The 56,823-nt window shown below is 72.0% G+C and carries 55 protein-coding genes (2 of these 55 running past the window's edge); 30 read left to right on the forward strand and 25 right to left on the reverse strand.

Translation table 11 applies throughout. The features are described 5' to 3' along the window. A protein-coding gene (locus HQM25_RS13490; RefSeq protein WP_172990706.1) for a glycosyltransferase crosses the window boundary here: on the reverse strand, positions 1 to 534 show its start. It extends 1,881 nt beyond the left edge of the window; only the first 534 of its 2,415 coding nucleotides appear in the window; the start codon lies at positions 532 to 534; its stop codon lies off the left edge, out of view. Between the two features lie 32 nt (positions 535 to 566). Between HQM25_RS13490 and HQM25_RS13495 the strand changes: the two genes are divergently transcribed. The 8 genes from HQM25_RS13495 to HQM25_RS13530 all read left to right on the forward strand — a co-directional run bounded on the left by HQM25_RS13495 (position 567) and on the right by HQM25_RS13530 (position 7,657). Then, a complete protein-coding gene (locus HQM25_RS13495; RefSeq protein WP_367948273.1) occupies positions 567 to 917 on the forward strand; it encodes a winged helix-turn-helix transcriptional regulator in 351 nt (116 codons plus the stop codon). 118 nt (positions 918 to 1,035) lie between these two features. Next, positions 1,036 to 1,392, forward strand: coding sequence for a hypothetical protein (locus HQM25_RS13500; protein ID WP_172990707.1), 357 nt, complete (start codon positions 1,036 to 1,038; stop codon positions 1,390 to 1,392). Then, positions 1,385 to 2,236, forward strand: coding sequence for a hypothetical protein (locus tag HQM25_RS13505; RefSeq protein WP_172990708.1), 852 nt, complete (start codon positions 1,385 to 1,387; stop codon positions 2,234 to 2,236). Before HQM25_RS13500 ends, HQM25_RS13505 begins: the two co-directional genes overlap by 8 nt. 59 nt (positions 2,237 to 2,295) lie before the next feature. Further along, positions 2,296 to 2,433 (forward strand): hypothetical protein, encoded by a 138-nt coding sequence (locus tag HQM25_RS13510; protein WP_172990709.1) that lies wholly within the window; start codon positions 2,296 to 2,298, stop codon positions 2,431 to 2,433. Positions 2,434 to 2,650: 217 nt separating this feature from the next. After that, on the forward strand, positions 2,651 to 3,526 hold the full coding sequence (locus tag HQM25_RS17630; RefSeq protein ID WP_217275148.1) for a hypothetical protein: 876 nt from the start codon (positions 2,651 to 2,653) through the stop codon (positions 3,524 to 3,526). Positions 3,527 to 3,558: 32 nt separating this feature from the next. Further along, positions 3,559 to 4,737 carry an acyltransferase family protein gene (locus HQM25_RS13520; RefSeq protein ID WP_172990710.1) on the forward strand — a complete coding sequence of 393 codons (1,179 nt, stop codon included), beginning with the start codon at positions 3,559 to 3,561 and terminating at the stop codon, positions 4,735 to 4,737. Continuing rightward, complete coding sequence (locus HQM25_RS13525; protein WP_172990711.1) at positions 4,734 to 6,032, forward strand: hypothetical protein; 1,299 nt, start codon at positions 4,734 to 4,736, stop codon at positions 6,030 to 6,032. Before HQM25_RS13520 ends, HQM25_RS13525 begins: the two co-directional genes overlap by 4 nt. Before the next feature lie 23 nt (positions 6,033 to 6,055). Then, complete coding sequence (locus HQM25_RS13530) at positions 6,056 to 7,657, forward strand: lipopolysaccharide biosynthesis protein (protein WP_172990712.1); 1,602 nt, start codon at positions 6,056 to 6,058, stop codon at positions 7,655 to 7,657. 33 nt (positions 7,658 to 7,690) lie between these two features. On the opposite strand, the gene HQM25_RS13535 is transcribed toward HQM25_RS13530, so the two are convergent. The 6 genes from HQM25_RS13535 to HQM25_RS13555 all read right to left on the reverse strand — a co-directional run bounded on the left by HQM25_RS13535 (position 7,691) and on the right by HQM25_RS13555 (position 15,268). Beyond that, entirely contained in the window at positions 7,691 to 8,680 is a 990-nt protein-coding gene (locus HQM25_RS13535) for a formylglycine-generating enzyme family protein (RefSeq protein WP_172990713.1), read from the reverse strand. A gap of 944 nt (positions 8,681 to 9,624) precedes the next feature. Further along, on the reverse strand, positions 9,625 to 11,373 hold the full coding sequence (locus HQM25_RS13540) for a S8 family serine peptidase (RefSeq protein ID WP_172990714.1): 1,749 nt from the start codon (positions 11,371 to 11,373) through the stop codon (positions 9,625 to 9,627). Next, entirely contained in the window at positions 11,370 to 11,912 is a 543-nt protein-coding gene (locus HQM25_RS13545; protein WP_254359347.1) for an acyltransferase, read from the reverse strand. The genes HQM25_RS13540 and HQM25_RS13545 overlap by 4 nt, the downstream gene beginning before the upstream one ends. Then, positions 11,909 to 13,240: a wax ester/triacylglycerol synthase family O-acyltransferase gene (locus tag HQM25_RS17880; RefSeq protein WP_254359349.1), complete on the reverse strand. Its 1,332-nt coding sequence runs from the start codon at positions 13,238 to 13,240 to the stop codon at positions 11,909 to 11,911. Before HQM25_RS17880 ends, HQM25_RS13545 begins: the two co-directional genes overlap by 4 nt. Continuing rightward, a complete protein-coding gene (locus HQM25_RS13550; RefSeq protein ID WP_172990716.1) occupies positions 13,237 to 14,169 on the reverse strand; it encodes a glycosyltransferase family 2 protein in 933 nt (310 codons plus the stop codon). The genes HQM25_RS17880 and HQM25_RS13550 overlap by 4 nt, the downstream gene beginning before the upstream one ends. Beyond that, positions 14,156 to 15,268: a glycosyltransferase family 4 protein gene (locus HQM25_RS13555; RefSeq protein WP_172990717.1), complete on the reverse strand. Its 1,113-nt coding sequence runs from the start codon at positions 15,266 to 15,268 to the stop codon at positions 14,156 to 14,158. Before HQM25_RS13555 ends, HQM25_RS13550 begins: the two co-directional genes overlap by 14 nt. 402 nt (positions 15,269 to 15,670) lie before the next feature. Between HQM25_RS13555 and HQM25_RS13560 the strand changes: the two genes are divergently transcribed. From HQM25_RS13560 to HQM25_RS13585, 6 genes are read left to right on the forward strand one after another with little or no spacing between them, the layout of a single operon-like run. Beyond that, positions 15,671 to 16,564: a hypothetical protein gene (locus tag HQM25_RS13560; RefSeq protein ID WP_172990718.1), complete on the forward strand. Its 894-nt coding sequence runs from the start codon at positions 15,671 to 15,673 to the stop codon at positions 16,562 to 16,564. Positions 16,565 to 16,606: 42 nt separating this feature from the next. After that, entirely contained in the window at positions 16,607 to 18,277 is a 1,671-nt protein-coding gene (locus HQM25_RS13565; protein WP_172990719.1) for an O-antigen ligase family protein, read from the forward strand. Beyond that, entirely contained in the window at positions 18,274 to 19,140 is an 867-nt protein-coding gene (locus tag HQM25_RS13570; RefSeq protein WP_172990720.1) for a glycosyltransferase, read from the forward strand. The genes HQM25_RS13565 and HQM25_RS13570 overlap by 4 nt, the downstream gene beginning before the upstream one ends. Further along, positions 19,137 to 20,024, forward strand: coding sequence for an SGNH/GDSL hydrolase family protein (locus HQM25_RS13575; protein ID WP_172990721.1), 888 nt, complete (start codon positions 19,137 to 19,139; stop codon positions 20,022 to 20,024). Before HQM25_RS13570 ends, HQM25_RS13575 begins: the two co-directional genes overlap by 4 nt. Further along, entirely contained in the window at positions 20,021 to 20,962 is a 942-nt protein-coding gene (locus HQM25_RS13580; RefSeq protein ID WP_172990722.1) for a glycosyltransferase, read from the forward strand. The genes HQM25_RS13575 and HQM25_RS13580 overlap by 4 nt, the downstream gene beginning before the upstream one ends. Positions 20,963 to 20,978: 16 nt before the next feature. Further along, positions 20,979 to 21,986: a glycosyltransferase family 2 protein gene (locus HQM25_RS13585; protein WP_172990723.1), complete on the forward strand. Its 1,008-nt coding sequence runs from the start codon at positions 20,979 to 20,981 to the stop codon at positions 21,984 to 21,986. A gap of 218 nt (positions 21,987 to 22,204) precedes the next feature. On the opposite strand, the gene HQM25_RS13590 is transcribed toward HQM25_RS13585, so the two are convergent. The 4 genes from HQM25_RS13590 to HQM25_RS17980 all read right to left on the reverse strand — a co-directional run bounded on the left by HQM25_RS13590 (position 22,205) and on the right by HQM25_RS17980 (position 27,002). After that, a complete protein-coding gene (locus tag HQM25_RS13590; protein WP_172990724.1) occupies positions 22,205 to 23,374 on the reverse strand; it encodes a glycosyltransferase in 1,170 nt (389 codons plus the stop codon). A 132-nt stretch (positions 23,375 to 23,506) separates the two neighbouring features. Then, complete coding sequence (locus tag HQM25_RS13595; RefSeq protein WP_172990725.1) at positions 23,507 to 25,039, reverse strand: sugar transferase; 1,533 nt, start codon at positions 25,037 to 25,039, stop codon at positions 23,507 to 23,509. A gap of 200 nt (positions 25,040 to 25,239) precedes the next feature. Next, the gene (locus tag HQM25_RS13600) at positions 25,240 to 26,436 is read right to left on the reverse strand and encodes a glycosyltransferase (RefSeq protein ID WP_172990726.1); all 1,197 of its coding nucleotides are present in this window, start codon (positions 26,434 to 26,436) and stop codon (positions 25,240 to 25,242) included. After that, on the reverse strand, positions 26,433 to 27,002 hold the full coding sequence (locus tag HQM25_RS17980) for an acyltransferase (protein ID WP_302182819.1): 570 nt from the start codon (positions 27,000 to 27,002) through the stop codon (positions 26,433 to 26,435). Before HQM25_RS17980 ends, HQM25_RS13600 begins: the two co-directional genes overlap by 4 nt. A gap of 215 nt (positions 27,003 to 27,217) precedes the next feature. Between HQM25_RS17980 and HQM25_RS13610 the strand changes: the two genes are divergently transcribed. From HQM25_RS13610 to HQM25_RS13635, 6 genes are read left to right on the forward strand one after another with little or no spacing between them, the layout of a single operon-like run. After that, on the forward strand, positions 27,218 to 28,945 hold the full coding sequence (locus HQM25_RS13610; protein WP_172990727.1) for a fatty acyl-AMP ligase: 1,728 nt from the start codon (positions 27,218 to 27,220) through the stop codon (positions 28,943 to 28,945). After that, positions 28,942 to 30,711, forward strand: a complete 1,770-nt coding sequence (locus HQM25_RS13615; protein ID WP_172990728.1) for an acyl-CoA dehydrogenase family protein — start codon at positions 28,942 to 28,944, stop codon at positions 30,709 to 30,711. Before HQM25_RS13610 ends, HQM25_RS13615 begins: the two co-directional genes overlap by 4 nt. Beyond that, positions 30,708 to 31,835 (forward strand): acyl-CoA dehydrogenase family protein, encoded by a 1,128-nt coding sequence (locus tag HQM25_RS13620; protein ID WP_172990729.1) that lies wholly within the window; start codon positions 30,708 to 30,710, stop codon positions 31,833 to 31,835. Before HQM25_RS13615 ends, HQM25_RS13620 begins: the two co-directional genes overlap by 4 nt. 47 nt (positions 31,836 to 31,882) lie before the next feature. Further along, positions 31,883 to 32,137 carry an acyl carrier protein gene (locus tag HQM25_RS13625; protein WP_172990730.1) on the forward strand — a complete coding sequence of 85 codons (255 nt, stop codon included), beginning with the start codon at positions 31,883 to 31,885 and terminating at the stop codon, positions 32,135 to 32,137. Then, positions 32,124 to 32,711: a 4'-phosphopantetheinyl transferase family protein gene (locus HQM25_RS13630; RefSeq protein ID WP_172990731.1), complete on the forward strand. Its 588-nt coding sequence runs from the start codon at positions 32,124 to 32,126 to the stop codon at positions 32,709 to 32,711. Before HQM25_RS13625 ends, HQM25_RS13630 begins: the two co-directional genes overlap by 14 nt. A 26-nt stretch (positions 32,712 to 32,737) precedes the next feature. After that, positions 32,738 to 34,048 (forward strand): UDP-glucose dehydrogenase family protein, encoded by a 1,311-nt coding sequence (locus tag HQM25_RS13635; protein WP_172990732.1) that lies wholly within the window; start codon positions 32,738 to 32,740, stop codon positions 34,046 to 34,048. A gap of 41 nt (positions 34,049 to 34,089) precedes the next feature. Here HQM25_RS13635 and HQM25_RS13640 read toward each other — a convergent pair whose 3' ends face one another. Beyond that, entirely contained in the window at positions 34,090 to 36,999 is a 2,910-nt protein-coding gene (locus HQM25_RS13640) for a cell wall-binding repeat-containing protein (RefSeq protein WP_172990733.1), read from the reverse strand. A gap of 103 nt (positions 37,000 to 37,102) precedes the next feature. On the opposite strand from HQM25_RS13640, the gene HQM25_RS13645 reads away from it, so the two are divergent. The 3 genes from HQM25_RS13645 (at position 37,103) to HQM25_RS13655 (ending at position 39,570) form a co-directional block, all read left to right on the forward strand. Beyond that, on the forward strand, positions 37,103 to 37,945 hold the full coding sequence (locus tag HQM25_RS13645; protein ID WP_172990734.1) for a hypothetical protein: 843 nt from the start codon (positions 37,103 to 37,105) through the stop codon (positions 37,943 to 37,945). An 11-nt stretch (positions 37,946 to 37,956) separates the two neighbouring features. Continuing rightward, complete coding sequence (locus tag HQM25_RS13650; RefSeq protein WP_172990735.1) at positions 37,957 to 38,427, forward strand: RrF2 family transcriptional regulator; 471 nt, start codon at positions 37,957 to 37,959, stop codon at positions 38,425 to 38,427. A gap of 162 nt (positions 38,428 to 38,589) precedes the next feature. Further along, on the forward strand, positions 38,590 to 39,570 hold the full coding sequence (locus HQM25_RS13655; RefSeq protein ID WP_172990736.1) for a sulfite exporter TauE/SafE family protein: 981 nt from the start codon (positions 38,590 to 38,592) through the stop codon (positions 39,568 to 39,570). Between the two features lie 254 nt (positions 39,571 to 39,824). On the opposite strand, the gene HQM25_RS13660 is transcribed toward HQM25_RS13655, so the two are convergent. Continuing rightward, the gene (locus tag HQM25_RS13660) at positions 39,825 to 40,922 is read right to left on the reverse strand and encodes a heparan-alpha-glucosaminide N-acetyltransferase domain-containing protein (RefSeq protein ID WP_172990737.1); all 1,098 of its coding nucleotides are present in this window, start codon (positions 40,920 to 40,922) and stop codon (positions 39,825 to 39,827) included. Positions 40,923 to 40,959: 37 nt separating this feature from the next. Continuing rightward, positions 40,960 to 41,442 (reverse strand): VanZ family protein, encoded by a 483-nt coding sequence (locus tag HQM25_RS13665; protein ID WP_172990738.1) that lies wholly within the window; start codon positions 41,440 to 41,442, stop codon positions 40,960 to 40,962. 97 nt (positions 41,443 to 41,539) lie between these two features. Between HQM25_RS13665 and HQM25_RS13670 the strand changes: the two genes are divergently transcribed. After that, on the forward strand, positions 41,540 to 42,454 hold the full coding sequence (locus tag HQM25_RS13670; protein WP_172990739.1) for a nucleotidyltransferase family protein: 915 nt from the start codon (positions 41,540 to 41,542) through the stop codon (positions 42,452 to 42,454). Between the two features lie 133 nt (positions 42,455 to 42,587). Then, positions 42,588 to 43,031: a hypothetical protein gene (locus HQM25_RS13675; protein WP_172990740.1), complete on the forward strand. Its 444-nt coding sequence runs from the start codon at positions 42,588 to 42,590 to the stop codon at positions 43,029 to 43,031. On the opposite strand, the gene HQM25_RS13680 is transcribed toward HQM25_RS13675, so the two are convergent. Continuing rightward, complete coding sequence (locus HQM25_RS13680) at positions 43,028 to 44,389, reverse strand: PqqD family protein (protein WP_172990741.1); 1,362 nt, start codon at positions 44,387 to 44,389, stop codon at positions 43,028 to 43,030. The two genes, HQM25_RS13675 and HQM25_RS13680, sit on opposite strands and share 4 nt — an antisense overlap. Before the next feature lie 39 nt (positions 44,390 to 44,428). Here HQM25_RS13680 and HQM25_RS13685 point away from each other — a divergent pair, with 39 nt between their 5' ends. From HQM25_RS13685 to HQM25_RS13700, 4 genes are read left to right on the forward strand one after another with little or no spacing between them, the layout of a single operon-like run. Further along, entirely contained in the window at positions 44,429 to 45,862 is a 1,434-nt protein-coding gene (locus tag HQM25_RS13685) for a polysaccharide biosynthesis tyrosine autokinase (RefSeq protein ID WP_172990742.1), read from the forward strand. Positions 45,863 to 45,888: 26 nt separating this feature from the next. Further along, a complete protein-coding gene (gene lepB, locus HQM25_RS13690) occupies positions 45,889 to 46,581 on the forward strand; it encodes a signal peptidase I (RefSeq protein ID WP_172990743.1) in 693 nt (230 codons plus the stop codon). Positions 46,582 to 46,627: 46 nt separating this feature from the next. Further along, positions 46,628 to 48,415, forward strand: coding sequence for a DUF4012 domain-containing protein (locus HQM25_RS13695; RefSeq protein WP_254359350.1), 1,788 nt, complete (start codon positions 46,628 to 46,630; stop codon positions 48,413 to 48,415). Between the two features lie 13 nt (positions 48,416 to 48,428). After that, the gene (locus HQM25_RS13700; RefSeq protein WP_172990744.1) at positions 48,429 to 48,983 is read left to right on the forward strand and encodes a cell wall protein; all 555 of its coding nucleotides are present in this window, start codon (positions 48,429 to 48,431) and stop codon (positions 48,981 to 48,983) included. A gap of 72 nt (positions 48,984 to 49,055) precedes the next feature. Here HQM25_RS13700 and HQM25_RS13705 read toward each other — a convergent pair whose 3' ends face one another. Further along, positions 49,056 to 49,799 carry an endonuclease/exonuclease/phosphatase family protein gene (locus HQM25_RS13705; RefSeq protein ID WP_172990745.1) on the reverse strand — a complete coding sequence of 248 codons (744 nt, stop codon included), beginning with the start codon at positions 49,797 to 49,799 and terminating at the stop codon, positions 49,056 to 49,058. A gap of 99 nt (positions 49,800 to 49,898) precedes the next feature. Here HQM25_RS13705 and HQM25_RS13710 point away from each other — a divergent pair, with 99 nt between their 5' ends. Further along, positions 49,899 to 50,294, forward strand: coding sequence for a hypothetical protein (locus HQM25_RS13710; protein ID WP_172990746.1), 396 nt, complete (start codon positions 49,899 to 49,901; stop codon positions 50,292 to 50,294). A 16-nt stretch (positions 50,295 to 50,310) separates the two neighbouring features. Here the strand turns inward: HQM25_RS13710 and truA are convergent, their stop codons facing one another. The 9 genes from truA to HQM25_RS13755 all read right to left on the reverse strand — a co-directional run. After that, entirely contained in the window at positions 50,311 to 51,180 is an 870-nt protein-coding gene (truA, locus tag HQM25_RS13715; protein WP_172990747.1) for a tRNA pseudouridine(38-40) synthase TruA, read from the reverse strand. Positions 51,181 to 51,239: 59 nt separating this feature from the next. Beyond that, positions 51,240 to 52,304, reverse strand: a complete 1,065-nt coding sequence (locus tag HQM25_RS13720; RefSeq protein WP_254359351.1) for a GNAT family N-acetyltransferase — start codon at positions 52,302 to 52,304, stop codon at positions 51,240 to 51,242. Between the two features lie 273 nt (positions 52,305 to 52,577). Continuing rightward, a complete protein-coding gene (rplQ, locus tag HQM25_RS13725) occupies positions 52,578 to 53,120 on the reverse strand; it encodes a 50S ribosomal protein L17 (protein ID WP_172990748.1) in 543 nt (180 codons plus the stop codon). 43 nt (positions 53,121 to 53,163) lie between these two features. Beyond that, positions 53,164 to 54,153, reverse strand: coding sequence for a DNA-directed RNA polymerase subunit alpha (locus HQM25_RS13730; protein ID WP_172990749.1), 990 nt, complete (start codon positions 54,151 to 54,153; stop codon positions 53,164 to 53,166). A gap of 171 nt (positions 54,154 to 54,324) precedes the next feature. Beyond that, positions 54,325 to 54,723 carry a 30S ribosomal protein S11 gene (rpsK, locus tag HQM25_RS13735; RefSeq protein ID WP_167038520.1) on the reverse strand — a complete coding sequence of 133 codons (399 nt, stop codon included), beginning with the start codon at positions 54,721 to 54,723 and terminating at the stop codon, positions 54,325 to 54,327. Between the two features lie 33 nt (positions 54,724 to 54,756). Continuing rightward, on the reverse strand, positions 54,757 to 55,131 hold the full coding sequence (gene rpsM / locus HQM25_RS13740; protein WP_172990750.1) for a 30S ribosomal protein S13: 375 nt from the start codon (positions 55,129 to 55,131) through the stop codon (positions 54,757 to 54,759). A gap of 166 nt (positions 55,132 to 55,297) precedes the next feature. Further along, complete coding sequence (rpmJ, locus tag HQM25_RS13745; RefSeq protein WP_005050492.1) at positions 55,298 to 55,414, reverse strand: 50S ribosomal protein L36; 117 nt, start codon at positions 55,412 to 55,414, stop codon at positions 55,298 to 55,300. Between the two features lie 63 nt (positions 55,415 to 55,477). Continuing rightward, positions 55,478 to 55,699, reverse strand: a complete 222-nt coding sequence (gene infA, locus HQM25_RS13750; RefSeq protein ID WP_013583992.1) for a translation initiation factor IF-1 — start codon at positions 55,697 to 55,699, stop codon at positions 55,478 to 55,480. A gap of 168 nt (positions 55,700 to 55,867) precedes the next feature. Continuing rightward, positions 55,868 to 56,823, reverse strand: partial view of a hypothetical protein gene (locus HQM25_RS13755; RefSeq protein ID WP_172990751.1) — the 3' portion only. 64 nt of this gene lie beyond the right edge of the window; 956 of the gene's 1,020 nt are visible here — the last part of the coding sequence; its start codon lies off the right edge, out of view; its stop codon occupies positions 55,868 to 55,870.

A 56,823-nucleotide genomic window follows, 5' to 3' on the forward strand; every position in this document is an offset into this window, starting at 1 on the left:
ATCGACTCCGTAGTCAGCGATCACACTCTCCCGGGCGGCGCGCCCCGCCGTGAAGACCTCGTCGGCGCCGCGCAGATACCGCTCCTCCGCCTCGCGCGCCCGGGCTGACACCCGCCAGGGGCGCCACGCTCCCGCCATCTCGAACGTGCTGTCGATGAACGCGGCATACGGCACCGCGGCCGGCTCATACACATTCCGCACATGGACGATCGTGTCCACGGAATCGGGATTCCGCGTCAGAACCGCATCGCGCGCCCGGGACCGCCATCGCCGAGCGAGGCTGTTCTGGCGCGAAGCGGACTTCCATCGCGCGACGGGGAGGCGGATCGTGAGGGCGCGCAGCAGGATCTTCTGCAGCCGTGTGGGGGCTGTGCTCTCGGCGAAGACCACATCGACGTCGGGCTGAGCGCGCAGCCCGCCGAGGATCCCGGCGGCGACACCCGAGTTCGTGCGCGGATCGGAGAAGTCCCCGTCGGCGAACAGACCGATGCGCAGGGGCGCGCTCGATCGGCGGGCTCCCTCATCGTCGGTCATCGACGCCCTTCCCCAGTCGTTGGGAGAAGGCTATGGGCGCCGGCGCGGGAAGGCAACGTCGGACTGAACGACGCGCCGCGCCGCGCGGTGCGGCTCAGCCGAACGGCGCCCCCGAGCCGAGCGGCGTGCGCGAGGTGCTCGCGCGGGTGGGCGACAAATGGACCCTGCTCGTCGTGGCCACCCTCCGCGGCGGCAGGCTCCGCTTCTCGGAGCTGCAGCGGCACATCCCGGGCATCTCCCAGCGCATGCTGACCCTGACCGTCCGCCAACTCGAGCGCGACGGCCTCGTCTCGCGCACCGTGCACGCCGAGGTTCCCCCGCGTCGAGTACGAACTCACCGACCTCGGCACCACCCTGTTGGGGCACGCCATCGCCCTGGGTGACTGGGCGCTCGCGAACCAGCCGCGCATCGAGGCGGCCCGCGCGACCTACGACGCGGCCCGCTGACACCCGCGTGCACCCTCCGCTACGCTGGGCGCCATCGAGCCGGGGGGTCGTGCGATGGGCAACGAGATCCACTTCATCGGAGGAGACGGCGGGGGCCGCTCGTACTCGCTGAGCGGCGTTCCGATCTTCCAGCACCCGTCGGGCATCGTGCCCGCGGAGTCGATGCTCGCGGCATCCGACGACACCGACCCGTTCCCGACCCTCGGCGGCGGGTACGGCTCGAGCATCGTCCGGCTGCGCGGGCTCATCTCCCACGCCCTCGACGCCCAAACCGCCGGCATCCGTCGCCTGTCGGTGAACGTCGCCCCCGGCGACGCCGAGTCCGCTCTGAGTGCGACCGCGGAGCTGCTCGGCGAACGCGACGGCGCCGACTACATCGTGATCCTGCGGGAGGTGGATGCCGATGGGTGACGCGCCGGCGAGCGGCGACGGCATCCAGGCCGCGTCCGATCGCATCCGCGAGACCGCGAAATGGCTGACGGTCTCGTTCGGCGCGATTGGGGCGCTCCTGCTCGCGGGAACGCAGCTGAGCAGCATCGGGCAACTCTCGGCGGGTAGCGAGCGCCTCACCGTCGCGGTAACCGGCGGCGTGCTGGCAGGCCTCGGCACGATCGCCGTGCTGGTCGCGAGCGTGCTCGTCGCCACGACCCCGGTCATGAGCCTGTCCCGGCTGGCGCACGCGAAGCCGCCGGTGGGCACTGAGGCCGCCCGCACCGACAGATTCCTGCTCATGGGCTACGAGAGCGTCGGCACGCTGCAGTCCGCGTATCAGACGGCGATCACCGAGCGGCGCACCGCGATCGAGCAGTACACGGGCACGCAGACCGACGCCGACAGAGCGGCCCAGGCCCGCGCGCAGACGATCGACGGCATCGTGACCCGACTCGTGCAAGTGGCCGCCCACACGAACCTCAGCCGGCGGTGGCGCAACGCGGTGTGGCCGATCTGCATCGGCGCCGTGGTCGCAGCCGTCGGGGTCATCCTGTTCGTCTGGGCCGCCAATCCTCCGGAGGACGCGGCCGGGAGCACCCTCACGCCCGGCGTGCTCGACGACGCGAAGGCGGGCGTGCTGACGCTCACCTCGCTCGGCCAGGAGGCGCTCGCCGAGGCGCTCGACTGCGAGGTGGACGAGCCCCTCGAGGTGCTCGTACTCGAGCGCGACGACGCCGGCGCGGAGGTCATCGTGATCGCCCGTGGATGCGAAGCCGTGCGGGCGCTCGTGACGCCCGCGTGGGGTGCGGTGACGCTCGATTAGTCGGCGCAGCCGCGCCGGCGCGTTACCGCGGCGCAACGTGGGAGCCCTACCATCGCGACATGGGGAGACGGTCGCGGCGACGCAGGGTTCATCAGCGCTGGTGGGAGAAGGACGTCGGAGGGATGCCGGTGGGGGTGGCCCTGATCCTGGTGGCGACGATCATCGCGATCGTGGGCGGCGCCGCCCTGTTGCGGTGACCACCCGACCGTCCGCAGATCTCGGCAGGGCTCCGCAGATCTCGGCAGGGCTTAACCGAAGCGAAATGCTGCGGTAACCACCGGCGGGCGCTGCGGCAATAGCGTGGCCTCAGGTGGGCGATGAAGCTCGGTGTCATTCGATCGGCGCCGAGCGTTTTTCTTGCCCCGCCCGCGGTGGGGATCGTGCAGCAGTGCGGACGATGGGAATGGGGAACACATGAAGGCGGTAGGCAGACGCTCCATCACGACCGGTATCGCCGCGACGATCCTGGGCGGATCACTCGCCGTGACGAGCGCGCTCCCGGCCGCGGCCGACATCGTCGGTGACGTATCGGTCACCTTGGAGTTCACCACCTCGGGAGTGGACATCGACGTCTTCACCCAGAACCTCTCCGACGTGCCCGCGTGGGGATCGGCATCCGTCACGGCTCCCGACGGCACGGTCTACTCGTTCGGTCCGAGCCGATACGAGGCCGGCGAGGTGCGCACGTACTCGGTGACGCTCGGCCCGCACACCTGCGCCAACCTCGCCGAGGCCTCCGCGATCGCGTGGGGCTTCGCGACGGCGTCCGACACCACGCCCGTGTGGACCACCGGCACGGTCAGCTATCCCGACCCTCGCGTCACCTTCATCGGCTGCGACACGGAGCCCGGCCCGACGCCTCCCATCACGCCGACACCGACGCCCACCGTGACGCCCACGCCCACCCTGACGCCCACGCCGACCGTGACGCCGACGCCCACGCCCACGCCGACGCCGACGCCGACGCCGACGCCGACGCCGACGCCGACGCCGACGCCGACGCCCACGCCCACGCCCACGCCGACGCCGCAGGGTGGCGTGCCCACACCGACTCCGACACCCACGGTCACGCCCACCCCCACGGTCACGCCCACCCCGCAGGGCGGCGTGGTCACACCGACGCCGAGCCCGACCGCCAGCGGCGGCACCCCCGTTGCAGGTTCCAGCGATGGCGGCGGGGGTGCGCTGGCGGCGACCGGCATGACGATCACCGGAGCCATCGGCGCGGGCCTCGCCGCCCTCATCGCGATCGCCGTCGGCACCGCCTTCCAGCGACGTCGCAGGGCCTGACCGGGTCGCACCGCGAACGGAACCCGGCGCTCATGGCAGCTCCTCCGGTCTCCCGCATCGAATGGATGGACGTCCTTCGAGGAACGTCGATCGTGCTCGTCGTGTTCAACCACGCGGTGCTGTTCACGGGAACGAGCGCGCTGGGAGCGCCCGAGGCCGCGTGGATCGCCAACACGGTCTTCGCACCGGCGCGCATGCCGCTCATGGTCTTCCTCTCCGGACTCCTGGTCGCCCCGTCGCTGGCGCGCGGGTGGCAGAGGTTCGCCGCCGGCAAGGTGCGCCGCGTGCTCTGGCCGTACCTGGTGTGGTCGGCGATCGCGATCGGACTGCTCTACGCGTTCGGACTCCGCGAGGGCGTGATCGGCGGCGTCACCGAGCACACGGTCAGCGCCGCCGACCTCCTGCTGCCGCTGTACGACCCGGTCGAGCACCTGTGGTTCCTCTACGACCTGTTCTTCTTCTACCTGATCGCCCTGGTCACGGCCCGCGTCCCGCCACTGTGGATCGCGGGGGCGGCGCTGCTGGCGGCGGCGATCGTGCCGGACTTCGGCGTTCGCCGCTTCACGCTGTTGCTCGCGTTCTTCATGGTGGGCGTGTGGTTCTCACGGCATCCCGGATCGCTCGAGCGGGTTCTCACGGCCAAGTCCGTGCTGTGGGCGGGCGTTGCGGTCGCGGCACGCTGGGTGCTGTGGGGCGGCGTCATCCTCACCCTCGGCACCGTCGCGGCCGCCGCGCTCGGCGTCGGCCTGCGCTACAGCGCGCTCTCGGCCCCGTTCGCCGCCGGCTCCATCGTGATCGCCATCGTGCTCGCCCGGCGCTGGGGCGGTCTGCGGGCCTTCCGCCCCCTGCGCGCCGTCGGCCGCGACAGCCTCGTCTTCTACATCGTCCACTGGTGGCCCACATCGGCCGGAGTCGCCCTCGGCGGCCTGACCGGCAATGCCTGGATCGCGCTGGTGTGCGGGATGGCGGGCGGCCTCGGCGCGGGCGTCGCGACGGTGTGGATGCTTCGCCTCGCGCCCCCGCTGAACATCCTCTTCGCGTGGCCGGCGCGCCCGCCGCGGCCGCTGACCGCAACGTCGGTCACAACGCCGGCCACGACGCCGGTCACGACGCCGGTCACGACGCCGGCCGCCGAGCACCGCGCGGACGCCGATGCCCGTCCCACAGATCCCGATCCAGCAGCCACCCATGATGAAAGGGGCGTGACATGACCAGCACCCGAGAACCGAATCCGCTGAGCCGGCGGGCTTTCGTGCGCCTGGCCCTGGCCACCGCACCCGCGGCTGCCTTGGCTGCGTGCGCTGCAGAGCCGACCGCGCAGTCGGCGCCGTCTCCGACGGCATCCACTCCCACACCGACGTCGACCTCCACTCCCACGATCGGGTCGCCCGCGGCGCTCTCGGCGCGGCCGGCGGTGATCCGCTCCTTCGGCCCCAACGGCACGCACTGGCCCTCCCACACGCCGTGGGTGGGTGAGACGATCCCCAAAGTGGTCGAGGTGGCGTGCTCGTGGTCGGCCATCGCCACGGCGATCAAGGCCGTCACCTCCAGCCAGGCCGCCGCAGGCGTGCACATCACGGTGCGACCGGGAACCCTTCCCGGCGTGGGCGCCTCCTCGGGCTCGACCGCGGTGCTGCAGAACGTCGGCAACGCCGCGTGGACGAAGAACGTGCTCGTCTCGCCGCGCGACGGCTGGGGCACGGTGAAGATCGGGGACGCCGCGCGGCTGCGCGACGTGCGCGGCGTGACCTTCGCGCGCATCGACGGCACCGACGTGCTCCTCACCAACTGCACGCGCACCGCGTGGGCGCAGTCGAAGATGAGCAAGGGGCTGCGCATGGCCTCCTCGTACGGGGCCACGACGACCGGCTGCGGCGCGTACGAGATCGTGATGTCAGGCGCCAAGGCGGACATCGCCGATCCGCTGGGATACGCGGCCGGCAAGGGCTGCGTGATCAAGGACTGCGTGTGGGAGGGATGCTACTGCGCGCCCGTGTTCCGCCCGACGGGCGCCGACGACCACGTCGACAGCCTGCAGATGTACGGGTCGGGCTGGTACCGCGGTCTGACCGTGCGCGACACGACGTTCTTCGGCTCCCTCAACTGCGCGCTCCAGATCGGCGGGATGCGCACCGACGACCCGAACAAGGGAACGCCCTTCCTCACGGTCGACCACTGCATCCTCACCTCGCAGGCCACCGCGATGCGGGTGCGCTACCCGAAGCCGTCGAACGCCGACACGCCGAAGCTCACCCAGGCGATCAACGGCATCGGCGAGCCCGGACAGCTCCACGCGAAGGACTCCTACATCTTCGGGTCGATGTACCGCAGCCAGTGGGGCACGGTGTCGAACACGCGCGTCTCGTACGCGGACGCGGCCTCGCGGAACCCGGTCGCCTCGGGCAGATGGACGGTCGACACCGGCATGGACTCGTGGACGGCCGCCGACTTCGACCGCCTCACCCCGACCCCGACCGATGCGTACCTGAAGAAGATCTGGTCATGACGTGACGACCCGAGAGGGATGAGATGAGCGCTCCGGGCAACCTCGCGCACCGCGCGTCGCGCGGCATCGCCGTGACGATGGGCGGCATGTGGGGAAAGACGCTCATCCAGATGGCGGCGATCATGCTGCTCGGGCGCCTCCTCTCGCCCGAGGACTTCGGCCTGGTCGCCATGGTGACCGCGATCTCGGGGATCATCGACCTCGTCCGCGACTTCGGGCTCACCGGCGCGATCATCCAGGCGCGGGAGATCTCGGAGCGCGCGTGGCGGAGCCTGTTCTGGCTGGCCCTCGGGCTCGGCACGCTCATGGGAGCGATCCTCGCGGCGTGCGCCCCGCTCATCGCGGTGCTGTACGACGAGCCGCAGCTGGTGCTCATCACCCTCGTCATCGCGCCGAGTCTCATCGTGAACGGACTGTCGATGCCGTTGCAGGCCCGCGCGACGCGGGAGCTGCGCTTCGCGATGCTGGCCCGCATCGACGTCGTGTCGATGGTGGGCGGGGTGATCGTGGCGATCACCGCGGGCCTCCTCGGCTGGGGGTACTGGGCGCTCATCCTGCTGGTCGGCACGGGGATCATCGTGCGATTGGTCATGCTGTGGGCGGCCGTCCGTCCGTCGCCCGGCTGGCCCCGCATCCATCGGGATGTCGTGCCTCTGGTCACCCGCGGCGGGAGCATCTTCGGCGCCGAGCTGCTGAACTACATCGAGCGCAATGCCGACACCGTCATCATCGGCCAGCAGCTCGGCCCTGCCGTGCTCGGCCAGTACTCGCGCGCCTACGCCCTCTTCCTCATGCCTTTGCAGCAGCTGAACGGGCCGATCGGCCGCGTCGCCCTGCCGGTGCTCAGCAAGCTGCAGGACGACGCCGACCGCTACCGCCGGTACATCCGCGGTGCGCTGCTGGTGATCGGCTACCTCACCCTCCCGACGTACGCGATCCTCGCCACCATCTCGGGGCCGCTGTTCGCGATCCTCCTCGGCCCGGGGTGGGACGAGGCCGCCATGCTCTTCAGCATCCTCGCGATCGCCGGCATCGCGCAGGGCATCGGCAAGGTGCGCGGCTGGCTGTTCATCACGATGGGCCGCTCGCACCAGCAGCTCCTCTACGACCTGGTCGCGCGGCCGCTCGTGGTCGCCGGCTTCGTCTTCGGCATCTGGTGGGGCGGCATCGTCGGACTGACGGTCACCTACGGCGTGCTGTCGGCGCTGCTGCTGATCCCCGGGTTCGCGTTCGCGATCCGCGGCACGTTCGTGAAGGCCGGCGACATCATCTACCCGGTGCTGCGCCCGCTGGTGTTCGCGCTGCTCGCCTTCGGCGCCGCCTTCGCCGCGACCCGCGCGGTCGACCTCATCGCGATCTTCGAGATCCTCGTGGGCGGCGCCGCGGGCGTGCTCGTGCTCGGCCCGCTGCTGCTGATCCCCGCCTACCGCCGCGACTTCGCGCAGATCATGGGCTTCGTGAAGCAGATGCGCAAGCCCAAGGGCGGGAAGGATGCCGCGGCCGACGCGCCTTCGCCCGCGGAGTCCGCGCTCGTCGAGGAGGGGCTCCGAATGGATGCCGCGACCCCGGCCGAGCTGCGCGATGCCGAGGTCGCCGCCGAGCGCATCGAGCACCCGGGACGCTGACCTGCGGCACCTGGTGGGGCGAGACCGCGGGCCTCAGAGGCCGACGGTGCGGAAGCCGGCGTTGCCCATCGACGAGTCGGGGGTGTTCTGCGAGCGCGCGGAGTTGCGGTAGCGATTGCAGTACGAGTCGTGGCACAGGTGACTGCCGCCCCGCAGCACACGGGCCTGGCCCTGCGGCGGTCCGGTCGGATTGCGGCGCGGCGAGATCGCGTAGTAGCCCGGATCGAACCAGTCGGCGCACCACTCCCACACGTTGCCGACGGGCTGCCACAGTCCGTACCCGTTGGGCGCGTACGTGCGCACCGGCGCGGTGGTCAGGTAGCCGTCGTCGAGGGTGTTGGTCCGCGGGAACACGCCCTGCCAGATGTTGGCGCGCCACGTGCCGCCCGCGTCGGGCCGCTCGTCGCCCCACGGATACGTGCGCGCCTCCAGTCCGCCCCGCGCGGCGTACTCCCACTCCGCCTCGGTGGGAAGCCGCCGCCCCGCCCAGGCACAGTACGCCAGCGCGTCGGTGTGGCTCACGTGCACGACCGGGTGGTCGCCGAGACCGTCGAGGTCGGAGTCGCGACCGCCCGGATGACGCCAGTCCGCACCGCGGACGCCGGCCCACCAGGGCGTGCCCGCGGCCGGGCCCATGATGTCGCCGGGAGGAGCCGCGAGCGCGAGGTGGAACACCGCGGAGAAGCCGAACGTCTCCGCCTCGGTGCGGTACCCGGTGTCGGCGACGAAGCGCGCGAAGTCGTCGTTGGTCACCGAGGTCGCGTCGATCGAGAAGCCGTCGAGCTCGACCTCGTGCTGCGGCACCTCGCCGTCGCCGGGGTTGCGGTCGCCCGACGAGTCGCCCATGGTGAACGTCCCGGCCGGCACAAGGGCCTGCTCGATGCGGTGACGGCCGCCCGTCGCGGGCGCGGTGGGCGCGGCATCCACTCGGGAAGTGAGCGCGACGAACTGCTCCCGCGACGGAGCGCCGCAGCCGCACGCGTCACCGCAGCCGGCCTCCGGGATCGCGTCGTCGTTGCCCATCGCTCGATCCTACGCGGGCCCGCGCGCCGCTGATTTCGGGGGTCACATGCTGCGACATCACACGAGTGGATGCCGCGCGCAGCGCCCCACGAACCACACCGCCCCGATCCGCCCGACCTTCGGGGGTCACCTGCTGCGACATCACACGAGTGGATGCCGCGCAGCGCGCCCCACAAACCACCCCACCCCGATCCGCCCGACCTTCGGGGGTCACATGCTGCGACATCACACGAGTGGATGCCGCGCGCAGCGCCCCACAAACCACCCCACCCCGATCCGCCGTGCCTTCGGGGGTCACCTGCCGCGACATCACACGAGTGGATGCCACACGACGCGCCCCACAAACCACCCCGCCCCGATCCGCCAGACCTTCGGGGGTCACCTGCTGCGACATCACACGAGTGGATGCCGCACGACGCGCCCCACAAACCACCCCGCCCCGATCCGCCAGACCTTCGGGGGTCACCTGCTGCGACATCACACGAGTGGATGCCGCGCGCAGCGCCCCACGAACCACCCCGCCCGATCCGCCGTGCCTTCGGGGGTCACCTGCCGCGACATCACACGAGTGGATGCCACGCAGCGCGCCCCACGAACCACCCCGCCCGACCCGCCGCGCCCTCGGGGGTCACGTACTGCGGCGCCAGCCGAGTGGATGCCGCACGACGCGCCCCACAAACCACCCCACCCCGATCCGCCGCGCGCTCGGGGGTCACGTACTGCGGCGCCAGCCGAGTGGATGCCGCACGACGCGCCCCACAAACCACCCCACCCCGATCCGCCGCGCCCTCGGGGGTCACGTACTGCGACATCACCCGAGTGGATGCCGCACGACGCGCCCCACAAACCACCCCACCCCGATCCGCCGCGCCCTCGGGGGTCACGTACTGCGACATCACACGAGTGGATGCCGCACGCAGCGACCCCCGAAGATCCTGGGGAGATCAGTTGCGGAGGGTGAGGGTGATCGTCGGGCTGAGTCCGGTGTTGCCGGCGGCGTCGGTGGCCCGCGCGTGCACCGGGTACGTCGCGTTCGGATAGTTTGCCGACGGCAGCGTCGCCCGCCAGGTGCCGTCGGCCTGCCGCGCGAGGGTGCCGAGGCGCGTCGAGCCCGACCACAGCGTCACGCCGGTCACGCCGACGTCGTCGCTCGCGGACACGACCACGGTCACGTTGCCCGACACGGTCGATCCGCTGGTGGGGGACGTGATCACGGCCGTCGGCGCCTGCGTGTCCGGCGCCGGCGTCGGCGTCGGGGTGGGCGTCGGACTCGGAGAGGGCGTCGGACTCGGACTCGGCGTCGGCGTCGGCGTCGGACTCGGCGTCGGACTCGGCGTCGGACTCGGCGTCGGCGTCGGACTCGGCGTCGGACTAGGCGTCGGCGTGATCGGAGGCGCCGACCCCGACGGCACGGTCGAGGCGAGCCAGCCGTAGTACCGGCCCGAGACCGGGCTCAGCGGATCGCCACCGAACCGCTGACCGCGCGTGGTCGCCGCCGTCTGCGCCTGGCTCTCGAGCACGTCGAACACCTGGTCCGGGGTGCGGCCGGCGCACGAGCCCTCGTCGAAGCACGCCAGGACGACCCCCGACATCACGGCAGCCGCCATCGAGGTGCCCGAGGCGATGTAGCCGTACCGATTGCCCTTCTTGGTCGTGTAGGGACAGGTGCCGGGCGCCGCGATCGTGTGTCCACGATCAGCGGCGGACACCGCCCAGTTGCTCTTCGGGTTGATGTTGTCATCGGCGGGCGCGGTCGACTCCGTGCACGCGCGCGGGGCGAGCGAGCCGGGCCGGCCGTCGTAGTCGGCCATGTTGGTGACCGTGATCACTTCGTCGTAGTTGCCCGGCGAGTACTCCGCGAGGTCGCGCGTCGAGTTCCCCGCCGCGGCGACGATCACCACGCCGTCATCGACGAGTGCGCAGATCGCCTGGTGGATCGGATCGCCGTTCGTGAAGCCGCAGTCGCCGTCATCGGGCTGTTTGAACTGCATGCTCATGTTCATCACGGCGATGTCGTAGCGCTCGTGGTTCTCCATGACCCACTCGAGCCCGCACATGAGGGTGGCGAGAGTCCCCTGCAGCTTGCTGTCGAGCACCCGCACCGACGTGATCGGCGCGCCCGCGGCGACGCCGACCAGTCCCACCGTGTTGTTGATCGCCGCCGCGGCGCCCGCGACCCCGGTGCCGTGTCCATTGGCATCCGTTCCATCGCCCGTGTCGAAGCAGTTGATCTGCCGTGCGACGTTCAGGTCGGTGTGCTCGCTCACGCCGGAATCGATGATCACGAGGCCCGGGCCGCCCCAGGCGCCGGCCGTGGGCGCGCTCGTCGGAGGAAGATCGGCCTCCACCGTGCCGATCGCCGGCGTGATCGTCTGCGCCGCGCCCGTGACCACCGTGTTGGCCGCGATCCCCCGCACCCCCGACGACGCGCGCAGCGCCGCCAGTTCGGCCGACGTCAGCGACCCGGAGAACCCCTTGACGACGCTCGTGTACACGGCGTCGGGCGGCGTCGACAGGCCTGCGATCGCCGCGTCGAGGGCGCCCGGCGAGCGGAAGCTCACCGTGTAGTCGCCCGCGGGCTCCGCCGCCGATGCGGCCGCGGAACCACCCCCCAGCAGCGCGACGGCCATCGCCGCGCTGACCAGAAGCCCGGCGGTGCGATGCCGGGCCCCCCCATCGTGTCCCCACTTCATGCCCTTTCGTCTCCCCCTGACGGGCGCTCGCCGATCACGCGTGCCGGAACCCCTCCGGCGATCGCGAACGCAGGAACGTCCTTGGTCACGACGGCGCCGGCGGCGACGACCGCTCCCTCGCCGATCGTCACCCCCGCCAGCACCACGACATTCGCGCCGAGCCACGCTCCGGCGCCGATCACCACGTCGTCTTCGACCTTGGGCTGATCCATGATGGGCACGGGTCCGCGTTCGATCCCGTAGTTGGATGCCGTCACCATGACATGCGGCGCGAAGAGCACCTTCTCGCCGATGTCGATACGGCCCCTCGAGTTGCCCGCCCACAGGAGGCTGAACTCGCCGATGTGCGTGCCGGCGCCGATCGTGATCCGCTCCGCGTTGCGGAACGACACGTTCGGGGCCATCGACACGCCTTCTCCCCGCTGGAGCAGGCGCACCTGCCGCACGAAGGAGTAGCTGCTGAAGTGCGCGAGCCGCAGGGCCTGCGCGTACGTGCGCCAGTCCAGGATCGACCGCAGCGCGTCGCGCCCCCGGCTCACGCGGCGGCCCGCTTCGCGGCGGGCGCCGGCACGAAGGTGAGCGCCTCGCGCAGCGATGCCATGAGCGCGGGCAGGTCGACGGTGTCGCGCACGGTCACGCTGATCACGAGGTCGCGGCGGTAGGCGCATGCGAGCACCGCGACCTCGTCGCGCGGGTCGCCCGCCGGCCACCCCGTGACCGTCTGCACCGCCGCGGCACCGGCGAAGAAGCGCTCGGCCATCCCCCACGTCATCGACGTGGCGTAGCCCAGCTGATCGGCCGGACCCTCGACGACCGAGCCGCCGGCATCCACGGCGAACTGCACCTGCGCACGCACGCTCGGCACGATCTCCTCGAGGGTCGCCGACCCCGGCACGCTCACCTTCACGACGCTGATGGCGTTGCGCACCCGGTCGTCGCCGGCACCGCGTCGCGAGATCGGCACCAGCAGCGACACGGTCTCGCGCCCGGGCCGCTGCGCGGCCATCGCGTGCAGGGTGGCCGCCGCGACGAGGTCGTTGACGGTGCCGCCGAGCTTGTACGCCCGCTTGGTGGCGCCGGTGAGGTCGACGACACCGTACGCCGACACGCGCCCGGCGCCGGCGCCGCCCACGGTGCCGGACCGCCGCAGAAGCGCGTTCTTGAGCGGCCGCAGCAGGCGTCCGCCCCACCGCCGAAGGCGCATGCGGAACGGCTTGCGCGAATACGCCCGCCACATCGCGCCGACGCCGTCGTGCCGCGCCCGCCACTGCGCGAACGCGAGACTCAGCACCTCGAGTCCGCCGCGCGGCGGGATGCCGAGCGCGGCGCGTTCGGCATCCCCGGGCTCCGGCGGGTCGGCCAGCGGCGCGGTCCCCGCCAGCACCTCGCCGATGCGCAGGCCGTAGAGCGCGTCGCCGACGACGTGGTGGTACCGCATGATCACGGCGACGCGGCCGGAGTCGAGCTCGACGAACTCGAGGTCCCACAGCGGTCGCTTGAGGTCCATCGTGGGGCTCAGCCGCCCCGTGAACAGCTCCACGCGGGTGGGGTCGTCGGGCTCGATGCCGTCGCGGAAGCGCACGTGGTGATCCAGGTCGATCGCCGCGACCGGCACCCACGCGGGGGTCGTGAGGCGCAGCGGCGTGTACACGAGGCGCTGGCGCATCGCCGGGGCGAACCAGCTGAGCTTCTCGATGCGACGGCGGATCGCTGCGCGATCGAGCGTCCCGTCCGGGCCGCGCAGGGCGGCGGCATCCACGATCACCGTCGCCGCGGCCTGCATCGCCGCGAACGTCACCTCGTTGGCCACGTACTTCTCGTCGAGCGAGCTGATCAGCTCGGCCGTGCGGGCAGGGGCGCCGTTCATGATTCATCACCGCCGGAGGAGGTCGACACGTTCAGGGTGATCGGCTCCGGCGGGTGCTCGTCGACGAACACCCGTCCGGTCAGCGGGAAGCGCATGGCGGTCAGGGCGCCCCGGCCGAACCCGCGCAGCATCGCGAGGTCGGCCGAGCGGCGCCGCGCGTTGGAGCGGAACCGCCACACCCGCGAGATCGTGCGCTTGACGACGATCGCGATCATCGTCGCGCCCACGCGCGGGTGCATGCGCACCCACTTGGCTGCCAGCGCGCCGAGCCCGAGGCCGTACCCCCGGTGCAGCTCGGTGTACGCGCCGCCTTCGCGGGTGTGCACGTGGTGCACCACGCACGCCGGGTCGAACACGATCGCGGCGCCGTCGTCGAGGATGCGGCAGAAGATGTCGAGGTCTTCCGCCCCGGCGAGCGCGCGTCCCGCCCCGAGCACCGGGTCGAAGCCCCCGAGGGCGACCACCCGCTCGCGGCGGAAGCCCATGATCGCGCCGTGTCCGGCATCCAGTCCCTCGATCGTGCGGGAGAAGCGACGCGAGGGCCGCGAGGTGCCCGCGCCGATGAGGGTGTGGTCGAGCATGCGGCCGGTGACGCACCCGACACCCGTGTCGTCGAACTGCGCGAGGAAGGGGTCGAGCCAGCCCTCGACGGCCGCGCAGTCGTCGTCCGTGTAGACGATGATCGGGCGGGAGCTCGCCTCCAGCGCGACGTTGCGCGCGATCGAGAGGCCCTTGACGTCGGTGCGCACGTAGTCGACGCCGGCGTCGCGGGCGACCTCGCGCGTGCGCCAGGTGGTCGATGCCGAGTCGACGACGAGGATCTGCACCCCGGGCGGGGTCACCGAGGTGAACGAGGCGAGCGCGGTGGAGAGCATCTCGGGTCGCTCGCGCGTGCAGATCGCGAGCGTGACATCCTCAGGCCGGGGCATGGTCGCGCACGCTCCCCCGGGCAGGATCGCGCAGAGCGGCCGCGACCTCGTAGGCCTCGATCAGGCGCTCGGCCGCCGCGGCCCAGCTGAGCTGGTCGGCCGCAGCCTGTGCAGCCGCGCTCATCGTCTCCCGCACCTCGGGCTGGGCGACGAGCAGATCGAGGTGACGGGTGAGGGTGGCCACGTCGCCCACCTCGTGCGTGAGGCCGGTGACGCCCTCTTCGAGCAGGGCGCCGGCGGCGGTGGAGACCAGCGGCACGCACCCGGCGACCTGCGCCTCGTACGTGACCAGCGCACTCCCCTCCTCGATCGAGGGCAGCAGCATCACATCGGCGGTGGCGAGCGCCGCCAGCGGATCGGTCGTGACCCCGCGCACCTCGACGCCGGGGTGATCCAGCAGCGGGGCGAGATGGGCGGCGTAGTCGGGGTCGAGAGCGCCGTAGACGAGGAACCGGCCGGTCTGCGCCGCGGCCGAGTCGCGCCACGCCCGGAGCGCGGTGTGGAGCCCCTTGCGCGGATCTCCGCGCCCGAGGAACACCGCCGTGAAGGGACGGGATGCCGCGCCGGGCGCATCCCGCGCCGGAAGCTCGGCGATCGTGCACCCGTACTGCGTGCGCAGCAGCCGCCGCGGGTCGAACCCGCGGTCGAGGAACGTGCGGGCGACCGCGTCGCTGGGAACGAGCAGCGCGGTCGCGGCCTCCCACTCGCGCTCTTCGGTGGCCAGGCGCTTCGCGTCGGCGGTGTGGCTGGCTCCGGCGCGCGGGGTCAGTCCCAGCGCGGCGTACTCCGCCGCCACCACCTCGTACGCGTGCGCGGTGTGGGTGTTCGGCACCTCCCGCAGACCCGGGATGCCGCGCCGGCGCGCCGCGAGGAACGTGCGCTCCGACGCGAGCGGCCAGGCGTGCACGACGTCGACGTCCTTCTTGCGCACCAGCAGAGAGGCGACGTAGTCGTGGTAGCGCAGCGCGCGGTCGCGGCCGAGCGCGCGGTGCGGGATGCGACGCCCGCCGACGGCGAGGGTCGAGCGCGTCGAGGCCGCTCCCTCCACCGGCCGGACGATGGATGCCGCCACCACGTGCACCCGCACTCCGGCGCGCACGAGCTCGTTGGCCTGGTTCCATGCCGTCCAGCCGATCCCCGGAGCACCGAGGGCGTGCGGAAAGCTGTACAGGACTGCCAGAACGCCACCTCCCCCAGTTCCGCTGCGCTCACGGGCCCCGCGGGAGCATTCCGTCCCCGTGCGATCCCGCGGTTCTGGCTCCCACTCTGAGCGGGCGCGCGGGAGGGGCACAACCCGCTCGGGGGAATGTCGCCCACTCTTTACACCCGCGCAACATTGGCACGTGGCGGAGTTAACAATCGGGGGCGACGATGGTGACACGTCTCGACGTCGGCCGTCGTTCCTTGGGGTCTGTGGAACAGCCGGTGCAAGACCGCCCGATGAGGTGCTGGGGGATCCACGGGCGCGCGCGCCCGGACCACACAGGGAAAGAGGTGTCTGATGGACACTCCGAAGTATCTGCAGGTGTTGTGGGGCTACAAGTGGCTCCTTCTTTTCGGAGCCGTCGTGGCGGGGGTGGCGGCGTTCTTCGCCGGCTTCACCGTCGTGAACGGGGAGGTGACTCCCCGGGCGGAGAAGACATGGAGCGCGGCCACGACCATGCTCCTGACCAGTCCGACCTCGACGCTGTTCCAGGCCGAGGTGCCCGGTGTTCCGATCGAGCAGGGCACCTCCGACCCGCAGGTCACCGACCTCGCCGAGAACGCGCTCGTCTACGCGTACATCATCTCCAGCGACGCGCTGCAGGACTCCGTCGAGGCGAGCATCGGCACGCTCGACGACGAGACCGAGGCCATCTCGGCCCTGCGCCGCACCACCCAGCCCACCGGCGACGAGCGCTTCCCCGGCCGCTACGATCTCCCCGTGCTCGAGGCGGTCGGCACGGCCGCGACGGCCGAACGGGCCGAGGAGATCTCGCAGACCGCCGCCGACGAATTCGTCGCCTACCTGGTCGCCCAGCAGGACACGCAGGAGATCGCGCCCGAGCAGCGGGTGCAGGTCGAGATGCTGGGCCTGAACCCCGCCGTCGAGGGCGACTCGTCGAACCCGGCGATCCCCGTCGTCGTGACCTTCTTCGGCGTCTTCCTCGCCTTCGTGGTGCTGGCCTTCTCGATCGCGGGCATCCGCGGGAAGTCGGCGCGACGCAAGGCGGCCAAGGCCGAGGCCGCCGCAGCGGCCGCCGCCGCGAGCCCCGCCGAGGCCACCCCCGACGCCGCCGACGAGCTCCCGCTCGACGACCTCATCGCCGAGGAGGATCGCGAGCTGGTCTCGACGGGCGCGTCCTCGCGCAGGGCCAACCGGCCACCCCGCGACGACGACGGCGAGGGCGCGTAGCGCCACGCCGGCACCGGACACGACGGCTCCCACGGATCCACCGTGACGATCGACACCCCTCCCGCCACGCCCGCACCCGACGGCGCGAACGCCGCCGCGCGCGGCGCCGGCCGAGTGGATGCCGCACCCGCGGCATCCACTCCCCCGTCCCTCACCGCCCGCCGCGTGCTGCTCGTCGCCGGAATCGCGCTGCTGTTCGCGGCGATCGTCATCGCCTCGGTGATCCTCCTGCCGCCGATCGCGACCGGCGCAGCGCTCCTGGGCCTGTCGCTGGTGATCCTGCTGCGCCGCATCCTGTTCACCTGGCCGGCTCTGCTGTTCCTGCTCGCGGCGACGATCATGTTCATCCCGGCGCGCCGCTACGCCCTGCCGATCCCGCTGCCGTTCGCCCTCGAGGCCTACCGGCTCATGATCTTCGTCGCGATCATCGCGGTGGGCCTGGCCTTCCTGTTCGACCGGCAGCGCCGCTGGCGCCCGATCGCGTTCGGATGGCCGCTCGGGATCTTCCTGGCGACGCTGCTCGTCTCGTTCATCGCCAACGGCACGCGCCTGGTCGAGGAGGGGCTCGCGACGACGTCGCTCTCCGGCTTCTTCCAGCTCGGCGTGCTCCTGTCGGTCTTCGTCAGCGTGCGGCAGATGCTCACCAGCGAGCGCATGGTGACCGGCTTCCTCATGCTGCTGGCGTGGTCGGCGACCATCGTCGCGTTCTTCGCCATCATCGAGCGCGTCGCCCGCACGAACGTCTTCCTCATGCTCGCCAACTTCCTGCCGCTGGTGGTGCTGCGCGAAGACGGCGGCGACGCCACGCGCGCCGGCGTCAACCGAGCGTACGGCTCGGCGCAGCATCCCATCGCCCTCGCCGTCATGCTGTGCATGATCATCCCGCTGCTGATCTACCTGGCCAAGTACGCCATCTGGCCGCGCAACATCTGGAACCGTCGCATCGCCTATGGCCTGGCGACCGTGATCGTGTTCGGCGGGATCGTCGCGGCGATCTCGCGCACCGCGGTCGTGGTGATGGGCGTCATGTTCCTCATCGCGCTGCTGCTGCGCCCGAAGATCGCGGGGATCATCGTCGCGTTCGCGGTGCCGATGCTGCTGCTGGCGATGTTCGTCGTGCCGGCGCAGGTGGACTCGATGCTGCTGTCGTTCTTCGATGTCGACACGCTGATCGCCTCGCAGTACACCTCTGCCGGGATGCGGGGTGCCGGCCGCCTCGCCGACCTCGAACCGGCGATGGCCGAGGTGCAGCAGGCGCCCTTCTTCGGACAGGGCTTCGGCTCGCGGATCGTCGTCGGCGACGACGCGAACTCGTTCATCCTCGACAACCAGGTGCTGAGCGTGCTCATGGAGGCGGGCGCCCTCGGCGTCGCCGGCTACGCGGTCTTCATGCTCGCGCCGGTCGTGATGCTGCTGGTGTTCGCCTTCCGCGACGCGGCCGAGGTGCGCCACGCCTCGCTCGCCCTCACGATCGCGACGTCGCTCGCCGGCTACAGCGCGGCGCTGTTCTTCTTCGACGCGTTCGGGTTCTTCCAGTCCTTCCTCGTGCACATGATGCTGCTCGCGGTGGGCGCGTGGGTGCTCACCGAGACCCCGCGGCGCCCGCGCGGCGCGGGTCTCGCTGCCGAGGTGGATGCCGCGCCTGCCGGCCCGGAAGGCGCCCGCCTCGACGCGCCCGTCGCCGGGTCCGCGACCGCGGAGGGCACGCCATGACCGCCCGCTCCGGCGCCGCGCTGAGCGTCGTGATCCCCGCGCACGACGAAGCCGGGGTGATCGACCGCGTGCTGACCGCGCTCACCGAACACTCCCGGAGAGACGAGCTCGAGATCGTGGTGGCCGCCAACGGCTGCACCGACGCCACCGCCGCGCGGGCGCGGTCGTACCAGGGTGTGCGCGTTGTCGAGGTCGAGACGGCGTCGAAGATCGCGGCGCTCAACGCGGGCGACGAGGAGGCGCTGACCTTTCCCCGGGTGTACCTCGACGCCGACGTGCGCATCGCCCCCGAGGCGCTGTTCGCCCTGGCCGAGGCGCTCGAGCGCGACGGCATCGAGATCGCCTCGCCGCGCCTGGTCGTCGACACCTCCGCCGCCTCCTGGGCCGTGCGACAGCACTACCGGATCTGGGAGCTCAGCGACTACCGCCGAAGCGGCCACATCGGGTCGGGCGTCTACGCGCTCTCGGCCGACGGCCGCGCGCGCTTCGGGCGCTGGCCCGAGGTCATCGCCGACGACCGGTTCGTGCAGCAGCTCTTCCTCCCGGCCGAGCGCACGACCCTCGCGGACCACTCGTTCACCGTGCGCAGCGCCGCCGACATGCGCACGCACCTGCGCCGCTCGGTGCGCATCGCGCGGGGCAACGCCGAGCTGCCCGCGACCCTGCAGCAGGCCGACGGGCCGAGCGCGGCATCCCGCAGCCATCTCGTACGGCGCGTGGTGCGGCATCCCTCGCTCTGGGTGCCCTTCGGCGTGTACTGCGTGAGCTGGACCCTGCCCAACCTGCTGGCCCGGCGGGAGATCGCCCGCGCGAGCACCGCCACGTGGAATCGAGACGAGATGAGCAGGGTGAGCCCGACATGACGCGAACCGCACGCACCTCCCGGCGGGCGCTGACCGCCCTGACCGCCTTCGCCGTGAGCGCGGCACTGCTCATCGGCTGTGCGGCGGCCGCGCCCGAGCCGGGCCCGGTCGACCTCAGCGAGATCCCCGCCGCGCCGGGACTCAGCGACGTCACCGTGGTGGGCGCGCTCGGTGATTCGATCTCGCTCGGCGTCAACGCCTGCGCCGAGCCCGGTCACTGCTCCGCCGCGAGCTGGGCCACCGGCGACGATCCCGCCGTCGGCTCGGTCGCCATGCGCATCGGCGAGGTGGCCGGCGCCTTCCCCGAGGTCGTCAATAAGGCCAAGGACGGCGGCACCGTCGCCGACGCGCTCGCCCGCGTCGACGAGGTCATCGCCGCCGACCCCGGTCTCGTGCTGATCCTGCTCGGCGGAAACGACGTGTGCGACGCCGATGTGAGCGGTATGACGACGGTGGACAACTTCCGCATCGCGTACGGCAATCTGCTCGCGAAGATCCACGAGGCGCTGCCCGACACGCAGATCCTCGCCATGTCGATCCCCGACCTGTACCGGCTCTGGGAGATCGGACATGTGGATGCCACGGCGGTGGGCCGCTGGGATCAGAGCCCCTCCTGCCGCAACCTGCTCGGCGACGCCCAGGCCATCGACGAGGAGAGCGTGGCCCGGCGCGACGCGGTGGCACTGCGCACGCAGGAGCTCAACGCCGTCATCGCCGAGGTGTGCACCGCCGAGGTGTCGTGCGTCAGCGACGGCGGGGCCGTCTACGCCTACGAGTTCGCGCCCGACCAGATCTCGAGCATCGACTACTTCCACCCGTCGGTGGCCGGCGAACAGGCGATCGCCGAGCTCGCCTGGAACGCCCTGCAGGAGGCTGCGACATGACGACGCTGCTGGTCGCGATCTCCGGCGGGCACCTCACGCAATTGACCATGCTCGCCCCGCGGGTCGCGGATGAGGACGTGGTGTGGATGACCAACGACACCCCGCAGAGCCGGTCGCTGCTCGAGGGCCAGACGGTCTACCACGTGCCCACCCGGCCGCCGCGCGACTACGCCGGTGTCATGGCGGACACCCGCATCGCCCAGCGGGCGCTGCGCGATCACCGGATCGATCGCGTCATCAGCACCGGAGCGCAGATCGCGCTGTCGGCGCTGGTGCCGGCATCCACCCGGCGCCTCCCCTTCACCTACATCGAGAGCGCGACGCGCGTCACCGGCATCTCGGCCACCGGCAAGGTGATGGAGCGAGTGCCGTGGGTCGAGCGCTACGTGCAGTACCCGCACGCGGTCAACGACAAGTGGCGGTACGCCCTGTCGGTGTTCGACGGCTTTCGCGTGGAGCCGGTCGAGGATCCGGCGCCTATCTCGCGGGCCGTCGTGACCGTCGGCGGCAACGGCGACTACGGGTTCCGCCGGCTCATCGACGGGGCCCGCAGGGCGCTGGATGCCGTGCCCGGTGACGTGGAGACCCTGTGGCAGGTGGGTTCCACCGACGTGTCGGACCTGCCGATCGACGCCGTCGACTCCCTGCCGTCGGCACGCCTGAACGCGGCGCTGAGGGAGGCCGACGTGGTCATCGGCCACGCCGGCACCGGCACCGCACTGGCGGCGCTGGCCGCCGGCAAGGTGCCCGTGCTCTCACCGCGGTCGGTGTCGTTCGGCGAGCACGTCGACGGGCACCAGCACGACCTCGCCGCCTTCCTCGCCGACCGGGGCCTGGCCGTGGTGGCAGAGCCCCAGGCCATCAGCCCCTCGGTGCTCGACACCGCCCGCCGGTGGCGGGCCGCGCGCGCCGCCGACCTCGAGACCGTGGCCCTCTAGGGCCCTAGGAGCGATCGTGTCCGAGCATCACGCGGGGTCCCCGCATCCCGTCGATCCCCTCCCGCCCGCCGCCGATGTGACGGTGGTGATCGTCAACTTCAACACGCGCGACGACACCGTGGCCTGCGTCGGCTCGGTGCTCGCGACCCGCGGCGACCTCGATGTGCACGTCGTGGTCGTCGACAACGGCTCCGTCGACGGCAGTGTCGACGCCCTGCGCGCGGCCCACCCCGGCATCCATGTCATCGAAGCGGGCGAGAACCTCGGGTTCGCGCGTGCGGTCAACCGCGGCGCCGCCGTCGCGGAGGGCGAGTTCGTGCTGCTGCTGAACCCCGACGCGCTCATGCTCGAGGAGTCGCTGCCCGCTCTCGTCTCCTTCGCCCGCGACAACCCGCAGTACCGCGTCTTCGGCGGCCGCACCCTGCGGGGGGACCTCACCCTCGAGCCGTCCTCGTGCTGGGGAGCGCCGTCGCTGTGGTCGCTGACGATGTACGCCACGATGCTCTCGACCGTGTTCAAGCGCTCGCGCCTGTTCGACCCGGAATCGCTCGGCCGATGGCCGCGGAACACGATCCGCGAGGTGCCGATCATCACGGGGTGCCTGCTGCTGATCTCGCGCGACGACTTCGCCGAGCTCGGCGGCATGGACGAGGACTTCTTCCTCTACGGCGAAGACGCGGAGTTCAGCATGCGCGCCGCCGCCCACGGCATGACGCGGCTCGTCTACCCGCCGGCGGCGATCATCCACACCGTGGGCGGGTCCTCGGCGGGCAGCTCGAAGGGGTCGATGGTGCTGGCGGGCAAGGTCACCTACCTCCGCAAGGTGTGGAGGCCGCGACGCGCGGCCGCCGGCGTGCTGCTGCTGAAGACCGGCGTCGCGGTGCGCGCGGCGCTCGAGCAGGTGACGGGTCGCCGTCGCGGCGCCTGGACGACCGTGTGGCGCCGCCGCCGCGACTGGGAGCAGGGCTACCCGCACGCCGAGGCGGCCCTGTTCGGGCGCCCCGTCCCCGCCCCCGCCGGCTGAGCCGCCCCGGGCGGCCCCGGCCGCGCAGAACTCCGGAGTTTCTGGCGCGATCCGCGCGAATCGGCCACCCACCACGCCGATCGGCACGGTTCTTCCGGAGTTCTGCACCCCGCGGCCCGCGGCCGGAGTTCTGCGCCCCGGCCCGCGGCCGGCCCCCGCCCCCGCCGGCTGACTCCGCCGCCCCGCGGCCGCGGCCCGGGCCCGCACACGTCGCCCCGCTACGCGGCCGCAGGCACCCGCTCGTTCAGACCGCTCGCGGTGCGGTCGCGCGCGGTCACTCCCGCCCCGATCCACTCCCGCACGCGGGCGATGAAGTTCTCGATGTCGAACTCCGCCGCGCGCGCCTGCGCCGCTGCGGACGACAGCGATTCGACGCGCTCGACCGCCGCGCGCACCTCGAACGGATCGTCGGGGTCGACGTGGAATCCGGTGACCCCGTCGATCACCGACTCCGCCGCTCCCCCGGTGCGGTTCACGATCACGGGGCAGCCCGCGGCCATCGCCTCGACGGGCACGATGCCGAAGTCCTCGACGGGCGGGAAGACGAACGCCAGCGCCCGCTGGAACAGGGCGCGCATCATCTCGTCCGAGACGAACCCGAGCAGGTGCACGGGCACCGAGGCGGCGGCGGCGAGCGCCTCGAGATGCGCCCGCTCCGGCCCCGTGCCGGCCACGACCACGGGGATGCCGAGCCGGTCGCCCATGCGCACCACTTCGTCGTGCCTCTTGTACGGCACGAGCCGCGAGGCCGCCATGAGGAATCCGCGCTCGGGCAGCGCGGCGAGCGTCGCCTGCTCCTCGGCCGTCAGGCGTTCCGCCCATCGGCCACCTGCGATGATGCGGTTCGCGTGCACGGGCGGATAGATGACGCGGGCGTCGCGCTCCCACGACCGGATGATCCGGCGCCGCACGAACATGCTGTTCGCCGCGAGATCGCCCGAGTGCGCGGCCGCTCGCCTGTCGGAGGCTTTCAGCGCGGCGCGGGCGGGCGCGAGCGCCGCGCCCTTGCCGCGTCCGTCGAGATCGGGTTCCCACAGGTACCGCGCCGGCGTGTGCACGTACGAGAACTTGGGCACGCCGCGCGCGCGGGTGCCGAAGTCGCAGTGGTGCGCGAACACGTAGCTGCTGGTGAGCACCCAGTCGGGCCGTTCGGCCACCCCGGCCATGCGCCACGTGGCGGGCATGAGCGGAAGTCCCAGGGCCTTGTGCTTGCGCAACGGCGTGCGCGACATCCACGACTCGCTCACCCCCGTCGCCGAGAATCGGCCCGGGTCGTCGCTCCACAGTGCGTACACGCGCGAGTCGGGCAGTGCGATGCGGAACGCGTCGAGCACCTGCTCGGCGCCGCCGGAGCGTTCGATCCATTCCTGAACGATGAGACCTGACATGTCCTCGAACCCCCAATAGTTCGGTGGAGCTGTTTCGGTGGTGCTTCGTACGGTGGCGAGGTGGCGAGGTGGCGAGGTGGCGAGGTGGTGAGGTGGAGCTGGAGAGGGAGTGGATGCCGCGCCGCGGCGTCCTCAGTAGGCGCCGTCGCTGCGCACGACGGCTTTGACGGTCTTGGCGAGCACGATGATGTCGCCGGTGATCGACCAGTTCTCGACGTAGTAGAGGTCCAGGCGCACGCTCTCCTCCCAGGAGAGGTTCGAGCGGCCGTTGACCTGCCACAGTCCCGTGATGCCGGGGCGGGTGAGCAGGCGCCGGCTCACGTGCGCCTCGTACTGCTCGACCTCCGCCGGCAGCGGCGGGCGCGGCCCCACGAGGCTCATGTCGCCGCGCAGCACGTTCCACAGCTGCGGCAGCTCATCGAGGGAGTACGCTCGCAGGAACGCGCCCACGCGGGTCACGCGCGGGTCGTCCTTCATCTTGAACAGCACGCCGTTGCCGTCGCTCTGCGCCTGAAGGTCCGCCAGTCGCGCCTCGGCGTCGGTCACCATCGAGCGGAACTTCAGCATCGTGAAACGCGAGCCGTGCGCGCCCACGCGCTCCTGCCGGAAGATCACGGGGCCGGGGCTGTCCAGGCGCACCGCCAGCGCGATCGCCGCGAACACGGGCGCGAGCAGGAGCAGGGCGACCGAGACCAGCGACACGTCGAACAGCCGCTTCACCGCGTGGCTGTACCCGGAGTACTGCGGCAGGTCGACGTGCACCATCGGCAGGCCGTTGATCGGGCGCATGTGAATGCGGGGGCCTGCCACGTCGGTGAGTCTCGACATGAGGATGAGCTCCACCTGCGAGTTCTCCAGCTCCCACCCGAGCCGCCGGATCGCCTCGTTGCCGCCCGGGAGCCCGCCCGCCACGATCACCGCGCGAGCGCGCCGGCGCTTGGAGACCGCGGCCACCTCGTCGAACGGGATGAACGGCATCGCGCGCACCGACGACGCGGGACGGGTGGATGCCGCGGGCCGGCCGCCCGGCACGCTCACCGCGATCGCGCGGTAGCCCACGCGGTAGTTGCGGCGCAGCTGGTGCAGGACGCGCAGCACGTCCTCCTGCCCGCCCACGACGATCGCCCCGGTCATGCAGCGGCCCACGAGGCGCATCCGGTGCAGGGAGGTGCGCCACACCGCCCGCGACACGATCAGCAGCGCGAGACCGAGCGGCAGCGCGATCGCGAGGTAGCCGCGCGCGATCTCGAGCTGGCCGAGGAAGGCGACGATCGCGAACACCCCGAACGTGCCGAGCGTGGCCTGCAGCACCCGCTGGTACTCGACCATTCCGGTGCCGATGTTGCGCAGCATCCGGCTCCGCGTCGCCGAGAGGGAGACGAGCCAGATCGTCGCGAGCACGATGCTCATCACCCCGTACGCCACGTCGACGCTCGCGATGCCCGGCATCGTCGGTCCGAGGCCGGGGGCGCCGAAGCGCACGAGCTGGGCGACGTACACCGCGAGCGCGATGACCGCGGCATCGGTGGCCGCCATGCCCCACTGCAGCCGCCGGCGCCAGCCGAGCCGGCGCGGCTGTGGAGCGACCTCGGCGACGGTCGAGACGACCTCGCCGAGGTTCGGCGGAAGGGCGGCGGTGGAGCGGAACTCTAGAGCTGAAGACATCGTGCGAACCCCCAGGACGCAATCCAGGCACAGCAGGGCTCGCAAAAGCCCCTGTGCTCGCTGATTGCGACCCCCATCGCAGACCCCCACGCTAGCCCCGTGCCGGCGGGGCCCGCCAGCGTCGTCACCGGGTGTTTACACACCCTTCGCCCGCCGTGACACCCCCGAAACATCGGGAGCCGGATGCCGCGCCTGCCGCATCAGGCGCCGCGGGCGATCGCGATGATGCGCTCGTGCCGGGCGGCCCACGAGTTGGCCTCGACGAACGCGAGGCGTTCGGTCTCGATCGCCGGTCCCGCCGCGAGGGCGGCGTCGACGACGTCGACGAAATCCGCCACCGAGTCGGTGAGCGTCACGCGGTCGCTGATGCCGCGCACCGGCGGCAGATCGATCGAGAGCACCGGAAGTCCGGCGGCGAGGTATTCGTAGAGCTTGAGGGGGCTCATCGCCTCGGTCAGCGGCGTGCGCCGGTGCGCGACCAGGGCCACATCGCTGTTGCGCAGCGTGGCGATGAGCTCCGCCCGACCGACGCTCGGGTGCACGTGCACGTTCGGCAGCGCCCGCAGATCGGCGACGTACGCGGGGTCGGGCAGCGGGCCGAGGAGCACGGTGTGCACGTCGGGCCGCGCGCGCGCCAGCGCCGCGATGCCCGCGACGTCCAGGCGCCCGTCGAGGGTTCCCACGTACACCGCCCGGGGGTGCGGAATCTCCGCCATCCAGGCCGGCTCCTCGGGCTTCGGCCCCCGCCACTCCGCCGGCTCCACGCCGTTGGGCACGACCTCGTGCGGTCCGCTCGGGTCGATGCGTTCGATGATCTGCGACGAGACGGCCGCCACCGCGCGCCCCGAGGCGGAGATCCGCCGGTACGCCTCGCGGAAGGCCGGCCAGTACTCGCTGCGGCCGGGCGAGCTCAGCCAGTCGTCGCGCGCGAAGAAGGTCGTCTGGCGCGCCCAGTCGAACGGCGCGAAGCCGGCCACGAGGGGGTTGCAGGTGAGCACGACCGGGTCGACGAGCCCGCGCCGCAGGGCTTGACGCCGCAGCGCGCGGTCGTAGTCCGCGTACTCGCGTGCCACCTGCGCCGGCTCCAGCCGATCGGTGCGCCGCAGGCGCACCGGCGAATGCAGCCACACCCGCTCGCTGGCGGGGAACCGCACGTCACGATCGAGCAGGGGCGACACCAGCACCCGCGGCATCCATCGGAAGGGGTTGGCAACGAGCATCCGCCCCACCTTGTCGCTGCGCATGAGGCTCATCACGATGCGATCGGGCGGACGCATCATGCCGCGACGCGCGGCATCGGCGTAGGTCTCGAAGGAGAAGGTGAACACGACGTCGTCGACGGCTCCGGGTGTGATCGCGGCCTCGTCGGGCCGCACACGGGGCTCGGCTCCGCTCACTCGGGCACCAGCTCCCTCACCACGCGCGCGGGCACCCCGACGGCGACCGTGTGCGGCGGCACGTCGCGGGTGACCACCGAGTTGGCGCCGATCACCGCCTGCGCGCCGATCGTGACCCCCGGCATGACCACGACGTTCTGGCCGAGCCACGCGCCGCGCCCGATCCGCACGGGGCGGGCCTCGGTGATCGGCTGGTCGCGGATCGGCACGTCGGGCCGGTCGAAGCTGTGGCTGTGGTCGGAGATGTACACCCCGGCCGCGATGCCGACGGCCTCCTCGATGACGACGCTGCGCACCGCCGAGATCGACGCCCCGCGCATGCGCACCCGGTTGTGGATGACCAGCACCGGACCGGGCGTCTCGCGGGACGGCACCATCAGCCAGGTGCCGGCGGCGATGAGCACGTCGTCGCCGACGGCGATCTTGTCGGCGTTGGCGATCCGCGTCGGAAGCAGGATGCGCGAGCGTGCGCCGAAGCTGTGGAACCCGCCGGCCGCGATGCGGCTGAAGACGGAATCGCGCACGCGCTGCAGCGCGAGCAGACACCCCAGACCATTGACCCCCACGCGGTCAGAGTATGCCCCGCACCCGATTCCCGAGAGGCGGTGCCGGAGAGTTAACGCCGATGTAACAGCGTTGTCGCTTGTGTCGGACACGCTGGAGCGCAAGGGTGCCGCAGTGTCGCCGAAGGGTCTTTCCCGTCGGCGCGGCGCGTCGACCGGGGGGCGGTTCGGCGGGTGGCACGCGCTGGGGAAGCGTCAGGGCCGAGGGGAGTCCGCCGATGTCCGAACTCGTGAGTTCACCGTTCGTCGCGCAGCTGCGCCGCGCTCTGGCCGATGCCGGAGGTCGCGGCATCCGCTTCTACACGGGCCCGACCGCGTTCGAGGAGATCTCGTACGCCCAATTGGATGCCGATGCCCGCGCCCGTGCGCTCGACCTGGCGGATTCGGGCCTGACCCCGGGGGATGTCGCGCTGCTGGCCTTCGAGCCGGGACTGCCGTTCGTGCGGGCGCTGCTGGGCTGCCTGTACGCGGGCCTTGTGGCCGCCCCCGTGCCGGTGACGGCGATGCGCAACGCCGAGGCGGTGCGCCAGCGCCTGTTCGCGATCTCGCACGACGCCGACGCGAAGATCGTGCTGACGGCACCCGGGGCGCTCGACGCCCTCGGCATCGGCGACGACGACATGGTGGCCGAGGCGGCTGTGGCGTTCGTCGACGGCCCATCCGAGGCCGACCCGCAGCGGTGGCAGGCGCCGCCGATCGGAGCCGACGCGCTCGCGATCCTGCAGTACACGTCGGGGTCGACGGGGCTTCCCAAGGGCGTGATGGTCTCGCACGGCAACCTGCTCGCGAACCAGCACGCGATCGGCGACATCGTCGGCATCACCGCCGACAGCGTCGCGGTCGGGTGGCTCCCGCACTACCACGACATGGGGCTCATCGGACTGATCCTGCAGCCCCTGTTCGCGGGGGCGGCGCTCTACATGACCTCGCCCTCGCAGTTCCTCCGGCGACCCGTGCAATGGCTGCGGATGATCAGCGAGCATCGCGCGACCCACACGGTCGGACCCGACTTCGCGTTCGCGCTGTGCAGCCGCATCGTCACCGACGAGCAGCTGGCCGAGCTCGACCTGTCGAGCCTGTCGACGGTCATCACCGGGGCGGAGCCCGTGCGCATCCAGACCCTCGACGAGTTCGCCGCCCGCTTCGCGGCGGCGGGCTTCCGCGGCGAGGCGTTCGTCCCGGCGTTCGGCATGGCCGAGACGACGCTCCTCATCACCGCGCACCGCGACACCGCGCCGCCGCGTGCGGTGGTCGCGAGCGCCGACGCCCTCGAGCGCGACGCGATCGTGGCGGCCGAGGGCGGCGAGCGCTCGCTCGCCCTGGTCTCGTGCGGGCGTCCCGGTCGCGGCATGGAGGTCGTGATCGTCGACCCGGCCACCGCGACGCCGCTGCCCGACGGCCGCATCGGCGAGATCTGGGCGCGCGGCACGAGCGTCGCGCAGGGGTATTGGCGACGCCCCGACGAGACGCGCGCGGAGTTCCACGCGACGCTCGTCGGCGACGACGGCCCGCCCTACCTGCGCACCGGCGACCTCGGCGCCCTCGTCGACGGCGAGCTGATCATCACCGGGCGCCTCAAGGACCTCATCATCATCCGCGGGCGCAACATCTACCCGCAGGATCTCGAGCTGTCCGCCGCGGGCCTGCTCACCCCCGGCTGCCTCAGCGCCGCGTTCGAGCTGCCCGGCTCCTCGCCCGAGATCGGCCTGGTCGCCGAGGTCGATCCGGGGCTCAGCGACGAGGACCTCGGCATCATCACGGCGAGCGTGCGCCGCCGGGTGAGCGAGGAGTTCAGCCTGCCGAGCATGGGCATCGCGCTCATCCGCAAGGGCACTCTGCCCCGCACGACCAGCGGCAAGGTGCAGCGCGCGCTGACCCGCAGACTCCTCACCGAGCAGCGGCTCGCGCTCATGCGGGCCGAAGGCTTCGACGCGGTGCCGGCGTGACCGGCACCAGCGACGACGTGAGAGTGGATGCCGCGCCCGCAGCGCCGGGAGCGGCATCCACTCACCTCTCGGCGGTGCGCGACTTCGACCGCTTCCTCGGCGACCCGCGCGAGGCGGGCGCGGTCGTCTCCACGGTGCGCTCGCTCGAGCTCGACGAGCGGTCCGCGTTCCCCGCGGAGGAGATCGCGGCGGTCGACCGGTTCGGGCTGCAGCGCTGGTACGTCCCGGCCGCGCACGGGGGGCGGCTCACCGATGCGCTGGAGCCGCTGCTGATGATCCGCCATCTCGCGCGACGCGACTTCACGGTCGCGGCCGTGCACGGCAAGACCTTCCTCGGCGCGATCTGCGCGTGGGTGGCGGGCGGCGAGACCACCGGTCGCATGGCCGAGCTCGCCGGTTCCGGCGCGCCCGTGTCGTGGGGGCTGACCGAGCGCGGGCGCGGGTCCGACCTGTCGCGGTCGACGACCGCCGCTGCGGTCGGAGATGCGCGCGTGCGCGTCGACGGAGGCAAGTGGCCGATCAACAACGCGGTGCGCTGCCGCGCGATGACCGTGCTCGCCCGCACCGACGACAGGCCGGGCCCCCGGTCGCTGTCGCTCGTGCTCGTCGACAAGCACGAGGCCGACTCCGCCACGATCTCGTACGAACCCAAGGTGCGCGCGCATGGCCTCCGCGGCGCGAACCTCGCCGGCATCCGGTTCGAGGGCACGGTCGTCGGCCGATCGTCCGTGATCGGTCCCGTGGGGCATGGCCTGGAGATCGTGCTCAAGAGCCTGCAGCTGACGCGCCCGTTCACCACGGCGCTGTCGATGGGCGCCGCCGATCAGGCACTGGCGATCGCTCTCGAGACCGCGGCGACCGAACGCGTCGGCGGCCGCCCGCTCGCCGACCTGCCCATCGCGCGACGCGCGCTCGCCGATGCCGTCGCCGACGCGCTGCTGACGGAGATCCTCATGTTCACGGGCGTGCGCTGCGCCCACGCGGCGCCGGACGAGATGGCGCTCGTGAGCGCGCTGGTGAAGTTCCTCGGCCCGGACACCACCGATCTGCTCTTCCGTGATCTGTCGCGCTTCCTCGGCGCGCGGGCCCAGGTCGTAGGCCTCGCCGGCGTCGACGAGATCGAGCCGGCGCTCGCCGGCGCCTTCCAGAAGGCCGCCCGCGACAGTCGTGTCGTCGGCATCTTCGACGGCAACTCGGTCGTGAACCTCAACATGATCGTGAACGAGATCCCGAACCTGCTGCGCCCGGCCGATCCGCCTGTGCTCGACGAGGTGCTCGCGCTGCTGCGCCCCGAGGTCCGGTTCGACGCGCTGCCGACGGGCTCCCTGCGCCTGGTCACCCGGCAGGGCTCACGGCTGCTGCGCGCGCTGCCGCAGCTGGTGGATGCCGCCGCCGGGGCCGGTGCGCCGCTCGAGGTGCTCGCACCGGCGCGGTTCGTCGCCGCCGAGTACGCGGCGGCGCTCGCGCAGGCGGACGGGCTGCCGCGGCAGTCGCAGCCCGACCCCCTCGCCTTCCACCTGGCGGAGCGGATCGCCCTCGCCTTCGGCGGCGCGAGCGCGCTCGCGTTCTGGCTCGCCCGCCGGGGCGCTGTGCCGGCGCCGCTCGGCGTCGACGACGCATGGATCGCCGCTGTGCTGCAGCGCGTCGCCCAGCGGCTGGGCGGACCGGCCGTCGACCCCGACATCGCCGACGCGGTCACCGGCGCCGCGCTGCGCGTCTCCGGCCCCGTGACGGTGCTGCCCTCGTGGATCGGGGCGGCGGCATGATCACGATCCCGGTCCCCTCGGCACGCGTCGTGCCCGTGATCTCCGGCGCCGCCGATCTCCGCACCTCGGGGGCCGCTGCTGCGGCAGCGGCTGCGCGCCCGGACGGCAGTCTCGACCCGGCCCGCCTCGCCGCCGCCCTGCGTCCGGTGTTCGCCCGCGATGCCGCCGCCGGGGTGGGCGCGACGTGGGTGGCGCTCGCCGGCGGATCCCCGGCGGGCGATCTCGTCGTGACCTCGGGTCTGCGCGAAGGCTCGTTCGCCACCGATGCGGCCCCAGACCACGCCGATCCGCGCCTGCTCGCCCTCACGCGCGCCGTCGTTCCGGCGGCCGCGATCGGCGCCGTCGAGACCGCCGTCGCCGCGTCCGTCGCGTACGCGCGAGCACGCCGGCTCTACGGCGGGTGCGTGCTCGACATCCCGCACGCCCGCGCCCTGCTCGCCGCGGCGGTCGCCGATCTCAGGGCCGCCGACGCGCTGAGCGCCGCGGCCCTGCACGAGGTGGATGCCGCGGGCCCGGCATCCACCGCCTCGGCCGCTCTCGCGGGGCACCTGGTCCCCGTGCTGCTGGCCGACGCGGTGCAGCAGCTGTCGGTGCTCGCCGGCTCCACCTTCTACGCCCGCATCGAGCCGTTCCCGGTGATCGAGAAGATCGTGCGCGACATCGCGGCGCTTCCGCTGCTCGTGCCGGGGCTGGGCGCCGCGCTCGTCGATGCGCTCCCGGCGCTCCCGGCGTGGTCGGGAACGACCGTGCTCGACGACCCGGCCGTGCGCGCCGCGATCGACCGCGACGCGCCGCGCGCCGGGCCGCTCGTTGCGGAGCTCGCCGCGGCCGGAGAGGTGCAGCGCGGGATCGCGCACGACCTCGATCGGGCGGCTCTCGGCCTCGACGCTCCTGCGGCCACGTACGACCTCGCTCTGCGCGTGGCGGTCCTCACCGCCGCCGACGCCGCGGCCGCCGCGTGGTCGGCGGCGCGCGGGCGCCCGGGGCCCGCGGGCGATCCGCTCGCGCTCGAAGCGGTGATGCGCCGCCTGCACGGTCGCCTCGTGCGGCGGCATCCCCCCCTCCCGGCCGCCGTCGTCGCGCGCCTCGTCGAACACGCCGAAGCCCTCGCCGACTCCTCCTGATCCGACTGCTCCCGATCCGACGAACCGACCCGACGAAAGGAACCGCCATGCCCGCACAGCTGGTCGCCACCGAGGTGGAGGAATGGCTCACCGGACGCGTCCTCGCCTACGGAAAGGTCGCCGCCGACAGCTTCACCGTCGACACCCCGCTCACCGAGCTGGGGCTGGACTCCGTCTACGCCCTCACCCTGTGCGGAGACATCGAAGACGAGTTCGAGCTCGAGGTGGACCCCACGATCGTGTGGGACTACCCCACGATCCGCGAGCTCGCCGAGGGGATCTCGCAGCTTGCCGCCGAGTGATCTGGCGCCGGCCGGCGTGCGGCTGCGGGTCGGCTCGGTCGCGCGCGACCCGGGCACCGAGGCGCGCGCGTGGGTGCGCGAGCTCGTCACCGAGCTCGGCGCGCCCTGGCGCGGATTCGCCGAGGTCCCGCGCGGGACGAAGCCGCTCCTGGCCGACGGTCCGCCCGGCTGGGACATCGGCATCGCGCACTCCGGCCCGTGGGTCGTCGCGGGCGTGGCCCAGAGCGGCCGGCTCGGCGTCGACATCGAGGCGGTCGCGCCCGTGTTCGATCAGCCGGCGCTCGTGCGACGGCTGTGCAGCCCGGCCGAGCGGGAGACGATCGACCGGATGGATGCCGCCACCCGGCGCATCCGGCTCACCCGGCTGTGGACGATCAAGGAATCGTTCGCGAAGGCGCTCGGGGTCGGTCTCGCCCTCGACTTCACGACCATCGAAGCGGACACGCTCGGTGAACAATCGGGGCTGAGGTCCGTGCGCACGGCGTCGCTCGACGGCGGCCGTGTCATGATCGCAGTCACCTGGGTCGACGATGCCCCCCTCTCGATGCCGATCCGCATGCGCGCGGCGGCATAGGCTGAAGATTCTGGGAAGGGGATCGAATGCGTCTGTCTGTCATCGGCTGCGGGTATCTGGGGGCGGTTCATGCCGCGGCGATGGCGTCGATCGGCCACGAGGTGGTCGGGATCGATGTCGACACCCGCAAGGTCGAGTCGCTGTCACGGGGTGAGGCGCCGTTCTTCGAGCCCGGGCTGACCGAGATCCTCACCGAGGGCATCGCGTCGGGCCGGCTCACGTTCACCACCGACATGGCCGCCGCCCGCGGCGCGCGGGTGCACTTCGTGGGCGTGGGAACACCCCAGGTCAAAGACGGCTACGCCGCCGACCTCACCTACGTGAACGCCGCCGTCGACGGGCTGATCCCGTACCTGTCCGCAGGCGACGTCGTCGCCGGCAAGTCCACCGTCCCCGTCGGCACCGCCGCGACGCTCGCCGAGCGGGTCACCCCGACGGGGGCGACCCTGGTGTGGAACCCCGAGTTCCTCCGCGAAGGCTGGGCCGTGCAGGACACCATCGACCCCGACCGACTGGTGGCCGGCGTGCCCGCCGGCGACGAGGGCGACCGCGCCGCCGCGGTGCTGCGGGAGGTGTACCACACCGCCGTCGCCAAGGACACGCCGTTCATCGTCACCGACTACGCCACCGCCGAGCTGGTCAAGGTCGCCGCAAACGCGTTCCTGGCCACGAAGATCTCGTTCATCAACGCGATGGCCGAGATCGCCGAGGTCACCGGCGCCGACGTCACCCAGCTCGCCGACGCGATCGGCCACGACGCCCGCATCGGCCGCCGGTTCCTCGGCGCCGGCATCGGGTTCGGCGGCGGCTGCCTGCCCAAGGACATCCGCGCCTTCTCCGCCCGCGCCGAAGAGCTCGGCCGCGGCGAATCGGTCTCGTTCCTGCGCGAGGTCGACGCGATCAACCTCCGCCGCCGCGACCGCGCCGTCGAACTGGTCGTCAACGCCCTCGGCGGATCCGTGTTCAAGAAGAACGTCACGGTGCTCGGCGCCGCGTTCAAACCCCACTCCGACGACATCCGCGACTCCCCCGCCCTCGACGTCGCCGTGCGCCTGCATGGCCTCGGCGCCTGGGTCACCATCACCGACCCCGAAGCCCTCGACAACGCCGAACGCCTCCACCCCCAGCTCAACTACGTACGCGACCGCGACGAAGCCCTCCGCGGCGCCGACGCCGTCATCGTCGTCACCGAATGGGACGAATACCGCCGCGAACTCTCCCCCGCCCACGCCGCCACGCTGGCCACCGGCCGCATCGTCGTCGACGGACGCAACTGCCTCGACGCCGCCGCCTGGCGCGACGCCGGCTGGGACTACTTCGGCATGGGCCGCCCCTAGCGTCACCGCGAAGGAGGCCGGCCTCCCGAACCGTCAGGCCGTCAGCACTTCGTGAGCGCCGCGACCTGCGGTCCCACCACCCCCGTGCCGCCGACGAGCGACACCGAGGGCACACCGAGCCGTCCGACGTGGGCGGCGACCTGCGGCGGAACACAGGTCGTGCGCACGACGAACAGCGGCGACCCGTCGGCACCCGCCACCGCCGCGGCCGACAGGGCGTCGGGGAAGTCCAGCCCGGTCGCCCAGTAGTGCCGCGCGAGCGGCGCGTTCGGGAACGCCTGCTCGTTGATGGCCGCACTCGTCTCGAAGCGCGATGCGCCGAAGATCCGCGTCGTCGGCGCGATGGTGTTCAGCGCCGAGGCGATGCCGCTGCTCACCACCGCCGTACCACCGACCACGATGATGCGCGTGGGCGCCAGCGAGACGAGCGTCGCGCGGGTCGCGGCATCCAGGCTCGAGGCGGTGCCGGGCACGAGCACGACTGCGCCGTCCTGCGCCCCGGCGGCCGCGCCCGCCGACAGTGCGTCGGGGTAATTGGCGCCCGTCGTGACGTACACCGTGCCCGCGCCGCCGCCGAAGGCGCCGGCGATCACCGCGCGGGCGGTGCCGTAGCGATCCGCGCCCGCGCGGCGCACGAAGCTCGCGCCCGGCACGCGTGCGCGCACCTGCGCGACCACCGCCGTGCTCACGGCTCCGGTGCCGCCGACGACGACGACGCGGCTCGGCGCCAGCTGCGCGATGCGCGTGAGCACGGCCGCGGGCACCGTGCCCGTGGAGGGCACCAGCAGCAGCGGGCCGCCCTGCGCGACGGCCGCGGGTGCGGCGGCGAGCGCGTCGGGGTAGTTCGCCCCCGTGGCGAGGTACACGACGGGTGCGGTAGTGGGGTATGCCCGCCGCGACACCGCGATCGCGGTGTCGTAGCGCGTGGCCCCGGAGAGCCGGTCGACGGCGGGTCCGCTGATCGCCACCCCACGGGACTGGGTCTGCGCGGGGGTCGTGCCCGAGCGGCGCGCGGTAGCTCGCACCACGATCGTGCGGCCGATGTCGGCCGTGCCGACCACGTACGTCGACGAGGTCGCGCCGGCGATCGCGACGCCGTTGCGCAGCCACTGATACGTGACCGTGCTCGCGGTGGGTGCCCACGCGGTCGCCCCCGCACCCGACGCCGTGAGGGTCGCGCCCCAGTGCGCCGTGCCGGTGATGGTCGGCGTTGCCCGCGTGGCGAAGTCGGGCAGCGCGTCGTCGAGGGTCACCTCGACGACCGCCTGCGTCGGTGACGTCGAGACCACGCGCACATTCACCGCGGAGTTGTAGCTCGAGAACGTCTCGCCGGCGCCGTACCACTGTGCACGCACCGGCGCCTCGCCCGTGATGAGGTGCTGGATCACCGTGGCGTAGCCGATGGCGAGGCCGTCGTCGTAGAACCGCTGCACGCGCACGCCGGGTCCGTACTCGAGCGTGCCCATCTCCGCCTGCCACTGCGCGTAGAGGCTCGCGGCATCGCCGCCGGTTCCCGAGCGGTATTCGATGAAGACGTGCTCGCCCGTGCGCGGGTCGACGGCCCGCACGCCCCGCACGCCGCTGGTCGCCGATGCCGGAGAGAGCGTGACCGTGCGCGTGGTGCCGTCGATGACGTTGAGCGTCGGCATCGTCGCGCTCGTCGGCAGGGCGTCGATGCGCGACTTCTGCGCGACCGAGAGGGCCGCGGGGTTGCTCAGCGTCGAGAGCACGCGATCTCCGGTGGCCCCGTCGATGACGGCGAAGCCGCCGCCCATCACGTCGTAGCGGTCCGCGTACTCGCGGTCGGAGCACGTCGGGTTCGACGGAACGCCGAAGGTCGCGTCGTAGGCGCTGTCGATCGTGGGGGCCGTGCATTCGCGCGCGTTCGAGTGGGGCAGGCTGATGTTGTGTCCGAACTCGTGGAAGAGGGGCTGATCCCACTCTGCGGTCGAGCCGACCTCGGCCGTGGACCACATGAGGCCGCCGTCGTGCACGGTGAGCCCGTACGTGCCGAGTCCCAAACCGATCCCGCACAGCGACGCCGGCACCAGCACCACCAGGTGCGACGCGGTCTGGCCGTTCCAGTACGAGGGCTCCGTGCGGCCGAACACCCCCGCGCCGTAGGTCCAGGTCGCCTCCGGATCGCAGATGCTCGCCACCTGGGCGGTCGTGGGGGTGCGCACCTGCACGCTCGTGCGCACCGCGATCTGCGAGATCTGACCGTTCGACTGAGTCGTCCAGAAGGAGTTGAGGCGGCCGATCGCGGCCGTGATGTCGGACGTCGGCGGCGCCGCCGTCCCCGCCTGCGTCAGCCACAGCACGTCGACCGTGTGCGGTCGCGGCGTCAGCGCGCGGAGGGCGGGAGGCGCCGACGGGTCGGCACCGCCATCGGGCGCCGCCTCGACCGGCGTGCTGAGCGTGGCATCCACCACCTCGAGCACGGCATCCTGCGAGGCCGCCTCGGCAGCGACGAGTTCTGCGGTGGCGGCGGCATCGAGCGTGAGCCCGCGATCCACCACCTGATCGGCGACCCCCGACGCCACCGGCGCCGGAACCGAGACGGTGGCCGTGACGCGGGTGCCGCTGGCGGCGTCGTCGAACGCGCGCACGGCGCTCGCGTCGAGCACGACCCGGGCGCCGTCGTCGGTGAACAGCGTCACGGCGGGGACGTCCGGGATGTCGGACGGCGTCGTGACGGTCAACGACCCGTCGGCAGCCCGCACCGCCTCGGTCGCGGGCGCCTCGACGGGAACCACGCGCAGGAGGCCCGACACCTCGACCGTCGCGGGCGGCCGGGGATCCGACGGCCCGACGCCGTCGTCGGGCACCGCGGCGAGAGCCGATGGCGCGGCGACGACCAGCGAGACGGCCAGCGCCAGCGCGCCCACCGCCGCGATGGCACGTCGAATGGATCGGGCCGGCGCGGCCGGCTCGTGCGTGGCGTTCCCCATGACGCTCCTCATCAGCGAGATGGCTACAGAGTAGAGCCCGCGGGGGACATCGCACGAGCGTCGGTTCGCCGCGATGTCATCGGCCGTCACTAAGGTGGCGATCATGACCGCCGCCGTGCTCTCGACCACCGCCGAGCGCACCTACCGCTATCTGCGCCTCGGTCTCGCGGCCACCGTCGTCGTGATCGTCGTGGCGATCGTGGTCGCGTCGGCCCAGGTCGGCGTGCTGCCGAGCGTGAGCCACTACTACTACAGCCCCGCGCGCGACGCGTTCGTCGGCGCGCTGGTGGCGGCATCCCTCGCCCTGTTCGCCCTCTCCGGTCGCGGGCCGCAGCGCGCGCTGCTCGACGCGGCCGCGCTGTTCGCGCCGCTGATCGCGGTCGTTCCGGCGACCGTGGTGGCCGGTCAGGTGCCCGGTGTGGGCGACGGGTGCGACTCGCCGTGTCTGCCCGGAACGACGGGGGTGGATGCCGACACCTCGGTCGCCGTGTACCTCGTCGTGTCGGTGCTGATCCTCGCCGCGGGGGTCGCCGTGCTCGTGCGCTCCCGCGACCTCGACCGCCGGGGCCTCACCGGATCGCTCCTGGCCGCCACCGCGATCGTGGCGGCGATCGGGCTGTGGTGGGCGCTCGATCGTGCGTCTTTCCACCTGTACGCGCACGTGGTCGTGACCACGGCGTTCTTCGCGCTGTTCGCCGCGGCACCCCTCGTGCTCGCCATCTCTCCGGGCCAGTCCGCCTCCCGGGGACTGCGCATCGGCTACCTCGTGGTGGCGGGGCTGCTGGTCGTCACCGGCATCGTGTACCTGGTCGTGACCGTCAGCGGCGTGTCGACGACGATCCCCGTCGTGCTCGTGTGCGAACTCGTCGCGCTGGCGCTGTTCCTCATGTTCTGGGTGCTGCAGACCGTGCAGAATTGGAGCGATCCCGACCCGACCCTGATCTGAGGACCACCGTCATGCGCATCTCGGCCCGCGCCGACTACGCCGTCCGTGCGGCGGTGTTCCTCGCGCGCACCGCGCAGGGAGGTGGCGACGAGCGCGTGGCCGGCGAGCGCATCGCCGCCGAGGAGGGGATTCCGCCGACGTTCCTCGAGGGCATCCTCTCGGCTCTGCGCAAGGCGGACATCGTCGACAGCCGTCGGGGTGCCGGCGGCGGGTACCGCCTGGCCGCGCCGGCCGCCGAGATCTCGGTGGCGGATGTGATCCGCGCGGTCGACGGCCCCCTGGTGTTCGTGCGCGGCGAGCGCCCGAGCGAGCTGGAGTACCCCGTCGCCGACGCGCACCTGGTCACCCTGTGGGTGGCGCTGCGCGCGAGCGTGCGCAGCGTGCTCGACGAGACGTCGCTCGAGGCCCTGGCCACCGGATCGCTGCCCCCGCAGGTGCGCGCCCTCGCCGACGACCCGTCGTCGTGGGTCAGCGGCCCCTGACCCTTCGTCTCCGTCGCTACGCTCCCTCGCTCAGGGACCACCCGCCGACACATTGCGTCACGTTCGTTGCGCGGCATCCCCCACCCGTGATTGATTACCGACCAATCCAGTCGGAATTCATTCCCGACCGAAATGGTCGGAATCACTCACGGAAGGCCTGCCATGCAGACTCTTGTGCTCCTCGCCCTCGTCGGCCTCGGCGCTCAGCTCGTCGACGGAGCGCTCGGCATGGCCTACGGCGTGACGTCCACGACGCTGCTGCTGGCGATCGGCGCGAACCCGGCAGCCGCGAGCGCGTCGGTGCACCTGGCCGAGATCGGCACCACCCTCGCTTCGGGCGTCTCGCACTGGCGGTTCGGCAACGTCGACTGGAAGGTCGTGCTGCGCATCGGCATCCCGGGCGCCGTCGGCGCGTTCCTCGGCGCGACGGTGCTCTCGGCCCTCTCCACCGACATCGCCAAGCCGGTCATGAGCGTCATCCTGCTGGCGCTCGGCATCTACATCCTCATCCGCTTCACGTTCCGGTCGCTGCCGAAGGTGAACGGCGCGAAGCCGCTGCGCCTGCGCTTCCTCGCCCCGGTCGGCCTCATCGGCGGGTTCCTCGACGCGACCGGCGGCGGCGGATGGGGCCCGGTCGGCACCCCCGCCCTCCTCGCCAGCGGACGCATCGAGCCCCGCAAGGTCATCGGCTCGATCGACACCAGCGAGTTCCTCATCGCGGTCTCGGCGTCGCTCGGCTTCCTCATCGGCCTCGGCTCCGGCGGCTTCGACCTCACCTGGGTGGGCGCGCTGCTGCTCGGCGGACTCATCGCCGCACCGATCGCGGCGTGGCTCGTGCGCAAGCTCCCCGCGCGCCTGCTCGGCTCGCTCGTCGGCGGCATCATCGTGTTCACCAACGCCCGCACCCTGCTGCTCCAGTGGGACACCACCGGCGCCGTCACCGGATGGGTGCTCGCCGCGATCGCCGCGATCTGGGTCGCCGCCGTCGCGATCTCGTGGCGCGCGTACCGCCACGAGAAGGCGCTCGAGCACGCCGCCGCCTCGGCCGCGGATCTGCCGGCCGAGGCACAGCCCGCGTCCGGCGCGCCCGCCGAGCCCGCGCCCGCCGAGCCCGCCCTGGAGAACGTGCCGCCCCGCCCCTGACCCGAGAAACCGAGTGGATGCCGCGGCCCCGCGCCGCGGCATCCACTCGTCTTCTCACCCGCCGGGCGGGCGGCCGCCGCTTTCATGGGGCACCTCCTGCGGGAACGCACCACGCCACGCCGCACCAACCGCCCCACGAACAACCCCACCCGCCCGCACCCAACGCTCATGGGGCACCTCCTGCGGAAACGCACCACGCCACGCCGCACCAACCGCCCCACGAACAACCCCACCCCACCGGGCAGGGCGCAGTCTCAGCGCGCGGCGCCGGGGCGGGGCTTGGGTCGGCCGGTGAGCCAGCCCATCCCCCACTCGATCGGCCCCGTGCCGACGAAGCGCCACCACAGCCAGGCGACCAGCACCATGCCGGGCACGATGACGAGCCACTCCCACACGTGGTTCTCGTCGGGGAAGACGCGTCCGCCGATGAGCGCCAGCACGCCCACGTGCAGCACGTAGATGCTCAGGGCCAGCGCCCCGAGGGCGCGCAGCGGCACGAAGACCGCATCGATCACCCGCCGCGCTCCGGCCGCGCGCACCTCGGCCAGCAGCACGACCCCCACATAGGTCACGAGCACGAGTCCGAGATCGTGCAGGGTGTCGACGTACGACCCCGACGCGATCACTTCCACGCCGAACACCCCCTGCACCACCGGCTGAACCGCGTAGGCGAGCGGGGCGATCGCCAGCAGCATCCACAGCAGCCCGTCGCGGCGCAGCCCGTGGCGCAGCAGGAGGGCACCCAGCAGGAAGAAGGGCAGCAGGTTCGTCAGGCGGTAGCTCCCACCCACCGATGTCCACATCGCCAGCTGCGGGAGGAACCCCGTCGGATCGGAGAACACCCACATGAGCCACTGACGCGACCCGTCGTTGATCGGCTGGCTCAGCACCGCCATGGCGATCGCGATCGCGGCGACCCAGCGGGTCGAGAGCAGCAGGATCGGCGCTCCGACGATCAGCAGGAGCCCCAGGTACGACAGCACGACCGCGACCCACGACCCCCACTCGGTGAGGATCAGCCCCAGCAGGATCAGCACGGCGCCGCGCGTGAACTGCTGCACGAGCATGACGAATCGGCGATCCGTCGCGGTGCGCTGCACGACGAGCTGGGCCGACATCCCCATCACGAGGGCGAACAGCGGCGACGCGAGGTCGTTGATGTTGCCGGAGACGAACAGCATCCACGCCGGGAGGTCGGGCAGGAACGGCGCCGCATGCGCGATGAGCATCGCCAGCAGCGCCGTGCCGCGCAGCACGTCGGGCACGACCAGGCGGGCCCCGCCCACGGCCCCGCGCTCACGGTGCGCGTCCCGGGCGACAGACGACGGCACGGACTCCGGCTCGACGCTCACGGCCCCATCCTGCCGCACCGGTCACGCCCGCGGCACGTCAGAGAGTGGATGCCGCGCCCGGCGGCTCGCCGACGTCGCGACGACTCCGCCGCTCGATCGCCCACACCGCCGCCACGCCGATCGTCGCCCCGAGCACGTTCGCGACCACGTCGCTGACGGCCGGAGTGCGCGCCGACAGCAGGATCGCCTGCCCGCTCTCGATCAGCACCGTGACGCCGAACGCGATGGGCACCACCCATCGTCGATGGGCCGGCAGCACCAGCGACAGGAGCGCCCCCAGGGGCACGAACAGCACGACGTTCGCGGTGAACTCGATCACGCGGTAGGTGAACCACGGCACGGCGCGCGTGACGGCGAGCAGCAGCTCGCCGGCCCCGCTGTCAACGGGCACGGGCCAGAACGCCACGAGCGCGAGCGCCGTGAGATACAGGCCGAGCCACCAGCGCGCGTCACGCGCGGCATCCCCGATCCTCGACGGGCTCAGCGACGGCGGCCGCCGCAGCGATTCCTCAGCACTCATCGGGCCTCCCTCGTCGGGCGCCGCGACGTTGCACGCGCAGGTGTGAGTGCGAGGCTACTCCACCGCCCCTCCGGGGCGCACGGTTACGCTGAAACCCGTGACCGCTCCCTCGACCGTGCTCCAGCTGAGCGAGGCGGTCGATCTCGGACACGCGTGGGTGCAGCGCCTGGCCGATGACCGCGGCATCCGCGTGCTGTTCATCAAGGGGCCCTCCCTCCACCGGCAGGGCCTGCGTCCGGCGCGCGTGTCGGGCGACGTCGATGTGCTCGTCGACCCGGAGCGCTTCGCGGAGTTCTGCACGGCGGTGCTCGACAGCGGCTGGACCGAGCGCGACGGCAACCTCATCAGCACCCTCACGACGCTGCACTCGATGACCTTCGTGCGCAAGGACTGGCCGTGCGATATCGACGCGCATTCCTTCTTTCCGGGGTTCCTCGCCCCGCCCGCCACGGTGTTCGCGCACCTGTGGGAACGGCGCACCTCGATGCCGTTCGCGCACGTGCCCTGCGCGGCGGCCGACCGGGTGGCCGGCGTGCTGATCCTCGCCCTGCACTCCCTGCGCAGCACCGCGACCCAGTCCCGCCACGCCGACGAGCTCGCCCAGCTGCGGGCCCTCGCCCTGACCGAGCAGGAGCGGATGGATGCCGCGGCCCTCGCGCTCGCGACGGGCAGCGCCTCGACCCTGGAGACGGTGTGGCCGCTGCTGGGCGTCGAGGTCGCGCCGCCCCCGTCGGAGCGCGACTCCGAGGAGCTGCGCGCGTGGCGCGAGCGCGTGGACTCGGGATCCCACGGCGCCTACTTCTGGTTCGTCGCCCTCCGCAAGGCGGGGTGGCGGCGACGTGTCGCGATCCTCGGTCGGGCGCTCTGGCCGACCCGCCACGATCTCCTCGTCACCCGTCCCGAGGTCGTCGACACGTTCGCCGGCCGCACGCGCGGGCGGCTGCAGCGCTTCGGCCGCGGCATCCGCTCTCTGCCGCGTGCGATCCGCACGCTCGTGCGTCACCGGAGATGAAACATTCGCGTGACACGGACCTGCTAGGGTAAGCCAGCGCCTCACCCGAGGGCGCCGTCCGCACGCTCCACGCGGCGATCATCCGAGTGACGGAACTGGGGAAGTTCGGTCACCCGAGCAGTTTGGGGAAACTGTGACCTTCGACGAGCCCGCCGCCACGCCCGACTCGACCGTCGACCGCCGACAGCTTCTGAAGGTCGGCGCCTGGGCCGCACCCGTCGTGGTGCTCGCCGCCGCCGTGCCGGCAGCCACCGCGTCGACCAACACGCCGTTCAGCCCGACTGCCACCGGCACCGACACCGTCACTTTCAGCGGCACGATGGGCGCGGGCCAGTCCGGCACGTTGATCGCCGTGCTGAAGGTGACAGGGCAGCATGACAAGCAGTCGTCGTGGTCAGACCGCAAGGCGGGCGACCAGTCCCAGACCAATACCCAGCAGGTGACCAGCGGCTCGGCTGTGAGCTTCACATTCCCGACCTACACGAAGCACAACACCGGCTTCACGTATACGTGGACGCTGACCTTCACTCTTGAGGGCAACCCACTGCCAAACGCCACCCGCACGGGCACGTTCTAACCCGCCGCGACCAGCGCCCCGCGCTCCAGCGTGCGCAGGAATCCCCGCACGTCGTCCGCGACGTCCGCGGTCTCCACGTCCGCACGCTCGGCCACCCGCTGAATGAGGGTGTCCGCGTCGCACGCGCTGTCGGCGAGCGCCGTCCAGATGATCGCGGCCGACCCCTCCAGCGCCACGGGCGCGGCCGCCGGGTCCGCCAGCGCCAGCGCCACGACCCGCTCGCCCGATCCGGTCCACGCGACGTCGTCGCGGATGCGCCAGAGCGGCGAGCGGCGCAGCACGCCTTCCGCGACGAGCCCGTCGACCGCCGACGCGACGGCGGTCGTGGCATCCACTCCCTCGGGCTCCCCGTGCGCGGCGACGGCGACGGTGACGAGATCGTCGAGCGCGACTCCGTCGGCCGCCCGCCACAGCGCGGGACCCAGCCCCGCAAGCACCCGCACCGTGCCGTGGCCGTGGCCGTCGACGTGAAGGAGCGCAAGCCGATCCGGGTCTTCGAGAGCGAGCGCATCACGTGCGCGCACGCGGCAGATTCCGTCGCCGACCAGCCCCGCCGCCAACGGCTCAGCCGCCCCTGCGGCCACCGCCTCCTGCGGCGCCGCGAGCAGACCCTCGACCACCGGCACCAGCTCCGCCGCTTCGCGATACGTCACGCGCACCACCCCGCCCACGGCCGACACGAGCGCGGCGATCGTCTGCAGCGGCCGCTCCAGGTCGGCGAGGTAGCTCGTCTGCGCGACGAGGTCTCCGAGGGCATCGCCGAGATCGACGGGCGAGACCACGGCGCCGTCCTCGTCGTCGCGCCGATCGAGGAGTACGACGGCCGCGAGCGTCAGCGACGCGGCAGGCAGCGCCCGAAGCCCGAGCTCCGACGGCGCGCGCTGCACCTTCGGCTCCCCGGCGTGCTCGATGATCGACAGCGGCTTGCGGTACGCCCGCACCGAGCCTTCGAGCCCGACCGCCACCGTCTCGTCCGACACGTAGCCGTACGAACCGCCCAGCACGCGCGCCGCCGTCGTCTTGCCGCGCCCCGACGGTCCCACGAGCGCGACGACTCGACCGTCGTCCGACGCCACCCCGGTGGCATGCAGCATCCACGCCTGCCCGCGCGCCGCCTCGATCGCGGCGAGGGTCACCGCCATCGAGAGCTCCGAGAGCATCGTGGCGCGATCCAGGTCGCCCTGCGCGTGCACGACGGGCGCGGCATCCACCGGCTCCACCGGCTCCGCCGGCTCCACGACCGGCACGAGCGCGTCGCGCCACGCCTCACGCACGGCGAGGACACCGGCCGCATCGAGCGCACTCACGTCGATCCGCACCTCGTACCCGAGGGCCGCGACCAGCACACTCTCGGACACAGCAGGTAGTGTACGGGGGACTTGGGGAACAGGGGATTCATGGAACTGCGCGACTACGTGCGCATCCTTCGCGCGCATTGGCTGGGCATCGTGCTGCTCACTCTCCTCGGCGTCGCGGTGGCATGGGGATGGAGCGCGGTGCAGCCGCGCGTCTACACGGCCGAGACGAGCGGCATCGTGCGCGCCGCCTCCGCCGGCAGCGACACCGGCTCCTCGCTCGTGGGCGACCAGCTCGCCCGCGCGAAGGTCACGTCGTACATCGACATGGGCTCGTGGCGCTCGGTCGCCGAGTACGCCATCGCCGACCTCGGGCTCGACACCACCCCCGAGGCGCTGGTGAACCGCGTGGATGTGTCCAACCCGCTCGACACGGTCATCATCCACGTCTCCGCCGATGCCGGCTCCCCCGAGGAGGCGCGCGATCTCGCCGAGTCGTGGATGCGCGGCATGGTCGCCCAGATCGACGCGGTCGAGGGCGACGGCACCGAGGGGTCGGCCGCGGTCACCCTCGTGCCCGGAGACTCCGCGCGCCTGCCCACCGCCCCGTCGTCTCCCAACGTGCGCCTCTCGCTCGCCCTCGGCGGACTCGTCGGCCTCGCCCTCGGCGTCGGCTACGCGGTGATCCGCGCGGTCCTCGACCGGCGCGTGCGCGACCCGCGCGACATCGAGCGCGAGACGGGCGCATCGGTGGTCGGTCAGCTGCCGGTCGACAAGGACCTCGCGGGCGGGCGCCGTGTGCTCTCGTTCGGCCAGTCCGCCACCGGCACGAGTCCCATCGCCGAGGCGCTGCGGGAGCTGCGCACCAACCTGCAGTTCATGGATGTCGACAGCCCGCCGCGCACGATCGTCGTCACGAGCCCTCTGCCCGGCGACGGCAAGTCGACGCTCTCCTCGAATCTCGCGATGAGCCTCGCCGCCGCCGGCCAGCACGTCGTGCTGCTGGATGCCGACCTCCGGCGTCCCCGCATAGCCGAGGTCTTCGGGCTCCCCGAGGGCGCGGGCCTCACCGACATCCTCTCGGGGCGCGCCGAGATCACCGAGGTCGCCCACAACGTCGACGAGTCCGGCAACCTGGCCGTCATCACCGCCGGGCGCATCCCGCCCAACCCGAGCGAGGTGCTCGGCTCCAACCGCATGCGCGACCTGATCCGCAACCTCTCCTCCCACGCCCTGGTGATCATCGACTCGCCCCCGGTGCTGGCGGCCACCGATGCCGCGGTGCTCACCACCGGCGCCGACGGTGCGCTGATCGTGGTCACGTCGGGGCGCACGACCATCGATCAGCTCGATCAGGCTGTCGTGAACCTCTCCAAGGCCAACGGCCGCACGCTCGGCGTCGTGATGAACCGCGTGCCGCGCCGCGGCGCGGGCGCCGTCTATTACGGCTACCAGTACCAGGGCACTCCGGCCGCCTCCGCGGCACCGGCGAGCGCCGCCCCCGAGGCCGCCTCGCGCACGGCCGCACGCCGGTGACGGCCACGCCCGATCACACCGAGGCCGTGAGCCCCCGCCGACCGGTGTGGCGCAGGGTCACGGGCAGCGCGTGGTTCCATCTCTTCGCCGCGTTCGTGCTGGTCGGGCTCCTGCTCTCCTTCGTCGCGAAGCCCTTCTGGGTGCCGTCGAGCTCGATGGCCGACACGCTCGAGCCGGGCGATCGCATCCTCGTCAACCGCCTGGCGTACCTCGGCGACGGACCCCGCACGGGCGACGTCGTCGTGTTCGACGCCGACGACGCCTGGGGTGCCGGCCCCCCGACCCCGACCGACCCGGTGCGGGGCGCCCTGCGATGGCTCGGCGCGGTGACCGGCTTCGGGCCGTCCAGCGAGCACACGCTCGTGAAGCGGGTGATCGCCGGACCCGGCCAGACCGCCCGCTGCTGCAGTGACGCCGGCGCGGTCGTCGTCGACGGCGCCGAACTCGACGAGCCCTACATCACGAACGACTTCCCGTTCGATCCGGGCGTGCTCGACTGCACCACCTCGCCGCGATCGGCCCGCTGCTTCGACGAGGTGATCGTTCCCGACGATGAGTACCTCATGCTCGGCGACAACCGCTCCGGCTCCGCCGACTCGGCCTTCTCCTGCCGCACCGAGGGCAGCACCCCGGCGTGCTGGCGATGGGCCATCCGCGACGGGGTGATCGGCAAGGCCGTCGCGATCCTCTGGCCCATCGAGCGCTGGAACGGTCTGTGACGGGCCGGGCACCGGACGCTCAGGCGGATGCGCCTAAGGTGGACGGGTGACGGAATCGGCGACCACACGCCCCATGCGCATCGCGGGCATCGTGTTCGCGTCGCTGCTGGGCGTCGTGCTGGTCGCGGCGGTCGCCGCGGCGGCGTGGGTGGGGGTGCGCGGCTTCCTCGCCTACGGCCATCTGCTCGAAGCGCAGGACGCCGCCTTCGCCGTACGCGCCGACCTCACCGACCCCGCCGCAGCCTCGCAGGCGGTCGCCGAAATCTCCGCCGAGACCGCCGCCGCCCGAGAGCTGACGAGCGACCCCGTCTGGGGCTTCGCGGAGTCGCTCCCCTGGGTCGGACCGCAGCTGGGGGCCGTCGCGACCGTCTCGGCCGCACTCGACGATGTCGCCGGCAGCGCTCTCGACCCGCTCATCGAGGTCGCCTCGACCTTCGACATCGCCTCTCTCACTCCGCAGGGCGGCGGCATCGCCCTGGCCGGCTTCGTCGCCCTGCAGCAGCCGGCCGTCGCCGGCGCCCAGGGTATCGCCGCCGCGGCCGACGACCTGGCCGGCATCGACCGCGCACCGCTGGTCGCCCCGCTGCGCGCGGCGGTGGACGACGTGGCCGCGCTCCTCGACGAGACCGAGATCGCCACCGGGGCACTGGCCCGCACGACCGCGCTGCTCCCGTCGATGCTCGGCGCGGAGGGCGCCCGCAACTACCTCGTGCTGTTCCAGAACAACGCGGAATGGCGTTCCCTGGGCGGCATCCCCGGAGCCATGGCCATCATCCGCGCTGACGGCGGCGCACTGTCGATGACCGCCCAGGACAGCGCTGGCGACTTTCCCGACTACGGGAGCTCTGTGCTTCCACCCGACCCTGAGGTGGAATCCATCTACGGCCAACATCCAGGCAGATGGATGCAGAACGTCACCCAGGTGCCCGACTTCGCGACTTCGAGCCAGTTGGCCCGCGAGATGTGGTCGCGCAAGCACGGCGAGCAGGTCGACGGCGTAGTTGCTCTCGACCCTGTCGCGCTGTCGTACCTGCTCGTCGCGACGGGTCCGGTCACCCTCCCCACCGGTGACGTGCTCACGAGTGAGAACGCCGTTTCGCTCCTGCTGAACGACGTCTACAAGCGATATGAGCTTCCCGCTGCGCAGGATGCGTTCTTTGCCGGGGCTGCCGGCGCGGTGTTCAACGCGCTTTCGGGCGGGGGCATCGAACCCACCGCACTACTTACAGCCCTCGCCCGTGCCGGTGACGAGCACCGCCTCCTGCTGTGGAGCGCGCACGCCGAAGAGCAGGAGAGGCTCGCCGAGACCACGCTCGCCGGTGGCCTGCCCACCTCCGACGACGACGTCGCGCGCTTCGGCGTGTACGTCAACGACGGCACGGGCTCGAAGATGGACTACTACGGCGCCCTCTCGACCGACATCGCGTGGACCTCGTGCCAGGTGGGTGGCGAAGGCCGCGCCACCGGCGACGTGCAGCTCACCGTCACGGTCGCCAACAACGCGCCCGCCGATGCGGCTTCGCTTCCGAGGTATATAACTGGCGGCGGCGGATTCGGGGTGCCAGAGGGCACCGCGCGCACCGTCACGTACGTCTACCTCCCCGAAGGCTGGGAGCTCGTGGAGACGGTCAAGAGCGACGGCGGCGGCTTCGGCGGCGGCGTGCACGAGAACCGCCGGGTGGTCAGCTTCACCGTGGACCTCGCCCCCGGCGCCTCCGCGTTCGCCACGGTGACCGCCCGCGCGGTCGAGCCGTCCGCGGCGAGCGTGTCCACGGTGACGACGCCCACGCTCGCCGCGCAGGAAGACTTTGCCGCGACGTGCGCGGGGACGTAGGATTCGTCCCGAGATGACTCTGCACCGCCTGATCCGCACCGCCGCCCCTGCCATCGCCGGGGCGGTCGTCGTCTGCGCGGCGGTGGCCCTCCCCGCGGCGGCGCACGCCTCGAACATCTACCCGCCCACGGGCTCGTGCCAGGTCTCCTCGGCCACGGTCGCGCCCGGCGGCACGGTCGACTTCCTCTGCCGGGCGGGAACGTTCTCCGCCGATGAGGCGGTCACGGTCACCGTCCGCGGCGACGGCGGCGCCGACGCCCGGATCGGCATGGTGCGCTTCGCGATCAGCACGGCGAGCGCCACGGTCACGTCGACCCCCGCCGGGGCGCTGGCGGAGGTCGCGATCACCCTGCCCTCGACCGCGAGCGGCACCTACAACATCGCCGCCGTCTCGGCGTCGTCCGCCGGCGGCACCGCCGCGGTGTCCATCGAGGCGGCCGACGGCTCGCTCCCGGTGACCGGCCTCGACAGCGCGACCACTCTCGGGCTGTGGATCGGCGGCGGGGCACTCGTGCTCACCGGCGCCGCGCTGGCGGTCGCCGCGACGCTGCGTCGCAGCGCGCGCTGACCAGCGGCCAGCACTGACCCGTAACGCGCGCTGACCCGCGCCCGCAGCCAGCGCGCGACCCTGCCGCACCGCCTACGGCGTCGCGATCTCCTCGTACTCGATGTCGGCGTCCAGGTCGACCGATTCCGACGGCGCTGTGCGCTTCACCGGTGACGGGTGCGCCTCGACGAGGATCGGCAGGTGGTCGCTCAGCCCCTGCGGCAGCGTGCGCACCCGGTCGATCTCGAACCCGATCGAGGTCGCGAAGTCGTAGTGCCCCTTGAAGAAGCGATACCGCGTGTAGGTGCGCGCGTCGCTGAGGTTCAGCTCGTAGCCCTGCTCGCGCACCTTCTGCCCGAGGGCCTCCTTGAACACGGGGTAGTTGTAGTCCCCGACCATCAGCGCCGGCAGACCCGGACCGAGCTGCTGCAGCTCGGTGAGCGCGGTGCGGATCTGGTGGCGGCGCAGCGAGTTGAGGGCGGTCAAGGGCGCCGCGTGGAACGAGGCGACGATGACGTCGCGGTTCAGATCGATGTCGTGCAGCCGCACGCCCAGCAGTCGCTCCTCAGCGGGCTTGAGCACATGGTCGTGCAGCGACTTCTTCAGCGCCAGGGCGCGCACCTCGACCGGGCGCAGCGTGTTCTCGCGGAAGTAGACCGCGAGGCCCAACCTGTTGCGCTGCGTGGACTCGGCCAGATGCAGGCCGCCGAGCTGCTCCGGCAGATCCTTCGTGTCCGCTTCCTGCAGGCACAGCACGTCGACCGCATGCCGGTCGACCAGATGTGCAAGCTCGCTCGCGGCCCGATGTTTGCGGAGGTTGTACGAAATCACCCTCATGACCCCTCCACCATAGGGCGGATCGATGTCGAGCGGATGTCGTTCCGGCGAACCTCATCACACTCATAGCCCTTGCCCATCCGACCTTCAGGAGAACCGATGACCATCTCGCACGACATCCCGCGTCCCACGTCCTCTGCGCGCACGCGGCGCGTCGAGCGCACCACCGCGATCTTCCCCGCCGTGGCCGTCGCCGTCGAGGAACGGCCCAGGGATGCCGCGCACCGCGCCCTCTCCGACGCGCTGGCCGCCAACGTCGAAGCCCGCAGCGCCGCGCTCGCCGCACTCGCCGCGCGTGAGGGAGACCGGCGCGTCGCCGCCCGTGCGCTCGAGGCCGACATCGCCCCGATGCGCATCGACGAGGCCGAGCGCTCGCGCCGCCGCGCGATGTATGCCGCCGCCGAGCGCGCGGTCGTCGAGGCGCGCGTCGAGCACGACCGGGCTGTCGCGCTCGTCGAGGCGACGCGCCTCGTACTGGCGACGCTCGCCGACTGAGCCGACGCGACCGGCGCTACTCGAGGTCGCGACGCGCGCGGGTCTGATCGGCGCGCGCGGCCAGCAGGTCGTCGGCCGGGTACCCCACCTCGGTGAGGGTCAATCCGCGGGCGGCCAGCACCTTCACCTCGGGCACGCGCGTCCGCCCGTCGCGGATGACGGCCACGTCGTCCACGCCGAGCCGCCCCTCCCCCACGGCGACGCACGCGCCGACCAGGGCGCGCACCATGCTGTGGCAGAAGGCGTCGGCCTTCACGTTCGCCACGAGCACGCCCTCGGCGTCCCTGCGCCAGTCGAACTCGAGGAGCGTACGGATCGTCGTGGCCTCCTCGCGCGGCTTGCAGTACGCGGCGAAGTCGTGCAGTCCGATGAGGCTGCGGGCCGCGGCATCCATCGCCCGCGCATCGAGATCGGCGCGCACTGTCGTCGTCCTCAGCCGCTCGAGCGGGTCGTAGCCGCTGGTGCCGTCGGCGATGCGGTACGCGTAGCGCCGCCACACCGCGGAGAAGCGGGCGTCGAAGCCCGCAGGCGCCGCGCTCGTGCGCGAGACGGCGACGTCGGCGTACGCACCCAGCACGCCGGTCACGCGTCGTGCGAGACGGGCCACCGCCGCCTCGACGACCTCAGGACCGGTGGATGCCTCCCCCGGCCGCCCGCGCACGACGAGCAGCCGCGCGGTCTGGGCGTCATCGAGGTCGAGGTGGGCGACCTGATCGGCCGCGTGGACGCCGGCATCGGTGCGGCCGGCCACGACCAGGCGCGGATCGCCCCCGAGCACCCGCGCGAGCGACTCCTCGAGAACGCCCTGCACAGTGCGCAGCCCGGGCTGGCGCGCCCACCCGCGGAAGTGCGTGCCGTCGTAGGCGATGTCGAGCCGGATCCGCACCCGCTCAGCCTATCCGGCGCGGACTCCCCGACGCGGCCCGCTCAGAACCCGCGACCCGCTCAGAACTCGCGGGTGAGGGCGCGCGAGCGTTCCGTGGCGACGAAGCCGAGCCGCTCGTAGAGCGTGTTCGCGCCCGTCGGGCTCTCGGTGTCGACATCGAGCACGGCCTTCTCCAGGCCGGCGTCGGTCATCGCCTGCAGCGTGCGCGCGACGACCCGCGGAGCCAGCCCGCGCCCCCGCTGATCGCGCACGACGCCGATGAGATCGATGTACGAGTTCGAGGCGCCGAGCGTCTCCCAGTCGTCTTCGTTGACCGATGCGAGGCAGAAGGCGACGATGCGGCCCTCGGGATCGAGCGCGAGCGTGGACAGATCGCTCCGGAAGAAGGTGCCGCCGACAAACTGCCCCCAGCGCTCCGGGGTCGTCTGCAGGCTCCCCCAGTGATCACGGAAGGCGTCGTTGCGCGCCTGCCGGGCATCCTCCGCCCGGTCGGAGGTGTAGGAGACGAAGGCGATGCCGTCGACGGGGGCGAGGTCGGGGACGGGAATGGCGTTGTCGCGCACCATCGACGCGAACCAGCGCACCGTGCGCAGCCCGAGCGCCTCGGCGATCGCGACGGCGCCGTCGTTGCCCTCGTCGGCGTAGACGACGATCTCGCCGGGCAGTGCGGACTCCGACTCGGCGAGCCGTTGCAGCCCTCGCCCGAACTGCCAGCGCGCGAGAGCCGCGCCGATGCCGCGCCGTCGCCATTGCGGGTGCACCGCACCCTGCAGGTACACCTTCACCCGGGCCGACATGTCGGGATGCCGCAGCACGAGCCCCGCCGCGACCATCGTGCCGTTCTCGGCGATCGCGACGATGAGGTCGCGGTCGGGATCGAGCTCGGGCAGGTCGAAGTGCTCCTCGACCTCCTCACGGGGTGTGGTCCAGGTCGGATGATCGACGCGGTCGGCCGCGGCGAACAGGGCGTGCAGCGCATCGATGTCGTCGCGGGTGCCTGCCCGCCACCGCGCGATATCGGGATGCCGCGGCACGCGGGGTCCGGAGATCTCCAGCCCCGCGGCGGTCAGGCGCTCCCCCAGCGTCGCGGCCCCGGACTCGATGGTCGTGGTTTCACTACTCACCCGCTCAGCCTAGTTCCGGCCGCAGACCGCCGCCCCGCGGCGCGGCCGCCCCCAGGCATCCACTCGGCCCCCACCGCGCCGCTGTCGCAAACGGCGCCCTGCGTGGCAGATCGTGACAGCGGAGCAGCGGAGGCCGGGCGCGACGGCGCAGGACACAGAGGTCCATCGCGGGAATGCGAGAGCCCCGCAGTCCCTCGAAAGGGACTGCGGGGCTCGGGTGCGAGGGTGGTCGCGATCAGCGCGACCTGCCGGGCTGCGACGCCCGGCGTCCGATCACTCGGACTTCTCCTCGACGGCCTCTTCGGCAGCAGCCTCGGCGGCGGCGCCCTCCTCGGGCGACTCGGCGCCGGCCTCGGCGGCCTCGGTCTCCTCGACCTCGGCGGGAGCCTCCTCGACCGGAGCCTCCTCGACCGGAGCAGCGGCGGCGGCCGACTTCTTCGCCGACGGCTTCTTCGTGACGGGCTCGAGGACGAGCTCGATCACGGCCATCGGAGCGTTGTCGCCCTTGCGGTTGCCGACCTTGGTGATGCGGGTGTAGCCGCCCTCACGGTCCGCGACCAGCGGCGCGATCTCGGTGAACAGGACGTGCACGACTTCCTTGTCACCGATGACCGACAGCACGCGACGACGAGCGTGCAGGTCACCGCGCTTGGCGAAGGTGATCAGGCGCTCGGCGAGCGGACGGAGGCGCTTGGCCTTGGTCTCGGTCGTCTTGATCGACTTGTGGGTGAACAGCGCAGCGGCGAGGTTCGCAAGCAGCAGGCGCTCGTGTGCGGGGCCGCCTCCGAGGCGGGGACCCTTCGTGGGCTTCGGCATTTCTCAGTTACTCCAGTGGGGAAGGTCGGTCGGGTGACCCGGCTCAGACGGTCTCGTCGTCGTAGCCGGCGTAGAAGTGGGCACCGTCGAACCCGGGAACCGAGTCCTTCAGCGACAGTCCGAGCGAGACGAGCTTGTCGCGCACCTCGTCGACCGACTTCTGACCGAAGTTGCGGATGTTCATGAGCTGCGTCTCCGACAGGGCGACGAGCTCCGACACGGTGTTGATGCCCTCACGCTTGAGGCAGTTGTACGAGCGCACCGACAGATCGAGATCCTCGATCGGCATGGAGAGCTCGTTCGAGAGGACCTGCTCGACCGGCGCGGGGCCGATCTCGATGCCCTCGGCCTCGACGTTCAGCTCGCGGGCGAGGCCGAACAGCTCGGTGAGGGTGCGGCCGGCCGATGCGACGGCGTCGCGCGGGGCGATCGAGGGCTTGCTCTCGACGTCCAGCACGAGCTTGTCGAAGTCGGTGCGCTCCCCGGCACGGGTGGCGTCGACGCGGTAGCTGACCTTGAACACCGGCGAGTAGATCGAGTCGATCGGAATCTGACCGGCCTCGGCGTACTCGTTGCGGTTCTGGTTCGCCGACACGTAGCCGCGACCGCGCTCGATGGTGAGCTCGAGCTCGAACTTGGCGGTGTCGTTGAGGGTCGCGATGACCAGCTCGGGGTTGTGCACCTCGACGCCGGCGGGGGCGGAGATGTCGGCGGCCGTGACCTCGCCGGCACCCGTCTTGCGCAGGTACGCGGTGATGGGCTCGTCACGCTCGCTCGAGACGACCAGCTGCTTGATGTTGAGGATGATCTCGGTGACATCCTCCTTCACACCCGGGATGGTGCTGAACTCGTGGAGGACGCCGTCGATGCGGATGCTGGTGACAGCAGCGCCGGGGATCGAAGAAAGGAGGCTGCGACGCAGCGCGTTGCCGATCGTGTAGCCGAAGCCGGGCTCCAGCGGCTCGATGACGAAGCGGCTGCGGAACTCCCCGATCTTCTCCTCGGTCAGAGTGGGACGCTGTGCAATGAGCACTGTGTGTTCCTTTCGATCACGTGCCCGCTATATGACACGTGCGGTGGGTGAGGTGTTGAGTTTTACTCGGGGGATGCCGTCACTCGGCGTGAGCGCCGGGGTGCGGCATCCGCAAGCGTGCCTGCGGCCGGACCCGTGGCCAGAGATGACCACCGGATCCGGCCGGGGAAATCAGACGCGGCGGCGCTTCGGGGGACGGCAGCCGTTGTGTGCCTGCGGCGTGACGTCCTGAATCGAACCCACCTCGAGGCCGGCGGCCTGCAGCGAGCGGATCGCGGTCTCGCGGCCCGAACCCGGACCCTTCACGAAGACGTCCACCTTCTTGACGCCGTGCTCCTGCGCCTGGCGGGCAGCCGACTCGGCGGCCATACCAGCGGCGTAGGGGGTCGACTTGCGCGAGCCCTTGAAGCCCACGCCACCGGACGAGGCCCAGCTGATGACGGCGCCCGAGGGGTCGGTGATCGAGACGATCGTGTTGTTGAACGTCGACTTGATGTGGGCCTGGCCCAGCGCGATGTTCTTCTTCTCCTTGCGGCGCGGCTTGCGCGCAGCGGACTTGGCCTGTGCCATGTTCTTGTTCTCCTAAACCTGCGGCGGCCGCGCTTAGCGCGCCTTCTTCTTGCCGGCGACGGTGCGCTTCGGTCCCTTGCGGGTACGAGCGTTGGTCTTGGTGCGCTGACCGCGCACGGGGAGGCCGCGGCGGTGGCGCAGGCCCTCGTACGAACCGACCTCGACCTTGCGGCGGATGTCGGCGGCCACCTCACGGCGGAGGTCACCCTCGACCTTGTAGTTGGCCTCGATGGTGTCGCGGAGTGCGACGAGCTGGTCGTCGGTGAGGTCCTTGACGCGGATGTTCTCATCGATCTCGGTCGAGGCGAGGATCTCGATCGAACGGGTACGGCCGATGCCGTAGATGTAGGTAAGGGCGATCACCACGCGCTTATCGCGCGGGATGTCGACGCCGGCGAGACGTGCCATGCGGCTCTCCTAGGAGTGACGTGGAGGTGTGGAGCAGGATCGGTGCCCGGGCCTCCGCCCGAGGTGTCCCCCTCGCGGGTTCTGATCCTGCCTGTTGTATTCGTATTGAGTTGTGTGTTCCGGATGCCGCGACGTGCGGCATCCGGCAAGCCTGGATCCGACGGGATCAGCCCTGGCGCTGCTTGTGACGCGGGTTCGACTTGCAGATCACCATGACGCGGCCGTGGCGGCGGATGACCTTGCAGTGGTCGCAGATGGGCTTGACGGAGGGGTTGACCTTCATGATTCTTCTCTTCGCTGTCTTCGCCGGGCACGCCGAAGCGTGGGGCGTTACTTCTCGACCGGCCTAGCGGTAGCGGTAGACGATGCGCCCGCGGGTGAGGTCGTAGGGCGAGAGCTCCACGACGACACGGTCCTCGGGGATGATGCGGATGTAGTTCTGTCGCATCTTGCCCGAGATCGTTGCGAGCACCTTGTGTCCGTTGGTGAGCTCAACGCGGAACATCGCGTTGGGCAGCGCCTCCGACACTGTGCCTTCGATCTCGATGACACCGTCTTTCTTCGCCATAGCCTCGCTTACGCTTGAGCAGACCGGTCGATCTGCGGTGAATGGGATTCGGCACGCCGCCCGCTCGAACACGCCGAAACAGGCGCAACGCACCAAAGATCAAGCATACGCTCTACGGGATGCATCGGCAACTCGACGGCATTCCCCGCGGCGTGTCCCCGGGCGACGTCACAGGGTCCTCCCCGCGAAGGTCGGCGGTGCCGTGACCGCTGCCGCCCGAGGATGGATGCCGAAGGCGGAAAGCTTGCGCCGGAACCTCTCCCGCGTGCCGATGTGCGGACTTCCCCAGCGCACCATCCGCCACCCGGTGCGGCCGCGGATGTCGTCTTCACGGTGCTTCTCCTCGAAGACCACCGCCGCCGGAGTCGATCCGCGCAGCATCCCCTCGTCGGTGTACTTGCCCTCGCCGTCGAACTCGCCCCACGTCTCGACGTCGTCGAGGCCGAAATCCACCTCGTAGTACCCCGTGTCGTGTGGGATGCGCACCTGCACGCGGGGCGCCGCGAACCCGAGCTGGTGCAGATAGAGCCGGCTGACACTCTCGCCCGGGAGCTGCGCGCGTCCATCGGCGAATGCGAGCACCCACCGCGCCTGGACACTACCGCGCGCACCACGGGTCAGCGCGGAGCACGCGGCCACGTCGGCGCGGAAGCACGCGTCGGCCTCGGCGTCATAGGGGTGATCGCCGCCCAGCCATGCGACCTTCCGCAGGGCGGCATCCGCCAGCGCCACCGCGGCCTCGAGCGGAAGATGCCCGATCACGTCGGCGACGGTGCGCGCGAGCGACGTCACCTCGAGACCGGCGATCACCATCCTGTCGCCCTCGACACTGGCCCGGTGGCGGGCGACGTCGTCCGACGCGCGCGTGGATCCGCTGGCGCGCGGACCCGTGAGGTGCACGCGCTTGGCCTCGTACCGGTACAGCGGCAGACCGTGCACCACGGCTGCGGACGTGTGCGAGAGCACGAGGTCGCCATCGCGCATGGCACGCGCGACCGCGATCGCGCGTGCCGCATGACGGCCCTCGGTGAACTGCGCCTTCCACGTCGCCCGATCGATGAACGCCCCGCGGTGCAGCCGGATGAACTCCCCCTTGGCCACCCCGACGTTCAACGCGGCTGGAG

Origin of the sequence: Microbacterium hominis (assembly GCF_013282805.1) — a bacterium.
Lineage (GTDB): Bacteria > Actinomycetota > Actinomycetes > Actinomycetales > Microbacteriaceae > Microbacterium > Microbacterium hominis_B.

Coding starts and splice junctions, on each gene's coding strand:
- HQM25_RS13495 (WP_367948273.1), top strand. CDS start 567: ATGGGCGCCGGCGCGGGAAGGCAACGTCGGACTGAACGACGCGCCGCG.
- HQM25_RS13500 (WP_172990707.1), top strand. CDS start 1,036: ATGGGCAACGAGATCCACTTCATCGGAGGAGACGGCGGGGGCCGCTCG.
- HQM25_RS13505 (WP_172990708.1), top strand. CDS start 1,385: ATGGGTGACGCGCCGGCGAGCGGCGACGGCATCCAGGCCGCGTCCGAT.
- HQM25_RS13510 (WP_172990709.1), top strand. CDS start 2,296: ATGGGGAGACGGTCGCGGCGACGCAGGGTTCATCAGCGCTGGTGGGAG.
- HQM25_RS17630 (WP_217275148.1), top strand. CDS start 2,651: ATGAAGGCGGTAGGCAGACGCTCCATCACGACCGGTATCGCCGCGACG.
- HQM25_RS13520 (WP_172990710.1), top strand. CDS start 3,559: ATGGCAGCTCCTCCGGTCTCCCGCATCGAATGGATGGACGTCCTTCGA.
- HQM25_RS13525 (WP_172990711.1), top strand. CDS start 4,734: ATGACCAGCACCCGAGAACCGAATCCGCTGAGCCGGCGGGCTTTCGTG.
- HQM25_RS13530 (WP_172990712.1), top strand. CDS start 6,056: ATGAGCGCTCCGGGCAACCTCGCGCACCGCGCGTCGCGCGGCATCGCC.
- HQM25_RS13535 (WP_172990713.1), bottom strand. CDS start 8,680: ATGGGCAACGACGACGCGATCCCGGAGGCCGGCTGCGGTGACGCGTGC.
- HQM25_RS13540 (WP_172990714.1), bottom strand. CDS start 11,373: ATGAAGTGGGGACACGATGGGGGGGCCCGGCATCGCACCGCCGGGCTT.
- HQM25_RS17880 (WP_254359349.1), bottom strand. CDS start 13,240: ATGAACGGCGCCCCTGCCCGCACGGCCGAGCTGATCAGCTCGCTCGAC.
- HQM25_RS13550 (WP_172990716.1), bottom strand. CDS start 14,169: ATGCCCCGGCCTGAGGATGTCACGCTCGCGATCTGCACGCGCGAGCGA.
- HQM25_RS13560 (WP_172990718.1), top strand. CDS start 15,671: ATGGACACTCCGAAGTATCTGCAGGTGTTGTGGGGCTACAAGTGGCTC.
- HQM25_RS13570 (WP_172990720.1), top strand. CDS start 18,274: ATGACCGCCCGCTCCGGCGCCGCGCTGAGCGTCGTGATCCCCGCGCAC.
- HQM25_RS13575 (WP_172990721.1), top strand. CDS start 19,137: ATGACGCGAACCGCACGCACCTCCCGGCGGGCGCTGACCGCCCTGACC.
- HQM25_RS13580 (WP_172990722.1), top strand. CDS start 20,021: ATGACGACGCTGCTGGTCGCGATCTCCGGCGGGCACCTCACGCAATTG.
- HQM25_RS13590 (WP_172990724.1), bottom strand. CDS start 23,374: ATGTCAGGTCTCATCGTTCAGGAATGGATCGAACGCTCCGGCGGCGCC.
- HQM25_RS13595 (WP_172990725.1), bottom strand. CDS start 25,039: ATGTCTTCAGCTCTAGAGTTCCGCTCCACCGCCGCCCTTCCGCCGAAC.
- HQM25_RS13610 (WP_172990727.1), top strand. CDS start 27,218: ATGTCCGAACTCGTGAGTTCACCGTTCGTCGCGCAGCTGCGCCGCGCT.
- HQM25_RS13620 (WP_172990729.1), top strand. CDS start 30,708: ATGATCACGATCCCGGTCCCCTCGGCACGCGTCGTGCCCGTGATCTCC.
- HQM25_RS13625 (WP_172990730.1), top strand. CDS start 31,883: ATGCCCGCACAGCTGGTCGCCACCGAGGTGGAGGAATGGCTCACCGGA.
- HQM25_RS13635 (WP_172990732.1), top strand. CDS start 32,738: ATGCGTCTGTCTGTCATCGGCTGCGGGTATCTGGGGGCGGTTCATGCC.
- HQM25_RS13640 (WP_172990733.1), bottom strand. CDS start 36,999: ATGGGGAACGCCACGCACGAGCCGGCCGCGCCGGCCCGATCCATTCGA.
- HQM25_RS13645 (WP_172990734.1), top strand. CDS start 37,103: ATGACCGCCGCCGTGCTCTCGACCACCGCCGAGCGCACCTACCGCTAT.
- HQM25_RS13650 (WP_172990735.1), top strand. CDS start 37,957: ATGCGCATCTCGGCCCGCGCCGACTACGCCGTCCGTGCGGCGGTGTTC.
- HQM25_RS13655 (WP_172990736.1), top strand. CDS start 38,590: ATGCAGACTCTTGTGCTCCTCGCCCTCGTCGGCCTCGGCGCTCAGCTC.
- HQM25_RS13665 (WP_172990738.1), bottom strand. CDS start 41,442: ATGAGTGCTGAGGAATCGCTGCGGCGGCCGCCGTCGCTGAGCCCGTCG.
- HQM25_RS13685 (WP_172990742.1), top strand. CDS start 44,429: ATGGAACTGCGCGACTACGTGCGCATCCTTCGCGCGCATTGGCTGGGC.
- HQM25_RS13700 (WP_172990744.1), top strand. CDS start 48,429: ATGACTCTGCACCGCCTGATCCGCACCGCCGCCCCTGCCATCGCCGGG.
- HQM25_RS13705 (WP_172990745.1), bottom strand. CDS start 49,799: ATGAGGGTGATTTCGTACAACCTCCGCAAACATCGGGCCGCGAGCGAG.
- HQM25_RS13710 (WP_172990746.1), top strand. CDS start 49,899: ATGACCATCTCGCACGACATCCCGCGTCCCACGTCCTCTGCGCGCACG.
- rplQ (WP_172990748.1), bottom strand. CDS start 53,120: ATGCCGAAGCCCACGAAGGGTCCCCGCCTCGGAGGCGGCCCCGCACAC.
- rpsK (WP_167038520.1), bottom strand. CDS start 54,723: ATGGCACAGGCCAAGTCCGCTGCGCGCAAGCCGCGCCGCAAGGAGAAG.
- rpsM (WP_172990750.1), bottom strand. CDS start 55,131: ATGGCACGTCTCGCCGGCGTCGACATCCCGCGCGATAAGCGCGTGGTG.
- rpmJ (WP_005050492.1), bottom strand. CDS start 55,414: ATGAAGGTCAACCCCTCCGTCAAGCCCATCTGCGACCACTGCAAGGTC.
- infA (WP_013583992.1), bottom strand. CDS start 55,699: ATGGCGAAGAAAGACGGTGTCATCGAGATCGAAGGCACAGTGTCGGAG.